Raw genomic sequence first — 57,671 nt, 5'->3', positions numbered from 1 at the left:
CAATGGGTTTGGAGATGTTCCAAGTGACATGATAACTGTATCAAGTTCTATCTCATACTCAGAACCTGGAATTTCTACTGGGCGTCTTCTTCCAGAAGCGTCTGGTTCGCCAAGTTCCATTTTGATTACTTTCATACCTCTTACCCATCCATTTTCATCAACAAGGATTTCCTTTGGATTGGTCAAAAGATCGAAGATGACTCCTTCTTCTTTTGCATGATGTACTTCTTCAACTCTGGCTGGAAGTTCTGCTTCACTACGACGGTATACGATATGAACTTCTGCTCCAAGACGGAGGGCTGTTCTTGCAGCATCCATTGCTACATTACCACCACCTACGACTGCAACTTTCTTTCCAGCTGCGATAGGTGTATCATAAGAATCATCAAATGCTTTCATCAGATTACTTCTTGTCAAATATTCATTCGCAGAGAATACGCCGTTAGCCGTCTCTCCCGGAATTCCCATGAACATTGGAAGACCAGCACCAGAACCAATAAATACTGCTTCAAAATCTTCTTCTTCCATCAACTGATCGATGGTTGTAGATTTACCGATTACGACATTTGTCTCAAATTTAACGCCTAATTCTTTAACTTTTTCAATTTCTTTCTTAACAACTTTCTGCTTTGGAAGACGAAATTCAGGAATACCATATACTAAAACACCACCAAGTTCATGCAGTGCCTCAAATACAGTTACTTCGTACCCCAATTTTGCAAGATCACCAGCACAGGTAAGTCCTGAAGGACCTGAACCAATGACAGCGACTTTATGTCCGTTCATTTTTTCCGCTTTTGCTGGTTTAATATCATTTTCCAATGCATAATCAGCGACAAATCTTTCCAATTTACCAATGGATACTGCATCACCTTTAATTCCACGGATACATTTGGATTCACACTGAGACTCTTGTGGACATACACGACCGCAAATAGCTGGAAGAGCTGAAGATTCACCGATTACTTTGTATGCCCCCTCAATATCTCCATCTTTTACTTTTGAAATAAAACCTGGGATATTGATGGACACTGGACATCCCTGAATACATTTGGCATTTTTACAGTTCAGGCAACGGCTTGCTTCTTCCATTGCCTCTTCCTTATTATATCCGTAACATACTTCTTCAAAATTAGTTGCTCTTACTTCTGGTTCCTGCTCTCTTACAGGCACTCTTTTTAATACATCTGCCATTACTCGTCACCTCCGCAATGACCACATCCACCGTGATGTGTGTCACCTTCCTGTAATTTCAGCATTGCACGTCCTTCCTGAGTTTTGTACATCTGCTGTCTCTTCATTGCCTCGTCAAAGTTCACAAGGTGTCCGTCAAATTCAGGTCCGTCTACACAGGCAAATTTAATCTCATCACCAACATGCAGACGACAGGCACCGCACATACCCGTTCCATCTACCATGATTGGATTCATGCTGACAATCGTTGGAATCTCAAGTTTCTTTGTCAACAGGCATACGAATTTCATCATGATCATTGGTCCGATTGCTACACAGACATCGTATTTATTTCCTTCTTCTACCAGTTTCTCGATTTTAGTAGTAACCATTCCAGCATGACCATATGTACCATCGTCTGTACATGGATAATAGTTACCCGCAACAGATTCCATTTCTGATTCTAGGATTAACATATCTTTTGTCTTAGAGCCCACGATAACATCAACATCAATACCATGTTCTTTCATCCATTTTACCTGCGGATAAACAGGAGCGGCTCCAACACCACCAGCCACAAATAAAATCTTTTTCTTCTTCAGACTTTCCAGATCTTCACTAATAAATTCAGATGGGCATCCTAATGGACCAGTAAAATCACGGAATGCATCCCCTGCTTTTAATTGGGACATCTTAATAGTAGATGCTCCAACTTCCTGGAACACAATCGTGATGGTTCCTGCTTCTCTATCGTAGTCACAAATTGTGAGTGGAATTCTCTCCCCTTTTTCGTTCATCTTAACGATAACGAATTGTCCAGGCTCACAATGTCTAGCTACACGCGGAGCTTCTACGTCCATAAGATAAATCTTATCAGCCAGTTTTTCGGCTTTTAATATCTTGTACATCTTGCTTCCTCCTAATATTTGATACTTCTTTCATAATAATGTATCCTAAGAAAAATATCAAGTTTTATGTTAAAATATTAACTGTTTTTGCACCAAAAAAGCAAACGCCACATGGCATCTGCTTTTCTGACTTTTTATCTAAAAATCAACTTCTGTTCCATAATATGTACATATAAACAATTTTTCCATTGTAGCAGGATCAATTGCTCTTGGATTGGAGCCTGTACAAGCATCACCAACAGCTAATTCTGCAATTTTGGCAACTTTTTCTTTAAACTCATCTTCATTGATACCAAAATCCTTTAAAGTCTTAGGAATATTTAATTTAACATTGAAATCATCAATTTTTTCACATAGACTGTTAATCAATGCTTTTTCAGAAGTTCCTGCAAGTCCCATTCTGCGCGCGATCTCAGCATAACGTTTTGCTGCAACTGGATCTTTAGCATTATATTTGATTACATACGGAAGATAAATTGCATTTGCACAACCGTGTGGAATATGGCCAGTTGAGAATGCTGCACCTGTCTTATGGGCCATTGAATGTACAATACCGAGTAATGCATTGGAGAATGCCATACCTGCTAAACACTGTGCATAATGCATCTGCTCTCTGGCAACCATATCGCAATTATATGAAGCAGGAAGATAATCTAATACCATCTCAATTGCCTGTAAAGCGAGTGGGTCCGTAAATGGACAATTCAATGTTGATACATAAGCCTCTATTGCATGTGTCAATGCATCCATGCCTGTATATGCAACCTGTTTTACAGGAAGTCCCATTACAAGATCTGGATCAACAATTGCAACGTCCGGTGTAATATTAAAGTCAGCAAGTGGATATTTTACACCTGTCTGATAATTTGTAATAACAGAAAAAGCTGTTACCTCAGTAGCTGTTCCAGATGTAGAAGGAATTGCAGCAAATTTTGCCTTCTGTCTTAATTCAGGGAAGTTGAAAGGAATACATAAATCTTCAAAAGTTGTCTCTGGATATTCATAAAATGCCCACATAGCCTTTGCAGCATCAATCGGTGATCCACCACCCATTGCAACGATCCAGTCTGGTTCGAACTTACGCATAGCTTCTGCGCCTTTCATAACCGTTTCAACAGACGGATCCGGTTCAACACCTTCAAACAATTCTACTTCCATGCCACCTTCTTTTAGGTAGTTCACAGCTTTGTCAAGAAATCCCTGACGTTTCATAGAACCACCACCGACTACAAGAATTGCTTTTTTACCTTTTAAATTCTTCAATTCCTCTAAACAACCTTTTCCATGGTACACGTCTCTTGGTAATGTAAATCTACTCATTTTGCGCATCTCCTTTTTACTATATTGTTAATTTATTGTCAATATTATATCTCTGTTAAATAATTAACGCAACAGGATTCACTAAACAAATTGTATTTATTTCAAAACAATAGGAATTTAGATGCGTTAGTTGGTGATTGGGTGTGTACGGCGAGAGGATGGATGGAATGGTTGCCATTACGGAGTCCTTCGCTAAGAATCCATAACAGGAAAAGAAGCAGATATTTTGTGACCAGGCTGATTCACCCCGAAATCTTGATGATTTCGAGGCTCAGCAGCCTTCTCAGATCTGGCTTGAAGCCAAATCTTCACACATAATATCTGCTTCTTTTCCTGTAACGGATTCTAGCGCTTGTCCAACGAACGGCAACCATTCCATCCGTCTTCTCGCCTGACATCCCCCAAGTCCGCAACTTCCTCATCTGGGAGAATTCCTGCGCGTCATGCAGAGGGAAAGATCATAGTAAAGATATTATCAAAAAACTGGCAGAATAACTAACTGATTCTTCCATTGAAATAATGATGAATAGTATAAAAACATCGCTCCCCATTGCGCTTCGCGCCAGGAATTACCCCAGATGAGTTCGTTCAGTAATTGGGAATGTCAGGCGCAAGGGAGTTGGATAGGCTGGTCTGTTTCCGTCCAGTCAAGCGATAGAATCCGTTACAGAAAAAAGAGTTGCAATTCCGTGTGAGAATTTGGCATCCGGTCACGAAATTGCAACTCTTTTTTATGTTATGGATTCTTGGCGAAGGATACCGGAAACAGACCAGCCTATCCAACTCCCTTGCGCCGTACACTTCCCAATTACCAACTAACTAATCTAAATTCCCATTTACTCAACTTCCAGTACATAGTTTCTCGTAGTAACGCCACTACTACGTCCTTTTCCGTTAACCAAAATCGCTTTAAATATCGTTTCACCTTCTGGCATATTTATTGGACCTGAGTATTTTTTAGACGCAGTTGTCGGATCCGTTCCGTCCATGGTGTAATATGCCTCATAACCATCTGGTACTTTTATTTCTATCTGATTCGCAGTCTCATATTGACCAGTGGATGGAGAAACTGCAGGGGCATCTTCTATAGGTAATTCTACTAAATAATTCTTTTTTACGGGAAGACTTGGAATCCCCTTTTCATTAACAGCAATTGCTGTAATTATAGTCTCGTCTTCTCCGATTTGGATCGGTTCTGAATACTTTATACTATTGACTGTCGGTTCTGAACCATCATCAGTATAATATATCGTACAACCCTTTTCTGTACTAAGAGATAATTCTTGTACATCATCAAAGGTTTCATCATCATCCAGACTAAACTCCGGTCCGACAACAATATAGCCAGCCAAGAGTTTTGTAACACTATCATCAGCATCTTCTAGAAGTAAAGGAATCTCTTCTTTCTGATCAGTATCCATATAAAAATTCACACATGCTTCATAGATATCTGCATTCTTGGGCTGTTGTTCTATTGCGTCCAAAAATACCTTTTCAGCTTTGTCTAATTGTTTCTGTTCAATATATACCTTGGATAATCCCGTATATGCCTCCGGTTTTTCCTTATTTTTATTAATGGCTTTCTGAAAATACCCAGCCGCAGCATCGAACTCTTTCGATTCTATTGATTTATATCCTTTTGTCACTATCCCTTTATAAGAAGTCTGATACACTACGATGCCGATTCCAATAAATGCAATAAGTAAAACCAAAAATATAAGCAATATCCGTTTTCTTTTTTTACGACGCATTGCTTTTTTGCGCTCCGCCTGACGACGGCGTCTTTCACGTTCTGACATATTTCTTGATGTATTATTACGCGATGTATTTCTTGATACATTCTGTGATGTATTTCGAGAAGTAACATTTCGACGTGAATTTCCATTCTGTCTTCCCGTATTTTTGCTTGCAGTATTACGTCTTTCTGTATTTTGACTGTTCATAGAATCATAATCTATATAATCATCATCCCCATTAATAGCCCCTCGGATCTGAGCAGTTAACATATCATCCAAAGGATTATAATCTGGGACAATGCGAACTTCCTTTCCACAGTTTTCACAATATAACATTCCTTCTGGTATTTTTTGTCCGCAATACCTACATTTCATCTTAAGCGAACCTCCTACTTACTAGCTGCTTTCACACAATTACACATTAGCATCGCAATTGTCATTGGTCCTACACCACCTGGCACAGGGGTTATAGCAGATACTTTGTCTTTAACATCTTCAAAATCAACATCTCCGCATAGCTTATTTTCAGAATTTCTATGCATACCTACATCTATCACTACAGCACCATCTTTTATATATTCAGACGTGATGTATTTTGGTTTTCCCATCGCTACAATCAAAATATCCGCTCTCTTTGTCACATCTTTTAAGTTCTTTGTCTTTGAATGCGCAATAGTTACTGTACCATTTTCTCGAAGCAAAAGCAAGCCCATTGGCTTTCCCACATTATTGCTTCTGCCAACAACTACACATTCTTTTCCTGTAATTTCAATACCAGAACGTTTTAACAGTTGAATTACACCGGCTGGAGTACATGATTCAAAGCCATCTTCCCCAATGACCATTTTCCCTACACTCTCTGGGTGAAAGCCATCCACATCTTTTTCTGGAATAATTGCTTTCACAATTGCATCCTCATCAATATGAGAAGGAAGTGGTAGCTGAACCAGAATACCATGTACATTTTCATCTTGATTCAATTTTTCAACCAACTCTAGTAATTCTTCTTGTGTGGTTGTTTCTTTTAACTCATAAGACAAGGATTGGATTCCGATATATGCACATGCTTTCTTTTTATTTCTTACATAGATGGAAGAGGCAGGATCATCACCTACTTGAATTACGGCAAGACAAACTGACTGTCCATCTGCTTTCATTGCTTCCACTTGCTCTTTCAATTCTTCTTTTATCTGTGCGGAAATAGCTTTTCCGTCAATCAATCTTGTCATATCTAAATATTCTCCTTAAACTAGTTAATCATATCATATTAACAACATTCATCTACATACTGTTCAAATTCTTCCGGAGACATTAACACCTTTCTTGGTTTTGTACCTTCTTCCGGTCCAACTACTCCAGCCTCAAAAAGTTGATCCATAATACGTGCTGCACGATTAAAGCCAATTTTAAAAGTACGCTGAAGCATTCCAATAGACGCTTTGTCTTTATCAATAATAAGACGTCCTGCATCCACAAAATACACATCACGATCCTCGCCATCTGCAGAACATGATGACATAGTACCTACTGAATTGGTGTTCACATGATTTACAATTTCTTCATCGTATGTAACATCACTGTTGTGATTTTTTAAATAATCAACAACATTCTGTACTTCTTTGTCAGTTACAAATGATCCTTGCACTCTTGCTGGTTTCTGATAACCAGAAGGGTAAAAAAGCATATCCCCTTTCCCTAACAGCTTTTCAGCCCCATTCATATCTATAATTGTTCTGGAATCTACACCTGAAGAAACTGAAAATGCAATTCTCGACGGCATATTTGCTTTGATCAAACCAGTAATGACATTAACTGATGGTCTCTGTGTCGCTAATACCAGATGAATTCCTGCTGCTCTGGCCAACTGTGCCAGACGGCAGATTGCTTCTTCTACTTCTCCTGGTGCGACCATCATCAAGTCCGCCAGCTCGTCTACGATAATGACAATCTGGGGCATAGGTTCTTTTGCTTCACCTTCCACCTGTGGCATAGATACAATCTTTTCATTGTATCCTTTCATATCCCGTACATGGTATTCTGCAAATGTCTGATAACGTCTTGTCATCTCTGCCACTGCCCAATTCAATGCACCGGCAGCTTTTTTGGGATCTGTAACAACTGGAATCATCAAGTGTGGGATTCCATTATAAACACTTAATTCAACAACCTTTGGATCAATCATAATTAACTTGACTTCGTCTGGTTTGGCTTTATATAAAATACTCATGATCAAAGTGTTGATACACACGGATTTACCCGAACCTGTTGCACCTGCAATCAGAAGGTGCGGCATTTTGGCTATATCTGTCACTACAACTTTTCCACCAATATCTTTTCCTACCGCAAAAGATATCTTTGAAGTACTGTTTTTGAATTCGGAAGCTTCAAGAAGATCTCTCAACATAACTGCGGAATTTTCTTTATTCGGAACTTCGATTCCAACCGCTGCTTTTCCTGGAATAGGGGCTTCTATACGAATATCTGCAGCAGCAAGATTTAACTTGATATCATCTGAGAGTCCAACAATTTTACTTACCTTTACCCCCATCTCTGGCTGAAGTTCATAACGAGTAACTGACGGCCCGCAACTTACATTCGTCACCGTTACATTGACACCAAAATTCTGTAAGATTTGCTGCAGTTTCATAGCAGTTTCTCGAAGACTGGCATCCGATTCACCAGCATGTTTCACACCTCTTTTTAATAGAGAAATAGGTGGAAATTGATAATCTTTTTTCGGTTTAACAGCATCTTCGGCTACTGCCGCGGCAACATCCGCCACTTCATTTGCAATGGCTGATGCGCCAATCTTACTGCTGCGCTTTTTATTTTTGGTATTCTCTGCTCCATCTCGCGGTATATCTTCCATCATAGGTTCTGTCTCTATATTATTATCGGAAACCGAAAGATCTTCTCCACGATTAATTACAAAATCCATCTTTTCAGGCGCTGATTCTTTCTTTTGAATCTTTTCACTTAACGGATCAATTGTCAGCTCTTTCACATCAGGCGACTTTTTTGCAATCGTAGTATCAAACGAAACCCCTTCCACATGTTTGTCTTTTCTTTTGTTTGACACTTTTTTGTCTGGCTTTGACTGTGTTTCTCGTGTTTTCTTTTTCTCTTCAGCATGTTCCTTTATACGCTGCGTATCTCTTTTGGCTTTATTGTAAGCTTTATCTCCCTGATTTTTTACGCTTTTTAAAGCTGATTTTCCAGTAATAATTACAAGGCAGATAATCATCAATATGATATCTACCACATATGTACCAACAACACCAATGGCGGGTACAAGAATATTTACAAGGATATCCCCCAGTTTCCCGCCTTTGTCATTGATCAATTGTAAAAAAGTGCACACCAGAACCATAAAAAAGAGACTGGTAAAAGTTTTCATATAAGCATTGAGATTCCCACGATTTGATATGAGAAACGTAACTGTTCCAAATAAAACGAATGGAATTATATATGCGACCCATCCGAAAATGCTTTCCAGAAAATCAGCAATTGCTTCTCCTACAAATCCCCCAATTCCAAAATTACTGAGTAATAGTAAGATGCTGACTGCAAGTGTCACCCAGATAATAATCTCGTCTCTGACAAAACTCTGTTCAGAATTCTTCTTATTTGTCTGTTTTTTACTCCCTCGTTTCTTAGATTTAGCAGCCATATTATATCCCCCTTATTCTGGCAATACTATTTATAGTATAGCATTTTTAAAAAGGGCTGTCATTACATATTTTCACACTTTTTCTGCCTCCATTGGTCTATCATTTCGTGCAATTTCCTCAATGCATCGCTCATACCACCTACTTCATCAATTAACCCTTCTCGTACTGCATCCTTTCCTTCTAGAAGAGTTCCTACGTCTTTGACCAACTCTGTAGGATTTAACATCAATTCTTCAATTCTTTTTTGAGAAATATTTGAATGTTCAGACAGAAATTTCGTAATTCTGTCTTGTGTTCGAATCATGTTCCGAAGACTTTGTGTTACTCCAATAAACATTCCATTCGAACGCACCGGATGAATGATCATAGTTCCACTCGGTACGATAAAAGAATACTTTGCAGATACTGCCAATGGGCCTCCGATAGAATGGCTTCCACCAAGCACAAGAGATACTGTCGGCTTACTGAGGGAAGCAATCATCTCGGCAATCGAAAGCCCGGCTTCGACATCTCCGCCTAACGTATTTAAAAGAATAAGCACGCCTTCAATCTCATCACTATCTTCGATTTCAGCTAAAAGAGGTAATATGTGCTCATATTTTGTCGCTTTGGCATTACTCGATACTGCTTCATGCCCCTCGATCTCACCAATGATAGTCAACAGTTTAATCTTATATTGATTGTGATTCTCGTTAAGATCTACACTTCCCCATTCTCTGATCTGTTCGTTCTTTTGTTCCTCACGTGTTGCATTTGCCATAAAAAACACCTCCATACATTTTCTATTAGTATGGAGGTGTTTGAATGATTTTATACCTGTTCTAACGCCTGAGAAAGATCAGCGATTATATCATCGATGTGTTCAATTCCTACACTAAATCGAATCAGATCTGGCTGTACTCCAGCTTCTATTAATTCCTGATCATTCATCTGACGATGTGTATGGCTGGCCGGATGAAGCACACAGCTTCTTGCATCTGCCACATGTGTAACGATTGCAATCATCTTTAGACTATCCATCATACGAACAGCTGCTTCTCTTCCACCTTTCAGCCCAAATGTAATAACGCCACAGGTTCCGTTTGGCATATATTTCTGTGCAAGGTCATAATACTTATCTCCTGGTAGAGACGGGCAATTTACCCACGCTACTTTCTCATGCCCCTGAAGATATTTTGCTGCCTTAAGTGCATTAGAACAATGTCTTTCCATACGAAGTGGCAAAGTCTCAAGGCCAAGATTCAGAAGAAATGCATTCTGAGGTGCCTGAATAGACCCCAGATCTCTCATCAGCTGAGAAGTTGCTTTTGTAATGTAAGCTAATTTTCCAAACTTCTGTGTATAGACAATTCCATGATAAGTCTCATCAGGAGTTGTAAGTCCCGGGAATTTATCTGCATATGCTTCCCAGTCAAAATTTCCGCTGTCCACAATCGCGCCCCCAACACAAGATGCATGTCCATCCATATATTTTGTCGTAGAATGGGTCACAATATCTGCACCCCACTCAAAAGGACGACAATTCACAGGTGTTGCAAAAGTATTATCAACAATAAACGGTACGCCATGTGCATGTGCTGCTTTTGCAAATTTTTCAAAATCCAATACTACTAAAGCCGGGTTGGCAATACTTTCTCCAAATACAGCCTTCGTATTTTCCTGAAATGCTGCATTCAGCTCTTCTTCAGAACAATCCGGATCAACGAATGTTGCATCCACACCCATCTTCTTAATAGTATGTGCATAAAGATTATATGTACCACCATATACCGCAGAAGCACATACGATATGATCACCAGCCTCCACAATATTCATAATTGCATAAAAGCTTGCAGCCTGACCGGAAGATGTCAGCATTGCTGCAACACCTCCTTCCAGATCACAGATCTTTGCGGCTACAGCATCGTTCGTAGGATTCTGAAGACGGGTATAAAAATATCCGGCTTCTTCCAGATCGAACAATCTTCCCATCTGCTCACTGGAATTGTATTTAAACGTTGTACTCTGATAAATTGGCAGGACTCTTGGCTCCCCATTGCCAGGCTGATAACCAGACTGTATACATTTTGTTTCCAACTTATAATCGCTCATATACTTCCTCCTATGACTCTAAATATTTTTCCTGTAAATGGTGTACCATATCCATATACAGTTTTTTACACTCTACATTTTTACCATTCTCTGCATATCGAATACAAGGAATCAAATATTCCTGATAAATCCCATCATAAATCTGGACGGAATCTTCTCTGCGATTTAATGCCATCACAATGGAAGGCGCAAGAGCATAATATTCTGCCACAAGCCTCTGCCCTTCCTCTGACATCATGAGATATTGATCCCTATATTCTCTCAAAACGGTTAATTCATGACAATTATCCGGTTTATTCTGACTCTCACAGACAGCTGTCGTAATATAACAAAATCCCTTTTTGAATCCACCTTCAATTCCTTCAAAAGTTTCTTTTTTTACTTCCATTCCAGTTACTTTCGTCTCGTTCCAGATGGAAACCAGCTGATCTGCGATTGCTTCATTCACAGGATGATGATCATATAAAAGCATAGGAATAATATAGACAACAATATTCATGTTATAATCAATCGCTGATATTTCTTTCTGACGCTTGGATAATGATGCAAGCTTTCCTCTGGCATAATCTGGAATTACAGTGGCCAATTCTTTTATTATTCTATCCTTTTTCGATTCTTCTGCTGCATCAACAAAAGACGATAATGACAAAAACAGTTCTCGATTTTCTTCATATTTTTCCTTAAATACGGAATGATAGCTTGTTTTCTTAAAAAACTGTATGTTTTTTATCATATCATCAAAAAGATCTTCCAGAGATTTTTTTATATCATTCATTAATTTTATTCCTCCGCATGTAAGATACCGGAATTATTCGTCCCAATTATGGTAGACGTCCTGAACATCATCATCATCGTCAAGCATATCCAGAGTCTTCGTAATGTTTTTAATATCCTCTTCAGATGTAAGCTCAACATATGTCTGAGGAATCATGGTCACATCTGCGACAGCCATTGGAATACCAGCTTCTTCAAGTGCCTGACGTACTGCACTGAAGTCCTCTGGGGCTGTCAAAATCTCAAAGCTGTCTTCTTCCTCAGAGAAATCCTCTGCCCCTGCATCCAATGCTGCCATCATCAGTTCGTCCGCATCTCCTTCATATTCTTCTTTTGCAACAACGATTTGCCCCTTTTTGTCAAACATAAAGGAAACACATCCCGGGGTACCTACATTCCCCTTTCCTTTTGTAAAAGCATTTTTTACATTGGTAGCAGTACGGTTTCTGTTATCAGTAAGCGCTTCTACGATAATTGCAGTACCGTTAGGGCCATATCCTTCATATGTAATATGCTCATAATTTGCAGCATTAGCATCACTATCTGCACGTTTAATATTTCTATCAATTGTATCATTAGGCATATTGTTAGCTTTTGCCTTAGCAATAACATCTCTCAGGCGGCTATTATTAGCCGGGTCTGCACTACCGCCTTCTTTCACTGCAACTGCAAGTTCTTTTCCTATCTTCGTAAATATCTTTCCTTTTGCTGCATCATTTTTTTCTTTCTTATGCTTAATATTGGCAAATTTTGAATGTCCTGACATTTCACATACCTCACTTTATATCTTATCATTATATTTTTACACACTTTATCTATTTTAGCACTTTTATGATAGTTTTTCAATCTTAACTCTTTGGATTGTATTATTATCTACGAGAAGAATTGTAAATCGATAACCTTCATAATCAATCACACATTGTTCGTCCTCTGCTGGAATTCTTTCAAGCTGATCGATCAGAAATCCGTTTAAGGTCTCATAATCTTCTTTTTCAAACACAATCGGGAGCATATCTTCCAGATCTTCTAACTCTGTCAAACCATTTGCCATATAACTTCCGTCTGACTGTTTTGTGATCATTTCTTCCTCTTCATCATGTTCATCCAGAATATTTCCCACAATTTCTTCAAGAATATCTTCCATGGTAACAAGTCCAGAGGTTTGTCCATACTCATCCAGAACAATAACTACGTGATTCTTTTCTGCCTGCATTTCCTTAAATAATGTGTCAATGCTTTTTGTCTCCGGAATAAATGTAACTGGTCTTATGTATTCTTTCAGCTCCTTTATAGGCGTCCCTCTCAATTCCTTTCTAAGATAACATGTCATTGCTTCTCTCAAATGAATGATTCCGATAATCTCATCAATGTCTTCCCGAAAAATTGGAAACCTAGAATAATTTTCATCCAGCATAAATTTCAGTGCCTCTTCTAAACATTCGTCGCCATCAATTGCAACAATATTTTTTCGATGGGTCATGATATCTTTTGCATCTTTATCCATATAGCGGAAAATATTACGAATCAGACCTGCGGCCTCACGCTGCATTCCTTCGTCCATTTCATCTTCCAACTGGAATATCTGTCTCATTCTTTGGAATAAACTACCTTGTTCCATATCTCTTTGTTTCATACTCCTTTGCTATGTATGAAGCTCAAAACTTACCTTTAAAGCCTCATCTACTTTGTTCATTATCTCTTTATCTAAATGGCATACCATATCCTTAAGGCGCTGCTTATCAATTGTTCTGATCTGTTCCAACAAAATGACAGAATTCTTTACAATTTGATATTTACTTGCATCAATCTCCACGTGGGTCGGTAATTTTGCCTTATTCATTCGTGAAGTTATGGCTACACAGATGACAGTCGGACTATGTCGGTTTCCTACATCATTCTGTATAATCAGAACTGGACGAATCCCTCCCTGCTCAGAACCTACGACCGGGCTTAAATCTGCATAAAATATATCTCCACGTCTTACCTGCACTCTATTCACACTCCGATTTTCTTAAGATAAAATTAGTATTTCCATCTTTTTCGGATGTATTCTATAGAGTTTAATTTCATTTATTCTGCAAAATAATCTACTTGTTCTACAACTTTACCATGACGAATGTATTCTCTTGGGATACGTTTGCCCAGATCACATACAAATTCATAGTTAAATCTGCCAGACAAGTCACTTAATACTTCTACCGGGAGTTTTTCTGATCCATCTTCACCGATCAGTGTTACCTTATCCCCGAATTGAACATTTGAAATCTCTGTCACATCAACCATAAACTGATCCATGCAGACACGCCCCAGAATTGGTGCTTTTTTCCCTTTGATGAGAACATACCCCTTGTTAGATAAGCTTCTGGGATATCCGTCCCCATATCCTACCGGGATAGTTGCAACTCTGGTACGCTTATCCGTAACAAAAGTTCCACCATAGCTGATTGGCGTCCCAGTCTTGACCCATTTGACATGTGCTACATGGCTGATCAATTTCATCGCAGGCTTCAATGGAACATTTCCTTTAACAACTTCTTCAGACGGATACATTCCATAAGTTGCGATTCCGGCTCTTACCAGATCCATGTTCGTTTCTTCCAGATCAATGATCCCCGCACTATTGGAACAATGATAATAAGTAAATGTAACTGCCTCTTTTGTCAGAGCATCCTTCATCCAACAATACTCTTTCATCTGTTTTCTGGTAAATGACTTATCCGTCTCATCTGCTTTTGCAAAATGTGTAAACATTCCTTCCATAACGAGATTCGGCATCCTGCTAATGTTCGTAATATGCTCTACACTTTCTTGACAGGTTGGAAAACCTAGCCGTGACATTCCTGTGTCCAACTTGATATGAATATAGGCATTCTTTCCCATGCTGACTGCGAGATCTGATACTTCTCTTGCCATCTCCTCTGTATACACAGTCATACGGATTTCATGCTCAATCATTGATCTCCTCTGATCCTGGAAGATACATCCCAGTACGAGAATGGGTTTTGTGATACCTCTGTGGCGAAGGATAACTGCTTCCTCAAGCGTTGCGACTGCATAACCCCAGATGTATTCTTTCGTACTAAGAAGCCTTGCTATCTGAACAGCTCCATGCCCATATCCATCCGTTTTAATAACTGCCAGCATCTTAACACCATCTTGTATATTTGCCTTCATCATCTCAATATTATATTCTATTGCATCAAGATCAATCCTTACACAGACTCTCGTATAATTCTTCACTTTTTACCTCCTCCTGCTCTTTAAATGCATTGGATAGATACTCCGTCAAATCTCTTGCCAAAACACTATAACTTCCTTTATCGATACGGGCATAATCACCTGCTCTTCCATGTAGGTATGCTCCCAAAACAGCGGCTTTCCTACAACTGAGTCCTTGCGCCAAAAGCGCAGCTATTATTCCCGCCAGTACATCTCCAGAACCAGCTTTTGCCATTGCCGAATTACCCGACATATTTACATAGTTTCCTTCAGAAACTGATGCAACAATAGTTCTGGCATCTTTCAGTACACAAGTCCATTGACTTTTTTGAACAAATGAATCCAGTATATCCATCCTATGTTGTTTTAATTCCTCTACACTTATATGTAACAGCCGTGACATCTCTTTCATATGTGGTGTTATCACAAAATCTGTATGATGAATCTTTTGAAGATAAGCGTTATGCTCCGCAATCAGGTTCAAACCATCTGCATCAATCAGACAAGGTACTTTCACATGCTCAAGAGTTGCCTTCAATATTCTCCTGGAACGCTCACTGATTCCTATTCCAGATCCAATACAAACTGCATCTGCCCATGTTAAAAGATTTAACAACTCAGTCTTATCAAAAATGTCATAAGTTGTAATAATTGCTTCCGGAAGGAGCTGCTGTAAAATAATCCTATTTTCTTCCGGTGTATAGATCTGTACCAGTCCTGCTCCAGACATATATGCCGCTTTTGCATTCAGATAAGCCGCTCCAGACATACCTTTACTTCCTGCAATTACAAGTAACTTCCCATATGTCCCTTTATTCGAATTTTCTTTTCTGGCTGGCAGAAATTTACAATATTCCTTCTTCTCATAAGTATATGCCGTTTTTTCGGTAGCAATTATTTTTTCCGTATGGATTCCGATATCAGCTACAATCACTTTACCAGAATATTCCTTTCCGGGATAGATTGCAAGTCCCAGCTTTTCCATTTGAAAAGTCACCGTAATATCTGCACGGAAAGCAATTCCAAGGACACTTCCATGATTCGCAGATATTCCAGATGGCATATCTACAGCAAATTTTACAGCCTTTGCTTCATTCATCTTCTGAATAATCTGAAAATATTTTCCTATAATCTCACGGCTAAGTCCAACACCGAACATCGCATCTATTATGATACTATATTCGTCTTCTTTGTACTCTTTGAATATCTCAACACCTGTTTCCCTTAATTTACTCATCTGCTGTTTTGTTTCATCCGTACGATGAGATTCATTTCCTACAAAACAAACTGTCACAGGATACCCTTTTTCCTTTAAAAGTCTCGCTATCGCAAATCCATCACCACCATTATTCCCTGAACCACATACGATACACGCTTTGGACAGATCAAGCTTTTCCGCCTCCATAGTCTCTACACATCTCTTTGCAGCACGCTCCATTAACTCCATAGACGAAATTCCCAGTTCCTGTATTGTATATTGATCCGCCTTTTTCATTTGATTTCCATTAAGCAGATATCGCATAATCTCACCTTCCAAGTTCATTTTACAATATAAAAGGACGTGTAAAAACCAGCCCGTCTGCGCATGCCAGTCATTACACGTCTTTGCTTTTTATTTCTTATGTTCTTCGTTATATCGGCTAATATTGTATGATAACTGCATTAAGCTTTCAGACAAGTGTACATTTTCAACAATTATATGATCCGGCAGATTCAAATCTGTATGGGCAAAATTCCAAATTGCACGAACACCATTGTCTACCAGCATATTAGCCACTTCAATTGCCTTGTCCTTTGGAATAGTTAAAACTGCAATCTCAACATCATTCTGTTGGACAAATGACTTTAACTCATCCATCATACGAATCGGCACGCCTCTGATTGAAACACCTACCAATCTTGGGTTGACATCAAAAATTCCTTTTAATACAAATCCTCTCTTCTCAAAAGCTGCATAATTAGCAAGAGCCTGCCCCAAATTACCAGCTCCTATAATAATCATATTATGAGCCTCTTCCAAGCCAAGAATCTTACCAATCTCTGTATACAAATATTTAACGTTATAACCATAACCCTGCTGACCGAACCCACCAAAATTGTTAAGATCCTGACGAATCTGAGATGCAGTCACTTTCATACGCTTACTCAAATCGTTAGACGAGATACGCTCCACTCCATTTTCAAGTAGCTCTCCTAAGTATCGATAGTATCGTGGCAATCTACGGATGACCGCCTGGGAAATCTCTCTCTCTTCCAATAGTCTCACCTTCCATTTCATTCTAAGAAATATTATATAGAATTGTGTGAACAAAGTCAAACTTTTAGTTGTATTTTGTCCTATTTTCGCTATAATGAAAACGAGTGAAAAAGGAGGATATGAAAATAATATGATATTAGCATGTCACGGAATCAGTAAATCTTTCGGCGAAAAAGTGATTATCGCTGACGGTTCTTTTCATATAGAAGATCACGAAAAAGCAGCTCTTGTTGGTCCCAATGGAGCGGGAAAATCAACGCTTTTTAAAATGATTGTAGGTGAGCTTCCTTCTGACCGCGGAGAAGTAATTTTAACCAAAGGCAAAACCTTGGGATATCTTGCACAGCATCAGGCTATGCAAAGTGGAAGCACTATCTATGAAGAAGTGAAACTTGCCAAATCTGATATCATCGAAATGGAAACACAGATCCGTTCCATCGAATTAGAATTAAAACATTTAGAAGGTGATGCATTGACATCACGCCTTGAAACATATAATCGTCTGACAGCTTCTTTTGAACGCCAGAATGGTTATGCATATGAAAGTGAGATTAACGGGGTATTAAAAGGTCTTGGTTTTACAGAAAATGATTTTTCTAAACCCGTAGATACCCTTTCTGGGGGTCAGAAAACCCGCGTCTCTCTTGGTAAATTATTGCTCACCAAGCCAGATATCTTGCTTTTGGACGAGCCTACTAACCACTTGGATCTAAACTCTATAGCTTGGTTAGAAACTTATCTTCTGAATTATCCAGGAGCCGTTCTGATCGTATCTCATGACCGTTACTTTTTGAACAAAGTAGTGACTAAGGTCTTAGAAATCGAATCTGGAAAATTGATGACCTATAATGGAAATTACAGTGATTATGCTGCCAAAAAGCAGCAGCTTCGTGATGCTCAGATAAAAGAATATTTAAATCAGCAGCAAGAAATAAAGCATCAGGAAGCCGTAATTGAAAAGCTTCGTTCTTTTAATCGTGAGAAATCTATTAAGCGTGCAGAAAGCCGTGAAAAGATGTTGGAAAAGATCCGTCCTGTAGAGAAACCCTTGGAAGCAAATAATGAGATTCACTTAACATTAGAGCCTTCTTGTGTCAGCGGTAACGATGTTCTGTCTGTTGAACATCTAAGTAAATCATTTCCAAATCAAGTTCTGTTTCAAGATATAAGTTTTGACATTAAACGCGGGGAACATGTTGCAATCATCGGTGACAATGGAACGGGGAAAACAACACTTTTAAAAATCTTAAATCAGGTAATATCAGCAGATTCCGGTACATTTACATTGGGAACTAATGTAGCGATCGGATACTATGATCAGGAACACCATGTACTACATATGGAAAAAACCATTTTTGACGAAATTTCAGATGATTACCCGGATTTGACTAACACGAAGATCAGAAATATGCTGGCCGCTTTTTTATTTACTGGGGATGATGTGTTTAAACGGATCGGTGACCTAAGCGGTGGAGAACGTGGCAGAGTATCTTTAGCGAAGCTGATGCTTTCGAAAGCTAATTTTCTGATTCTTGACGAACCAACAAACCACTTGGATATTCCATCAAAAGAAATTCTGGAAAAAGCATTGAACAACTATACCGGAACTATCTTATATGTTTCACACGATCGTTATTTTATCAATCAGACAGCAACAAGGATCCTTGATCTGGTGAATCAGACTTTTGTAAATTATATAGGGAATTATGACTATTATCTTGAAAAAAAAGACGAGCTAACAACCATTTATGCTGGTGCCCCGTCTTCTGTTTATATTCCAGGAACTGCAAATTCTGCTATATCTTCTGGCAAAGACTCTGTTGCAGCAAATGTGTCAGATTCTAAGCTCGACTGGAAGGAACAAAAAGAAGCACAGGCTCGCGAGCGAAAACGAAAAAACGAACTGAAGAAAACCGAAGAACGCATCACTACTCTTGAAGAGCGGGATGCTAAGATTGACGAAATGATGTTGCAGGAAGATATTTTTACAAGTTCCATTAAATGTCAGGAATTAGCCAATGAAAAGGCAGCTATTGCGGAAGAACTTGAAGAGCTGTATATAAAATGGGAAGAGCTGGCTGAATAGCTACAGCTCTTCCTTTTTCAGTAATTTCCATGGACGTTCTTTTCCAAGCCATCCCATTTCTTTCCAATAATTATCATCCACCGGACTCATTCCTTTTTTATGAAAGCTTCTCATAATATAGAACAGAGCACGAGTCTTGATTCCTGGATTCACTCCATCTGGATCTTTGGAAATCTTTAATACAAGCTTACTCAAATCTCTGTCAATCCGCTCTTTCTTATCTGCACTGACACCATCCCAACCAAGCGATGCCACCGACATTCCGTAGGTATACACTCTAGCGGCACCCCAGAACTGGAGACTAATCTTCATATCCTTAAGCGTAGATCTCACGCCGCCTCCCGCGGCAGTTGCAATACACACTGCCTGTTTTCGAAACATAGAAGCTCCCGGTCTGTGAACCATAAAACGATATCCATAATGATCCAACATAGATTTCATCGCTCCCGTTACATGCATGACATGAACCGGTGAAGTCAGAATCAACAGGTCAGCTTTATCAATCAAGCCAGTCAACCGCTTCATGTACATTAGATAATCAAAACATTTTGTCTCATCTTCCATAATACATCTTCCACAGCCTCTGCAAAACTCAGGCATATCCTTCGGTAGAAATAGTTCAATTACCTGATCCTCCTTTGTAGCAATCTTATCAATCAACATTTTTCCCACATGATAAGTAGAACCCTTTCGCATAGTTCCATTAATCATCAATATATTCATCTTCTATACTTCCCCCATTCATATAATCTACATCTGATGTCTAACAATCGTATATTCATCGCCATAACTATAATATGGGCAATCGTAATATGTATTGGTCACAAATCGATACAATTCATCCTCATCTAATGCCATCTGACAAGTGAAACATTCATAGTCCTCATCATATTCATAATGAGCACATGATTCACAATTACTCTTCACGATACACAACTCCTTCCTGGGAACAAGTATAACATATTTTTCATTTGGGTACACCCTAAATGTAAAAAGGGGACGTAGTAAAAGTTAATTTTACTACGTCCCCTTTTTACTATTAATTACTACAATTTCTCAGCAATTGCTTTTATAAACTCTTCACTATTCAACACAGTTGGATTCTCTAAAGTTGTAATTAAAGCAAGATCTTTGGTCATTTTTCCTTCTTCAATTGTGTCGATCGTTGCTTTTTCAAGCTTATCTGCAAAATCCATCAATTCCTGATTGCTGTCTAATTCACCACGTTTTCTCAACGCTCCGGTCCATGCAAATATAGTGGCAACTGAATTGGTTGATGTTTCTTCTCCTTTTAAGTGTTTATAATAATGACGCTGTACTGTTCCATGTGCAGCTTCATATTCATAATAACCTTCTGGAGATACCAGTACAGAGGTCATCATAGCCAATGAACCGAATGCGGAAGAAACCATATCACTCATTACATCTCCGTCATAGTTCTTACATGCCCAGATATATCCGCCTTCTGATTTCATAACGCGGGCAACTGCATCATCAATCAACGTATAGAAATATACGATACCAGCGTTTTCAAATTTTTCTGCATATTCTGCATCATAGATTTCCTGGAAAATATCTTTGAATGTATGATCATATTTTTTAGAAATCGTATCTTTCGTCGCAAACCACAGATCCTGCTTGGTATCCAAAGCATAATTGAAGCAGCTTCTTGCAAAACTTTCAATGGATCCGCACAGATTGTGCATTCCCTGTGCAACACCTGGTCCTGCATAATTATGTACCAGTTCTCTCGTTTCTGTTCCATCTTCGGCAGTATAAACCAGTTCTACTTTTCCAGGTCCCGGAATCTTCATCTCCGTATTCTTATAAACGTCACCATAAGCATGTCTCGCTATTGTAATTGGTTTCTTCCAATTCTTCACACAAGGTTCTATTCCCTTTACCACAATTGGAGCGCGAAATACTGTTCCGTCAAGAATAGCACGGATTGTTCCATTCGGACTCTTCCACATTTCTTTTAGATTATATTCTGTCATACGTGCGGCATTTGGTGTGATTGTTGCACATTTCACTGCTACTTTATATTTTTTAGTAGCATTTGCAGAATCGATGGTTACTTGGTCATTGGTCTCATTTCTGTGTTCCAGTCCAAGATCATAATACTCCGTGTTCAGTTCAATAAATGGTTCCAGAAGATTCTCTTTGATCATCTTCCACAAGATTCTTGTCATCTCATCTCCATCCATCTCTACAATTGGTGTTGTCATCTTAATCTTTGCCATCTTGCTTCTCTCCTTTTTGATTTACTTCTCCATATGGAGGTTCTCCATAACATTCATGATATGCTGATTCGCAAGCATTTCAGCCTGATCAGCGTCTTTATTCTTAATTGCCTCAAGAATACCTTTATGTTCCTCGATTGATTTCTGTGCTCTGTCCTTGGCACCTACCGACAAAGTACGTGCCATCTTCACATATTTGTGAAAATCAGATAATACATGTTCTAGTATACGACTGTTGGATGCCTCATACAAGACTTTATGAAATTTACCATCCAATTCAGATACCTGTGCCGCTTTTCCTTCACTCTTTTTTTGCAAATGAAACTCTGACAATAGAATAATCTCCTCTAATTCTTCTATCTGTTCATCGGAAATATTATCTGTCGCCCATCTTGCACATAAGCCTTCCAAAAGAGATCTTATTTTATAAATATCATGTACATCTTTTTGAGTAATACCTTTTACATAAGCTCCCTTATTAGGAATGATCGTCACCAGCCCCTCTAGCTCCAACTGTCTAAGCGCCTCCCTAACTGGCGTTCTGCTGACTCCCATTTCTTCTCCAATGGAAATCTCTCTTAATTCATCATCATCTTTATATACTCCAGAAAGAATATCTTCACGGAGTTTTTGAAATACCTTTCCTCTAAGAGAATGGTCTTGATATTCTTCCATGTTCTGCTCCTTCTTCGATTCTATTTCTCCTGGACAAGGCTGACTCCAAGCTGTTTACATGCATCATCAATAACAACAAGCAATTCATTATCTGTCAGTACCGTAACACGGCCTTCCTCATACTCTTTATCTACCCATGCCTTCACCATTATTACTAATTCTGAATTTTTATCTACTTGTTTTTCTTCAGGCAGATGAAAGTACGTATTGATCCAATGCGCAATCCCAGCAAGACCAGATGTATTGGATACTGCAACCAACGGTGGTCGTTTGAGGAATTTATCTGTATCAAATATATTATAAATCTCTTCATTTTTTAATAGTCCATCTGCATGAATACCCGCTCTGGTAACATTAAAATTCTTTCCTACAAATGGTGTCCTTGACGGAAGCTGATATCCTATCTCTTTCTCGTAATAGTCTGCAAGATCTGTAATTACCGTTGTATCCATACCATCCAATGTTCCTCTTAACTGTGCATATTCAAATACCATAGCTTCCAAAGGTGTATTGCCAGTACGTTCTCCAATGCCAAAAAGTGAACAGTTTACACCGCTTGCACCATATAACCATGCAGTTGTAGAGTTACTGACTGCTTTATAAAAATCATTGTGACCATGGAACTCAATTAATTCGCTTGGCACACCCGCATGAACACGAAGTCCATAGATAATTCCAGGAATAGATCTTGGAATCACAGCTCCTGGATAGTTTACTCCATATCCCATCGTATCACAGACACGAATCTTCACTGGAATCTTATATTCATCCATTAATTTCATAAGTTCCAGACAAAATGGAATAACGAAACCATAGATATCAGAACGCGTAATATCTTCCAGATGGCATCTCGGGCTCACTCCAGTTTCCAGACATTCACGGATCACTGATAAGTAATGATTCATACACTCTCTTCTTGTCATCTTTAATTTATAAAAGATATGATAATCAGAACAGCTTACTAGAATTCCAGTTTCTTTCATTCCAATCTCTTTTACCAGTTCAAAATCCTTTTTACTTGCGCGGATCCAACTAGTCACTTCCGGAAACTTATATCCTTTTTCCATACACCTATATACTGCATCCCGATCCTTCTTGCTATACAAAAAGAATTCACTCTGGCGAATCTTTCCCTTCGGTCCACCTAGTTTATGAAAATAGTCATAGAGTGTCACAATCTGTTCTGTGCTATATGGCGCGCGAGACTGCTGACCATCACGAAATGTAGTGTCTGTAATCCAGATTTCATCCGGCATACTATGGGGTACAATACGATCGTTAAATGCAATCTTCGGAATCTCATCATAATGAAATAGATTCCGGAATACATTCGGTGTATCAACATCGACCAGAGGATACATATGCTCCTCCAATTGAAGCAAATTCGAATGCTTGTCCAAATAAACTTTTCTATTTTCCATAATACACACTCCTTAAAATGACATTACCAAAACAAAACATTATTTTATATTTTAATGTGTATAATTGTATACAATTATACATTTTGTGTCAAGGGGAATTTTTCTCTCTTCATACAAAAAGAGACAGAAAATTCTAACAAATTTTCTGTCTCTTTAATGTTTTGAATTCTCATCTCATTTTAGTATAGCTTTGCTCCAATCTCTCTTGGACGGAATCCTTCATCTTCAAGTGCCATCAGTATATCATGTTTATGTTCTGTTCCGAACGCCTCCATAGTGATACGAAGTTCTACTGCCGCATTTCGGTTGGTACTTACAAACTGATTATGTTCCAACTTGATAACATTTCCCTGTGCATTGGCGATGGTTGCCGCAACTCGTACCAATTCACCTGGTTTATCCGGAAGAAGTACGGATACAGAGAAGATTCTGTCTCGTTGTATCAAACCATGCTGTACAATAGAAGACATGGTGATTACATCCATATTTCCACCACTTAAGATTGCAACTGCCTTTTTACCTTTCAAATCAAGCTGACGCAGAGCTGCAACTGTCAGCAGACCCGAATTCTCTACTATCATCTTATGGTTCTCTACCATATCCAAAAATACGGCAATCAATTCATCATCAGCAACCGTCAAGACACTGTCGATATTCTCTTTTGCATACGGAAAAATCTTTTCTCCAACACGCTTTACAGCGGTACCGTCTGCAATTGTATTAGCACTATCTAGGGTAACAGGCTCTCCTGCTTCCAGAGCCGCTGTCATGCTTGCTGCGGCAGCAGGTTCTACACCAATTACCTTAATCTTAGGATTCAGCATTTTCGCAAGCGTTGATACACCTGTCACCAGACCGCCGCCGCCAACCGGCACCAGAATATAATCAACTGTAGGTAATTCCTGAACAATCTCCATCGCAATCGTACCCTGACCTGTTGCGATTGCCAGATCGTCAAATGGATGTACAAACGTATAGCCATTTTCTTCTGCAAGTTTCAATGCATATTCGCAAGCATCATCATAGACATCCCCATGTAAGATCACTTCTGCTCCATAGCTTTTCGTTCGATTTACTTTGATAAGCGGAGTGACCGTTGGCATTACAATCGTTGCTTTGCAGCCAAACTTCTGAGCAGCGTACGCAACTCCCTGAGCATGATTTCCTGCAGACGCAGTAATCAATCCTTTTTCACGCGCTTCTTCTGTCATCGTGCTAATCTTATAATATGCCCCCCTTACTTTATATGCACCTGTATACTGCATATTTTCCGGTTTCAAATAAATCTTTCCGCCAGTCTGCTGACTAAGGTATTCACTATATACCAATTTTGTCGGATTTGTAACCTTTTTTACAAGTTCACTGGCTTCTTCAAATTTTTCTAATGTAAGCATTGAATATTTCTCCTCTCTTATTCTGCTGTAAATAAAGCGTTTACAAAAGTATCTGCGTCAAATTTCTGAAGATCATCTATAGTCTCCCCTACGCCAATATATTTGACTGGAATCCCAAGTTCAGCCTGTATTGCCACAGCAATCCCCCCTTTGGCAGTTCCGTCCATTTTTGTCAAAATGATTCCTGTGATGTCTGCTACTTCATTAAATTCTTTTGCCTGCTGCAATGCATTCTGACCTGTTGTAGCATCTAGAACGACCAATGTTTCCCGAAATGCTTCTGGATACTCACGATCAATAATTCGATTCATTTTCTTTAATTCTTCCATCAAGTTCTTCTTATTGTGGAGTCTTCCGGCAGTGTCACATAACAGCACATCCGCATGTCTGGCCTTAGCAGCCGCAACCGCATCATATACAACCGACGCAGGATCAGAACCTTCCTGTCCACCGATCAGATCTGCCTGTGCCCGGTTTGCCCATTCTTTTAACTGCTCCCCCGCTGCAGCTCGAAACGTATCCGCAGCAGCCAATATAACTTTCTTATTTTGTGCCCGGAGTTTACCGGCTAATTTTCCAATTGTTGTAGTCTTTCCGACACCATTGACTCCGATTACCATAACAACCGACGTCTTTTCCTCGAACTCATAAGCAGTTTCACCTACATCCATCTGTTCTTTGATACTGTCAATCAATATCTGTCTGCATTGTGAAGGTTCTTTGATATGCTGCTCTTTTACTTTGGTTTTCAAATCATCCAGAATATCATAAGTAGCCTGAACACCAAGATCTCCCATGATTAGAACTTCTTCCAGCTCTTCATAGAACTCATCATCTATATGAGAAAATCCATTAAAAATACTGTCCATCCCAGATACAATATTATCCCTCGTCTTACTGAGACCTGAGACCAGACGTTTAAAAAAACCTATATTTTCCTTATTCTCTTCTGTCATATCGTCCTCCTATTGCTCCAACTCATCTTCTAACAAACTTACAGATACAAGTGTAGATACACCTTTTTCCTGCATAGTAATACCATACAGTCTGTCGGCAGCAGTCATTGTTCCCCTTCGGTGTGTAATTACAATGAACTGTGTATGTTTCGTTAATTTATGCAAATATTGCGCAAACCTCACAACATTGTTATCATCCAATGCCGCCTCAATCTCATCCAGCAGACAGAACGGGGATGGTTTTAAATTTTGAATAGCAAATAATAGCGCAATAGCCGTCAAAGCTTTCTCGCCGCCGGATAATTGCATCATATTCTGCAATTTCTTTCCTGGCGGCTGAGCAATGATTCGAATACCCGCTTCCAGAATATCTTCATCTTCCATCAGCTCCAATGTACCTTTTCCACCGCCAAACAACTCTTTAAATACTGTATCAAATTCCTTGGCTATCAAGGCAAACTGCTCCTGAAACTGTTTACGCATCGCAGTATCAAGTTCTTCAATGATCTGTTCCAGCGTTGCTTCTGCCTCCACCAGATCATCATGCTGTCCTTTTAAGAATTCATATCGTTCGGATACACTTTTATATTCTTCTATCGCGTTAACATTCACATTTCCAAGTGCACGGATCTCACTTTTTAATTCCTGTATCCTCTTTTTCATCTTTGCAAGATCCGTCAGATTTTTGTCTCTTAACTCTCTTGCATGGTTAAACGTAATCTCATATTCTTCCCACATATAATTCATCTGTTTGTCAGAGGATGCCTCATAATTCTCTCTCTGACTCTCCAGACGGAATATTTCTTTATCAAGACTTGACATATGCTTGGACAGATCTTCACGTTTTTGCAGGAATACTTTGTGTTTTTGGTTTAATTCTTCACGTTCTTTTTTGAATTTTTCTATTTCATTCTGAATCTCTTTAAATAAATCTTTTGAATTCTCTATAGTCTGTCGCAGTTCTGTGATCTGCTCCTCTTTTTCTTCGATTTCCTTTGAAGTACCACCTTTACTCTTCTCCAATTCTTTTAATTCATTCTGAAATTTACCGATTTCTTCTTGAATACGATTTACATTCTCTATCACGAATGTAAATTTTTGTTCCAGACTGGCATATGCAAGATGTATCTCTTCTGTTCTTTTTAACTTCAAAGTCTCTTCTTCATGTTCTTTTTCAAGAACTTTCTGTTCTTTTTCAATTCGTTCTGTCAGATCCTTTTCAAGTGTTTCTGATGTATCTAACTCAACATTGATGGATTCCTGATTATCAATAATGTCTGTAATCTGTACATCCAGCCTTTCTGACTCTATTCTAGTCTGCTCAGAAATCTCATTTGCATTTTTCATTCTAGATGCTGCCTGATCGGCATTCATTTTTGCCGTGTTCTGAATGACGTATGCTTTCTGGAGTTTGTTACTGATCTCATCCAGTTTCTCATAATAACCGGCACGCTCTTTTCGCAAGGCTTCGGAAGACGCTTCCATCTCATCCATCTCTTGCTTCAGTTTTTTAACTGTTTTTTCAAACTCCTCTATTTCACGTCGTCTGCTTAACAGATTACTGGAATTTTTAAAAGCTCCACCAGTCATGGAACCTCCAGGATTAATCAATTCTCCCTCTAACGTTACAATGCGTATAGATTGTTTGTACTTTTTTGCAATTGCAATTCCATGATCAATATGGTCAACAACAAGCGTCCTTCCAAGCAAATAATCTGCTAATGATTTATACTGGCTTTCCACCTTTACAAGTGTATTCGCAGTACCTATAACGCCTTGTTCATGTAAGGCTTCTGGCTTCCCGATTCCTGAATAGGCATGGATTGTAGTCAACGGAAGAAATGTTGCACGTCCAAACTTGTTCTTTTTTAAGAACTGAATCATCCGTTTGGCTGTTTCTTCATCTGTAGTTACAATATTCTGAATATTCCCTCCAAGGGCTGTCTCAATGGCAATCTCATAATTTTTGTCCACTTTGATCAGATCAGCAACAACACCTAACAATCCTTTTTCTCTGTCCCTATTGTCCATTACTTTGCGAATACTATTGCCATACCCATCATAACGCTCAGTAATATTTTTTAAAGATTCCAATCTGGATTGCTCTCTGTGAAATGCTGTCTGTCCGATACGGAATTGCTCCGTCTGCTTTGCCAGTCGTTTCTGAAGTTCTTCAATTTTCGTCTCATACTGACTGCTTTCTTCAGACAGTTCAATAATCTTAGAAGATACTTCTTTTAATTCATTCTGATAGCCTTCTAGTTTTTTGCTCTGCTCCTGGATCTCCATTTCAGATTCCTGAATCTGGCGATCCATTCCAGCCTTTCTGACATGAATCTGCTCAAGCATGGTATCGTATTTTTGAATCTTTGCCTTAGTAGATGCCCTGCTATTCAACAATTCCATGATATCATTTTTATTTTTATCTACAGAAGCAGTGATTTCTGCAATCCTGGATTGAACATCAATCAGCTCTTTTTTGGCCTGTTCTTCAAGATTCATCTGTTCATCCATCTGTTTCTGGATTGCTTCCTGTTCTGACTTTAATTCTTGAAGTTGACCCTCACGGACATTTATTTCTGAATCGATAGTTCTTGCACGCTGATCGTAATGTGCATCATTCATATGCATACTTCGAATCTGCTCTTTGAGCAATTCTATCTGATTCTCAAGCTGCTGTTTCAACATAGTAGTCTCATTGAGCTGACTTTTCGCTTTTTCAATCGATGCATCAATGCCATCAACTTGTTCTTCCACAGATTCATATTCTGTTTTCATGGCATCATATTGACTGCTTGCTTCTCCAAGTTCTTCTCTGGTCACGTCAAGCTTTTCATCAATTCCCTGAATCTGTTCCTGTAGTCTCTCAGTCTCAAGTAAGAACATGTTAATATCATACGTTTTCAACTGTTCTTTCTTTTTTAAGTATTCTTTTGCCGTCTCTGCCTGTCTCTCCAGAGGTCCGACCTGCTTCTCAAGCTCTGCTAAAATATCATTTACCCGCAAAAGATTCTGCCGTTCTTCTTCCAACTTTTTGACGGACATGTTTTTTCGGCGTTTGAATTTTACAATTCCAGCTGCTTCATCGAATAATTCTCTTCGTTCCTCTGGCTTACCGCTTAGGATTTTGTCAATCTGTCCCTGACCAATAATAGAATAACCTTCTTTTCCAATTCCAGTATCATAGAATAACTCATTGACATCTTTTAGACGACAGGCGCTCCCATTGATTAAATATTCACTTTCTCCAGAACGATATAGTTTTCTGGCGACCGTTACTTCTTCATAATCAATCGGGAGCTGATGATCTGAATTATCCAGTGTAATTGCAACAGAAGCATAACTTAAAGGCTTCCGATTCTCCGTACCGGAGAAAATAACATCTTGCATACTTCCGCCGCGCAATTGTTTTACACGCTGTTCTCCAAGCACCCATCGCACGGCATCCGCAACATTACTCTTACCGCTTCCGTTCGGTCCTACAATGCCTGTAATCCCGTTATGGAAGTCAAATTTAATCTTGTGTGCAAATGATTTAAACCCTTGCACTTCTATGCTCTTTAAATACATGCTACACCTACTTTATATTCATCTTGTGCAACTTCAAAATACTCTGGTAAGCTGCGTCTTGCTCTGCCGCTTTTTTGGTACGGCCCGTACCAAGGCCATAGACCTTTTCTCCAATAGAGACGGCCACATGAAACGATTTATCGTGATCAGGACCTTCTTCTCCAATCAGTCTATAGGAAATGACCTCTTTAAAATTGGCCTGTACAATTTCCTGCAGGATAGTCTTGCTATCATAAAAGAGCTTTTTATTCTCAAGATCTTTCAAGATAAATCGCTGAATAAACTCTTTTGCATTAGCAAAACCACCATCAATATAGATTGCTCCAATCAGTGCTTCCATTGCATCTGAGGTGATAGATTCTCTTTTACGTCCCCCAGTAGCTTCCTCTCCTTTGCCAAGCAGAAGGTAATCACCTAGCTTCAAATCTCTGGCACAAAAAGCCAGAGCCGGCTCGCATACCATACTGGCTCTTGTCTTTGTAAGTTCACCTTCCGGCATCTTCCCATGTTCATAAAACAAAAATTCACTAGACACCAATTCCAATACAGCATCTCCTAAAAACTCCAGACGCTCATTACATTCATATTTTGGCAGATGCATTTCATTTGCATAAGAACTATGAATCATCGCTTTTTTTAATAAATGAAAATCTTTAAATTTATATCCGATTTTATTTTCTAATATTCTTAAATCCAGTCCCATAATATGCCTCACATAAGAAAAAGCCCTACTGGGCTTTTTCTTTTCTATATTCCCTAGTTATTTGTTGCATTTTTGATCTGTTCTACAGCATCTCCTACTGTAACGATCTTCTCAGCATCATCATTATCAATTTCAATATCAAATGTCTCTTCTATCCCCATAATAATCTGAAAAATATCAAGAGAATCTGCTCCCAAGTCATCTACAAATGTAGTATCCATCGTAATCTCGTCTGCATTAATATTCAATACATCAGCAATAATTTCCTTAATTTTTTCGAATTCCATTTTGTTTCTCCTTTTCTCCTACTTATTGTTCTCTCTATTCAGCGGATATCACATCCGTTTGAATACACTCTTTGATTTTTTCATTAATTTTCTGATTCTTAAAGGTTACACACTGAATCAATGTATTGCTCACTTCTTTTGCTTTTGCACTTCCGTGTGTTTTCACTACAAGACCATTCAATCCAAGAAGTGGCGCTCCACCGTACTCACTGGCATCAAATTCCTTCAACGTTGCTTTCAATGCCGGTTTTACAAGAAGTGCACCAATTTTACTGCGAAGGGTACTCATCATACCTTCCTTGATCTTTCCAACCAGTGTAGATGCAAGTCCTTCTGTCAATTTCAAAATTACATTCCCAGTAAATGCCTCACAGACAATCACATCTGCCTGTCCATGTGGAATTTCTCTGGCCTCAATGCTTCCTGTGAAATTGATTCCTTTTGTCTCTTTCAGCAATGGAAATGTCTCTTTTACCAATGCATTTCCCTTTTCTTCCTCTGCTCCAATATTTACAATCGCTACCTTAGGATTTTTTATTCCTACAATATGCTCCATATATATGGAACCCATCTTGGCAAACTGAACCAGATGCGATGGTCTGGCATCCACATTCGCTCCGCAGTCAATCAAAAGACTGACTCCCTTTTCTGTTGGAATTAATGGTGCAAGCGGTGGTCTCTCAACTCCTTTAAGCCTTCCTACAATCGTCTGACCGCCAACAAGAATGGCTCCAGAACTTCCTGCAGACACAAAAGCATCTGCCTCTCCTTTCTTCACCATCTTCATACCAACTACGATTGACGAATCCTTCTTCCGACGAATCGCATTGACAGGCGGTTCTGCGGTCTCAATCACTTCTGTGGCATTCACTACCTCTATCTGCTCTTTCTTATAATTGTAAGATGAAAGCTCTGAAGTAATCTCCTCTTCTCGACCAACCAGAATCACTTTCAGGCCAGCTTCTTTTGAGACAGCTTCAACAGCACCTTTAACCATCTCTTTTGGTGCATTGTCACCGCCCATGGCGTCCAATACTACTTTTGTAATTTCTGACATAATTTTTCCTCCTAGCCTACTAGATTTCATTCTACTAAACATTGTTATAAAAATCAATGATTTCTACATAAAAAATAAGACTTACCAACCACTAGTAAGTCTTACCTTTCAACATCATTCTAAATTAGTCCTGAGGAATAATTTCTTTTTTGTTGTATGAGCCACAAGCCTTGCACACTCTGTGAGGCATCATTAACTCGCCACACTTGCTGCATTTAACCAGGTTTGGAGCGCTCATTTTCCAATTAGCTCTTCTTTTATCTCTTCTTGCTTTAGAAGATTTGTTCTTTGGACAAATTGACATGGGTTACACCTCCTTAAAATTCTTAAACACATCGCGGATAACTGACATTCTAGGGTCAAGACTTGTATCTTCACAACTACAAGTTCCCTGATTCAGGTTTTGACCACATACGTTGCAAATTCCTTTACAGTCTTCGCTACACAGAATCTTCGTCGGCCACCCTATTAGTACCTCGTTGTAGATCAGTTTATCTACATCGAGAGCATATCCGTCAATATAATTTGATTCATCGAATTCATCTGAATCCATCTTCTCTTCTTCAGAAACTCCTGCTTCAACCTTTTTTGTAAAATCAAGATGAAATTCTGTCGGAACAGGCTCCAGGCAACGATCACAAGGTATCTCTATCACAAGTCCGCATGTCCCGTGAATCTCGATCTGTCTATCTTTTACATAATCAATCGTAATATAGACATCCTCTTTTGATAAAACCGGAAACGTACCGAGTTTTGATTGAAATACTTCTAATGTACATGGAACTGTTTCATCCAAGGATTTATGTGGTTCAGACAAAACATTGGATAGGTCAATTAACATATAGTCACCCCTATTCATACCTAGATTATTATATCACGTAAAAGGTTTTTGTCAACAAATATTTGTTGATTTTGCTTAAAACCTTTCAAATTTTTCGAACTGTTCCAGAAATTCGACGTTTTCTGATACATCAGTATGATGAAACCCTCCCACAAAACTGCAGGAGGGTATTCCTAAAACCATATCATATTCTTATATCTTGTTTATACTAATGCTACCGTCTCACGAGCAATCGCAAGCTCTTCATTGGTAGGAATTACAAGAACTTTTACCTTAGAATCTGGAGTTGAGATTGCAATCTCCTCACCACGTTTGCCATTCGCTTCTTCATCAAGTGTAATTCCAAGATATCCAAGATACTTGATAACATCTGCACGCATAGATCCAGAATTCTCTCCGATACCTGCAGTAAATGCAATGACATCTACCCCATTCATTGCTGCAACATAACTTCCAACATATTTTGCAACACGATATGCAAATACTTCTAATGCAATTTTAGCAGGTTTATTTCCTTCACTTGCAGCAGCGTCCAGATCACGGAAATCGCTGGAAAGATTATTGGAAAGACCATATACACCAGACTTCTTATTCAGCATTGTCATAAGACCAGCAATGTCAAGATCTTCCTTCTTAGCAATGAATTCAAGGATTGCCGGATCAATATCACCGGAACGTGTACCCATTACCAGACCTTCCAAAGGAGTAAGACCCATAGAAGTATCCACGGATTTTCCGTTTTCTACTGCACAGATGCTGGCTCCATTTCCAAGGTGACATACGATTGTCTTTACCTGATCATACGGTTTGCCAACTAATTCAGCAGCTCTCTTAGATACAAAACTGTGGCTTGTACCATGGAAACCATATCTTCTTACTTTGTATTTATCATAATATTCATACGGAAGTCCATACATGTATGCTTTCTCCGGCATTGTCTGATGGAATGCAGTATCAAATACAGCAACCATCGGAGTACCTGGCATTAATTCCTGACATGCATTGATTCCAATCAGGTTTGCCGGATTGTGAAGTGGTGCAAGGTCATTACACTCTTCAATTGCTTTTTTTACTTCATCTGTGATCACAACTGAACTTGCAAATTTTTCCCCACCATGTACCACACGATGTCCAACTGCACCAATCTCATCCAGGCTCTTAACAACTCCTGTCTCTGGATCTGTTAAAGCATCAATTACAAACTGAATTGCTTCTGTATGTGTTGGCATTGCTTTGTCGGATTTCACCTTTTCTCCGCCTGCCGGCTGATAAGTAAGGCTTCCGTCGATTCCGATTCTCTCGCAGAGTCCTTTTGCCAGAACTTCTTCAGATTCAGAATTGATTAATTGGAATTTTAAGGATGAACTACCACAGTTAATAACTAATACATTCATAAATATATACCTCTCTTTGATAATTTATAATATCTCATTAAATAATTAGTCTTCTGCCATACACTGTACAGCTGTGATTGCTACTACACCTTCGATATCTTTCGCACTGCATCCACGGGACAAGTCATTGACCGGTGCTGCAATACCTTGTGTAAGTGGTCCGTAAGCTTCTGCTTTTCCAAGTCTCTGTGCAAGCTTATATCCAATGTTACCAGCATCAAGATCTGGGAATACTAATACATTAGCCTTACCTGCCACCGGGCTACCTGGTGCTTTAGAAGCTCCTACTTCTGGTACAATAGCCGCATCCAGCTGGAATTCTCCATCAAGAAGCAGTCCTTCTGGAGCATTTTCCTTTGCAATACGTGTTGCTTCTACTACTTTATCAACGTCAGGATGTTTTGCACTTCCCTTTGTAGAGTGCGAAAGCATTGCAACGATTGGTTCTTTTCCAGTCAGAAGCTTGAATGAATCTGCAGAAGAAAGTGCGATTGCAGCAAGTTTCTCAGGATCTGGATTCTGCTCAAGTCCAGAATCTGCAAATACGAATGTTCCGTCAGCACCCATATCGCAATCCGGTACTACGATTACGAAGAAAGCAGAAACTAATTTTGTTCCTGGCTTTGTCTTCAGAATCTGCAGACATGGTCTTAATGTATCTGCTGTAGAATGGCATGCTCCAGATACCATACCGTCAGCATCTTTCATCTTGACCATCATAACACCATAATACAGATAATTTGTTAACAGAAGTTCTCTTGCCTGTTCTTCTGTCATACCTTTTTTCTGTCTTAACTCAACAAGCTTTGCAATGTATGCATCTGTCTTCTCATAGGTTGCAGGATCTACAATTGTAGCTCCGCTGATATCAAAAGAGCCCTTATTCTTTGCGATCTCTTCTTCGCTTCCGATTAAGATCAGATTAGCAGTTCCTTCTTTTAATACAGCTTCTGCTGCTTCATAAGTTCTGATGTCTTCTGTCTCAGGAAGTACAATTGTTTTTTTACATGTTTTTGCTTTTGCTTTAATTTCATCTATAAATCCCATGATTGATAGACTCCTTTCCATATATTCTCAGTATTTTTATTATAATACAAAGAGACCTCGTGGACAAGGTCTCTTCTTAGAATCTTATGTCTATTTTTATATACAATTGTCATAAAAATTAGATTATTATAGTGAATCATAGCTGAAATACATGGCTTACGATTGCAAAATATACACTAATAGTACTGATATCTACCAATGTGGAAATCAATGGTGTTGCCATGATTGCAGGATCTAACCCAATCTTTTTTGCAAGCAGAGGCAAGGTACATCCCACTACTTTTGCAATTACGACTGTACATGCCATTGTTAATCCAATCGTAAATGCCATCAACGCATCTCCCTGTCCCATCAGCATAATTCGAATTCCATTGACAACCGAAAGAATCAGACTAATACAGACAGCAACACGGACTTCCTTCCATACTACTTTGAACAGATCACTAAACTCTATCTCTCCCACCGACAATCCACGGATTATCAGCGTGGAACTCTGGGATCCGCAGTTTCCTCCGGTTCCGGTCAACATCGGTATAAATCCCGCAAGCTGTGGCATAACAGCAAGTGCCGCCTCATAACTATTCATGATCATCTGAGTAACTGTTGCAGAAAGCATCAAGAACAGAAGCCATGGGATACGACTCTTTACATGTTCAAACACAGTCGTTCCAAAATAGGATTCCTCACTCGGATTGACACCGGCCATGATACTGATATCTTCTGTGGTCTCTTCCTGTAATACCAACATAGCATCGTCAACAGTTACGATACCGACCATGCACATCTCATGGTCTACAATGGGCAATGCAATCAAACCATATTTTGTGATTGTCCTTGCCACATCTTCCTGGTCATCTGTAGTATGTGCATAAAGCATATTCGTATCCATGATCTCTTCGATAGTCTTGGATTCACTGGTTGTAAGAAGTTCTTTGACATCGACTTGACCGATTAATTTTCTCTTTTCGGTCACATAACAAGTATAGATTGTCTCACGATTCAGACCTACTTGTCTGATTTTTAATATGGATTCCGCCACCGTCATCTCACGCCGTAATGCAATGTAATCTACATTCATTACACTTCCGGCACTGTCTTCAGGATATTGCAGTAATTGATTGATCTGCGCTCTGGTCTCCTCATCTGTCACCATCAAAAGTCTGTCCACCACGTTGGCAGGCATTTCTTCCAGAACGTCAACCGTATCATCGAGGTACATTTCTTCCATGACTTCTTCCAGCTCGGAATCCGTCAGTGCATTGATCAAGACTTCACGCATATCACTGTTCATATACGTAAAAGTCTCTGCTGCTTCTTCTTTTGCCAACAATCGGAATACCATCACTAACTGTTTCTGGTCAAATTCTTCCAATATATCTGCAAGGTCGACAGGATACATATTATTTTCAAGTTCTTCTTTTAATTCTTTGAACTGACGGTTCTCTAACATGTCAAGAATACGTTCTTCAGTCAGTTCTTCACGTTCTTCCAGATAGTCAAACTCTTTTTCTTCCTGTTCTGTATCTTCTGGCTTAACGTTCATCTCTTCGCTTTCCATATATACCCTCCCTCCCAATATTTGCGAACTTAATCTTTCTATAGTATAATCAATTTCAAAAAGATATACAAGGAGATTATGATGAAAATCGTCGGATTAATTACGGAATACAACCCATTTCATAATGGACATTTATACCATATAGAGAAAGCCCGGGAACTTACTGATGCAGATGCTGTCATTGTTGTTATGAGCGGAAATTATGTTCAGCGCGGTGCTCCTGCTATTATGCCAAAGCATTTGCGGGCAGAAGTCGCCCTGGAAGCAGGTGTCGATCTCCTTATGGAGCTTCCCGTATGTTACGCAGTCGGAAGTGCTGAATATTTTGCAGCTGGTGCTATCTCTCTGTTTGAACAGTTGGGATGCGTCGATGCGATCTGTTTTGGAAGTGAATGTGGGGATTATAATGTCCTGGAAAACATTGCACATATCATTTCAGAGGAACCTGAAGAGTATAAGTTTTCTCTGCAGGAAGCATTACGGAAGGGCATGTCTTTTCCACGCGCAAGACAAATGGCTCTCGCCAATTATCTAAAAGATGATTCCATAGATATGATTTTAGAGCAGCCCAACAATATTCTTGGAATTGAATATATTAAAACCCTTCATAAAACCCACAGTAATATCAAGTCATATACTATCAAGCGAAAAGTATCTGGATATCACGATGAACATCTGACTGGGAACTATAGTTCAGCTTCTGCGATTCGCAAGCTTCTTGCATACGCAAGCAATTCCATTCATCTAGAAGGAGAAGGTATGTTTGATGAGCCTGTCATGTCTGAAGTATTGACTAGACTGGAGGATCAGGTACCACCTTCTTGTATACGTATGCTTGAAGAAATGCATCGTAATCGATATCCTATTTATGCCAACGATTTTTCTCTTATCTTAAAATACAAATTATTGTCAGAAACACGTGATACTTTAGTAAAATACAAAGATGTCACCGAAGATCTGGCAAATCGGATCATGAACCATGTCAATGACTTTATAACTTTTGAGCAATTTTGTGATTTGTTAAAAACAAAAGATATAACTTATACTAGAATCAGCAGAAGTTTATTTCATATCTTGCTGAATATAACGAACGAAGATATGCTGATCTACGAAAAAGAAGGCTTTTGCCAATATGCACACATTCTTGGTTTTCGCAAAGATGCCGGAAAACTTTTATCTCACCTGAAACAACATTCCAAAGTACCATTAATCACAAAACTTACGCAGACAAGTGAGCTAAACAATACTGGATTACAGATGTTAGAGCAGGACATCTTTGCTTCCAACCTATATGAAAGTGTTATCACCAACAAATTTAAAATGCCTTTTATCAATGAATATCAACATCAGATTATTAGAATTTGAGATTATAATTCTATCACTTTACTGCACGCAATCGCCATGGAGCCAGCCCCTATGTGGCATGTCACACTCAATGACAGGCGATCCATCACGATATCATAGTCTGGAAAGCGGTTCTGAATCTCCGCTTTCCACTGCATTGCTTCTTCATCAGAACAGGTATACGCAGCTTCCAAATGCACAGTTTGTCCAGCAAATCTTTCACTGATATCCTTTTCCATTGCATCTAACATAGTTTTTTTGGCAGATTTCCATCCACGTACTTTAGCAAATGAATCTAATTTTTCACCTTGAATCTGCAGGACTGGTTTCAGGTTCAGAACTGTTCCCAATGCAGCGGCTGCCGGAGTCACTCTTCCACCTTTTTTCAAATATTTTAACGTATCTACTGTAATATAAATACTGGCTTCTAATTTTTCCCGCATTAAAACATCTTTAATCTCAACTGCAGGCATTCCCTTTTTGGCCATCTCAATAGCATCTAATACAGACTGCCTTTGAGTTACAGAAATTCTCTGGTTATCGATTACATGTACTTTTCCATCAAAATCCTGTGCCAAAGCCATCGCAGTCTCACAAGAACTACTCAGACCGCTTGACATCGGAATATGTACAATTTCCTCATAGCTTTCCAACAGTTCTTCCCACAACTCCATTACATCTGCAGGAGACGGCTGTGAAGTAGAGATATCCGCATCATTTTCCAATCTTTTATAAAATTCATCCTGCGTCAATGTGATATCTTCATAATAAAGTTCTCCATCAATATAAAAAGGCATTGGGAGAACATGAATTCCCAATTGTTCTGCTTGTTTCTGTGTAATTCCGCTGTTGCTGTCTGTTACAATCGCCACTTTTCCCATTCTTCATTTTCCTCTCTAATTCTTAAAACTGTGAATCGGTGCGGGAATTCTTCCCTGTCTGTTCACAAATGCACTGCAATCATATTCATTCACCGGTATAATCGGTGCATAACCCAATAATCCACCAAACTCTGCCGTTTCCCCGACATCTTTTCCAATCACAGGAATCAACCGGACAGCCGTTGTCTTCTGATTGACCATGCCTATTGCCATCTCATCGGCAATAATTCCCGAGATTGTTGATGCTTTTGTCTTTCCGGGAATTGCAATCATATCCAGACCGACAGAGCAGACACAAGTCATTGCTTCTAATTTTTCTATCGTCAAAGCTCCAAGATTCACAGCATCGATCATCCCTTTGTCTTCACTGACCGGGATAAACGCACCGCTTAACCCTCCTACATAAGAAGAAGCCATGACGCCCCCTTTTTTCACCTGATCATTCAACATTGCGAGTGCTGCAGTCGTACCCGGAGCGCCAACTCTTTCCAGTCCAATTTCCTCCAGAATCTCCGCAACACTATCTCCTACAGCAGGAGTCGGTGCCAAAGAAAGATCAATAATTCCAAATGGAATTCCCATTCTTTTTGAAGCCTCTCCAGCAACCAGCTGTCCAACTCGAGTCACTTTAAATGCAGTTTTCTTAATTGTCTCACACAATTTTTCAAATCCCTGTCCGCGTACCTGTTCAATCGCATGCTTTACAACGCCAGGGCCACTAACTCCAACATTAATGACCGCATCCCCTTCAGTAACTCCCAAAAATGCACCCGCCATAAACGGATTATCATCAGGGGCATTACAAAATACCACTAATTTTGCACAGCCCAGAGAATCATTCTCCTTTGTGGCCTCGGCAGTTGCTTTTATTATCTCTCCGCTCAATCTGACTGCATCCATATTAATTCCTGTTCTGGTTGATCCAACATTAATAGAACTACAGACACGGTCAGTGCATGCCAAAGCCTCTGGAATAGATCGAATCAAGTTCTCATCACTCTTCGTCATGGACTTTGAAACCAAGGCAGAATATCCACCGATAAAATTCACACCAACTTCTTTTGCTGCTTTATCTAACGTCCTTGCAATTGTAACATAATCTTCAGACTTCTTACATGCCGAACCGCCGATCAACGCTATTGGAGTCACGGAAATTCTTTTATTTACAATAGGAATTCCAAATTCCCGTTCAATCTGTTCGCCAGTCGAAACCAGATCTTTTGCTGTTGCTGTTATCTTATGATATATATTATCATTTAACTTCTTCAGATCCGAATCAATGCAATCCAATAAACTGATTCCAAGAGTAATCGTCCTGACATCCAGGTTTTCCTCCTCGATCATCTGGTTTGTCTCGTACACTTCATATCTGTTAATCATATTCTAATACCTGGCCTTTCTGTCTTCCTCTATAGTCTGTGCATTTTTTCAAAGATTTCTTCTCTTTGGCAGTGAATCGTCACACCAATGGAAACCCCCAACTCCTCTAACTCTTTTGCCACGCATTGAATCTCTTTTGCAGAATTTGTGACATCAACGATTGCCATCATATTAAAATATCCATCGACAATCGTCTGTGAAATATCCAGAATGTTAATATTCGTCTCTGCCAAATACGTACAGACCTTTGCAATGATTCCAACGGTATCCTTTCCCACAACTGTAATTACACACTTTCTCATCTTAGTTCCTCCTGCTTCTCATGTTTGCCTATAGTGTTATAATATCTGATACAGTATCTCGTTTAGCCACCATGATTGGAATATCATCTCCCTTATATGGGTTGTTTCCATAGCTGACCTCCAGTTTTACTGTCTCATAAGCCAGTTCTTCATAATTGTTTTCCTTACTCAGATGACCAAGTATCACATACTGTAAATTGTCATGTAGTATATCACAAAGAAGCCGCCCTGACAATTCATTTGATAAATGTCCCTTATCACCCATCACTCTTTTCTTCAAAGGATATGGGTATGGACCGACTTCCAGCATATGAATATCATGATTTGCTTCCAGAACAATTCCATCCAGATTCTGTAAATGTTTCACAGTATAATCATCATATTTTCCAAGATCTGTCGCAACAGCAACAGCTTTTTTTTCATTTTCAATTCGATATCCTGATGGTTCTTTTGCATCATGCGATATAGAAAAAGGGCAGATATTCATATCTCCCACAGAAAACACTTCATCAACATTTACTTCGTGCAGTAATCCATCAGGCATCTTGCCCAGGCTACTGCAACCGCGTATTCCCGCTATTGTACCTTTTGTCGCATAGATTGGAATCTCATATTTTCTGCTGAACACACCAAGTCCCTGAATATGGTCAATGTGTTCATGAGTAATCAAAATTCCTTTCAGTTCTTCTCCTTTGACTCCCAGTATATGTAACCCTTCTTCAATCCTCTTCTTACTAATCCCTGTATCTACCAGAAGATGCGTATTATCATCTCCTACATAGATACAGTTACCGCTGCTTCCACTGGCAATGCTGCATAATCTCATACTGTATATTTTCTGCCTTTCTTATAAATCTGCCACAATTTTATCCAACTGTATCTTTGTCTCTTCAAAAGTATTGCTATTATCAATCACACGGTCACAGTGTTTCATAAACATACTCTTTGGAAGCTGTGCCGCAATAATATCATCTACTTTCTTTGAATCATATCCTCTTGCATAGATTAATCTTTTCTTACGAATAGAATCCTCCACATAGATATACCATAACTCATCACAGATTTCCTCGTAGTGATCTTCAATGAGAATCGCTGACTCCAGAATAAATAAATTCGTATTCTTACGTTCTTCTTTGGCAATCTTTTTATAAATCTCTTCTTTCACTGCCGGATGCACAATACTATTTAAAACAGATAATTCTACTTTGTCCGAAAAAACAATATCTGCCAGTTTTTCTCTATCCAACTCGCCTTTTGCATCTAAAATCTCTGTACCAAAATGTGCCACGATTGCATCAAAACACTCTGTACCTTTTTTCTGGAGTTTTTTTCCTACAGCATCAGCCTGACAGATGGTAGCACCATACTTATTATTCAAATATTCTAAGATCTGAGTCTTTCCCGCGCCAACTCCGCCTGTAATTCCAATAACCTTCATTCTCTTACACCTCTACTTTGCCTCGTACCAGTTTTCTCCTGTGTGCATATCAACTTCCAATGGTACATCCAAGGAAGCTGCCTGTTCCATCTCTTCCTGAAGAATTGCCTTCACTTCCTCTAATTCCGGTTGAAAAGCCTCAATCAATAATTCATCATGAACCTGAAGAACCAGTTTTGATTTCATATGCTTTTCCTTCAGCCTTCGGCTGACCCCTATCATGGCAATCTTCATTATATCCGCTGCAGTTCCCTGAATCGGCGAATTCATCGCCACTCTTTCTCCAAAGGAACGTTGCATAAAATTACTGGACGCCAACTCTGGAACCGGACGACGTCTGCCAAATAACGTAACAACATAACCCATATCTTTTGCATGTTTTACCGTGTCATCCAAAAATGTCTTGATTCCCGGATATGTCTTAAAATAATCATCTATATACTTTGCTGCTTCTTTTCGACTGATACTCAGATCCTGACTCAATCCAAAAGAACTGATTCCATACACAATTCCGAAATTAACTGCTTTCGCATTCCGCCGCTGTTGGTCAGTGACTTCATCAAATGGAACATGAAAGACTTGTGAGGCAGTGATTCTGTGAATATCTCTGGCTTCTTTATATGCCTCAATCAAATGACTATCTCCTGAACAGTGGGCCAGTACCCGCAGTTCGATCTGTGAATAATCGGCATCTACAAATATATATCCTTCTTCCGGAACGAAAACCTTACGAATTAATCGTCCCAACTCCATTCGAATCGGAATATTCTGAAGATTAGGTTCTGTACTGCTGATTCTTCCTGTAGCCGTTATCGTCTGATTGAATTTTCCATGAATTCTTCCATCATCACAGATGTAATTTGCCAACCCATCTGCATAGGTAGATTTTAATTTGGAATACTGCCTGTATTCCAAAATTTTCGCAATAATTGGATAATCAGGTGCCAACTTTTCCAACACATCCGCAGCCGTAGAATATCCGGTTTTTGTCTTCTTTCCACCAGGAATCTTCATATTTTCAAACAGCACAACGCCCAGCTGCTTTGGTGAATTGATATTGAATGTCTCATTGGCTTCTTCATAGATCTCTTTCTCAAGTTCTACAATCTTGGCACCCAACTGATCACCATAGAATTTCAGAGCCTCTGCCTCCACTTTTACACCATTTGCTTCCATCTCATACAAAGTAAATAACAATGGCATCTCTATCTCTGTAAAAAGCTTGTCCATATGACATTCCTTAAGTTTTTCCCATAAACGTTCAGATGCTGTATATGCTGTATATGCTTCATAGCATATCTTAACATACAATTCCGCTTTTTCTTCTATTACAATATCCAATTGTTCTCTTGCAACGTCCTCATAAGTGTAATTGCTCTTTAACGGATTCAACAAATACGCTGCGATTGTCGCATCGAAACAGTTTGAAGTATTACTGATCTTTAAATACTTCATCGCTGATTTCAAATCAAACATAACATATCGTTCTGTTTCTTCGGCTATCACCTCCAGCTGATTCAACAGCCACGAAGTATCTATACCATGCCCAGTTCGAATACAATAAACATTCTGTTCAGAGAAACACAACCCTATTCCCCCGACACCTGCCTGATTGGCAAAAAGTGGTAATACATTTTCCGTATCCTGGAAAACACACGCACCTACACATTTTGCAGCCCTGGCTTTCGTCATAATCTCTTCTGCCATCTGAATATCTGTAACTTCTCGAAACACAGACTCAATCTGATTGGAAGGAGCTGTTACATCAAACTTAGAAAGAAGATTCTTGAACTGAAGCTTCTGAAAATATGCATAAGCCTCTTCAGTATAGATATTTCCAAGCTTTGCGTCCTCCAATTTATAAGGAAAATCAGCATCCACATTAATCGTGGCAAGTTTCTTACTCATCACCGCCATATCCCAATGTTCTTTCAATGCTTTGGAGGCTCTAGGCGGCTTTAATTCATCAACATGGTCATAAGCATTCTCAATCGTATGATATTCTGCTATAATCTTCGTAGCAGTCTTTTCTCCAATACTTGGGACTCCAGGAATATTATCCGAGGTATCGCCCATCAAAGCTTTCAGATCAATAAATTCCAAAGGCGTCACTTGATAACGTTCCTTTACATCCTGCGCGAAATAATCTTCAACTTCTGTTCTGCCTTGCTTGGTCTTTGGAATACGTATCTTCACATGCCCTGTTGCAAGCTGAAGTAAATCTCTGTCTCCAGAAATAATCGCCACTTCCATTCCTTGCTTCTCACAACGTTTAGACAAAGTTCCCAGAAGATCATCTGCTTCCAGGCCGGCTGATTCAATCGTCTTGATTCCCATTGCATGTAAAACATCTTTGATGACCGGGACCTGTTGACGCAATTCATCTGCCATAGGCTTTCTCGTACCTTTATACTCCGCATACATCTCATGACGAAATGTCGGAGCATGAACATCAAAAGCAACTGTCAGATATTCTGGTTTTTCTTCTTCTAAGATTTTGAACATAATTGTTAAAAATCCGTAGATTGCATTCGTGTGAAGCCCATCTGCATTCGTCAGATCCGGCAGGCCATAAAACGCACGATTTAAAATACTATGTCCATCTATCAATACAATCTTTTCATTCATATAGAATTCTCCATTAAAAACAAAACTACCCTATTACTATACACCAAAACATTGGTTTTTAAAAGGAAATTATTCACCAAATCAATTTTACCCTGTTTTTTTTGCAAAATTTCTTTATAAAACCATTGACATTCTCAAATTAAAAGGTTATAATTTATCATGTTGTTGCGAAAAGCAAAAGAACATGCGGATGTGGCGGAATGGCAGACGCACAAGACTCAAAATCTTGCGAGGGCGACTTCGTGTGGGTTCAAGTCCCACCATCCGCATTAAAAACCAGGTCAAGTACGGATCTGGTTTTTATTTTTTAAGAAAAAAGATGCGTTATATCATTTATTAATCTGATATATAACGCATCTTTTTTCTTAAATATATTAGAAACTATCTGTCGGAAACATTGCATCATCAAGTGCTGTCATATCTTCCTGAGAAATATAATATACACCATCAGCATCTGGCTGTACGGTAATTGTAACGATTGCAGGATCACCATATGCAGGATCTTCCATTCTTGCAGCCATAAGATCATACATTCTCTGGAATACCATCTGATTCAATTCCTCATCACTCGGAATCTCTGTCATATTACTTATTTCTTCTGTAAGAGAAGCCGTCACCTCTTCCTGAATTCCTTCAAAGGCTATAAACGGTTCTACTGTAATGTCAATCGTATATGCATCGTTATCCGATTCTTTTGCCTCTCCTACTTCGTATTTTGCATGCTTGACCATATCCAGGAACAATTCTCTGTAACTTGCCATCAGTTCTTCTGATATTCCAAGGTCAGAAAAACCAGCTTCTTCCATTGTTGTGTCAATATTGCCCTCATACAACTCATTTGCCTCATCTTCTGTGGATTTCGTCCATTCGATATAGTCATCAAATTCTCCTTTATAGCTGGCATCCAAAACAGACTTTGCATAAGAACTTGCATCTTCCGCACTCATTCCCCCGCAACCACTCAAAAGAGACATTGCCATAACAAGCAAAACAGCCAAAAGCCCTTTTTTTCTCATTCCTATTCCTCCTACTCCTGTATAAGATATGAGTATACCATACACTTTATTTTTCATAAATTCAACTCTTGACAGGGGACCTTGTTGTTAATTTTCAGTTAATTTTCTGCCAATTTCAAAGCAATCAAATGTTGCAAAATAATCTGCCGGAGTTTCAGCCCTTCGAATTAACTGAGTCGTTCCGTCTTCTTTCAAAAGAACTTCCGCTGATTTTAACTTTCCATTGTAGTTATATCCCATGGAAAATCCGTGAGCACCTGTATCGTGAATCACTAGTAAATCGCCAATATCAATCTTTGGCAACATACGGTCAATGGCAAATTTATCATTATTTTCACACAAAGAACCTGTAACATCGTATTTGTGATCGCATGGATGATTTTCTTTTCCCATAACAGTAATATGATGATAAGCACCATACATTGCAGGACGCATCAAATTTACTGCACATGCATCAACGCCAATATATTCTTTGTGTGTATGTTTTTGATGAATCGCTGTAGTTACCAGGCAACCATATGGTCCCATCATAAAACGTCCTAATTCTGTATAAATTGACACATCACCCATTCCGGCCGGAACCAGAACCTCTTCATATACTCTGCGGACACCGTCCCCTATTATCCGAATATCATTTGGCTCTTGATCAGGTGTATACGGAATTCCAATTCCCCCAGACAGATTGATAAACTTGATATGCACACCTGTTTCCTTCTGAAGTTTTACTGCCACTTCAAATAATACCTTTGCAAGCATAGGATAATATTCATTCGTCACAGTATTACTTGCAAGAAATGCGTGAATTCCAAATTCTTTTGCTCCTTTTTCTTTCAATATTTTAAATGCATCAAATAATTGTTCCGTTGTCATACCATATTTGGCATCTCCTGGATTGTCCATAATATCATTACTGATTTTAAACAATCCACCCGGATTGTAGCGACAACTAATGATCTCCGGAATATGTCCAATTGTTTTCTCCAAAAAATCAATATGTGTAATATCATCCAGATTAATGATAGCTCCTAATTTTTCAGCAAGCACGAATTCCTCTGCAGGCGTATCGTTAGATGAAAACATAATATCTTCTCCAGATGCACCTATTGCATCAGAAAGCATTAATTCTGTATATGACGAGCAATCACAGCCACAGCCATATTCTCGCAAAATATTAATCAAGAATGGATTAGGTGTCGCTTTTACTGCGAAATATTCTTTATAGCCTTTATTCCATGAAAATGCTTCTTTTAATGCTTTCATATTTTTACGAATACCTTTTTCATCATACAAATGAAAAGGTGTTGGATACTCTTTTACAATCTCATCTAACTGTTCTTTCGTTACAAATGGTTCTTTTTTCATTGTTGGTTTTCCTCCCGCATCGATAGTAGTTTTATTTCATTCGAAAGTGCAGTTTTGTATAACTCCACAAAATTTTTCTGTCCAGAATACAAACAAGTATTCAAGCTTCCTTCTCCATATTCTCCAGTAAGAACATATCTAGAATCTGCAATCAGGCCAATCTGCATACCTCTGTTTTCACCAACATATACCTTAGCATTATCAAAGGATGCTGGCTGATCTGTAATAATCACAACCTTCTTTTTGTCGCGAATTAAGTCTTCTAATTCTCTGACTAAAAGAAGCAGATAATTCCTTGTGCAGCTGATATATACTCTTTTTTCCACCTGAGACAAGAGATTTCTCATCTTGTCCAGGATATGATCAGCACCTTCAATTGTAATATATCCTTCCACATATGTCTTTTCAGATGGTACATGTGCGATCAGCCATTTCTTTGATTCTTCCAGCTTACGGATACGATTCTTGCAGAATTCATCCAGTGGAACCGGAACATATTTTCGCGTATTTCCTTCTTCTACCAGATATGCAATACCCTTCTCCGTCATATTTGCAAGAGAATTATACGCATTCGATCTAGAAATTCCCGTCTGCTTAGCCACCTCATATCCTGTCACTTTTCCTTCAGTTATCATACATTGATAAATATTTGCTTCCTGCCGCGTAAGGCCAAATTCCATCAGACGTTCCACAAATGACAGCTGTTCCAATTAATCACCCCATTTCTTTTAGTAGTTCTCGATAGGAACACTATAAAGGATGTTAGATAATATGTCAATACATTCACAAGGTTTTTTTAATTTCATTAAGGGTCTAATAGCTAACAAAGGTCAAGAAAAAAGAGGCAGAAACATTCCGCCTCTATTACTACAACGATTTCTTAATCTACAACCGCAATCCTCATCATATTGCTGACTCCAGTCTTCACTCCAGCCACATTGGTAGATGGAATTCCAGCTGTCAGGATCACAACATCTCCTGTCTCTGCCATCTGTTTTGCACAGATCAGATCAATTGCACTATTACAGATATCTTCCGTCGTATGAACTTCAATAGATTTTAATGGTCTTACGCCCCAGTAAATCTGCATTCTTCTCAAAGTTGTTTCATTCGGACTAACGCCAATGATGTCCATCTGCGGTTTGAACTTAGATACAACTCTTGCCGTTGCTCCTGACACTGTAGGAGTAATGATACATTTTGCTCTTAGGTTATTTGCAGTTGTTACAGTCGCATGGCCCAGGGCACTGGACGCACTCTTCATCCTATGCTCACCGGCTTTCTTAAGAATCAGATCATAATCCAGATGTTCTTCTGTACTTTCTACAATATGAACCATCATCTGAAGAGCTTCAACTGGATATTTACCCTGCGCAGTCTCACCAGAAAGCATGACCGCATCCGTTCCGTCATATACGGCATTAGCTACGTCTGTTACTTCTGCTCTTGTCGGGCGAGGATTGCGGATCATAGAATCTAACATCTGTGTTGCAGTAATAACCGGTTTATAATTATCATTACATTTCTGAATGATCATCTTCTGAAGATATGGAACCTCTTCTGCAGGAATCTCAACACCAAGGTCTCCACGAGCCACCATGATTCCATCAGCGCATCGAATGATCTCATCAATATTCTTGATTCCCTCTGCATTTTCAATCTTGGCAATAACCGGAATATATGGGGCACCGCATTCTTTCAAAAATGCTTTGATTTCAAGAATACACTCTGCATTTCTCACAAATGATGCTGCAATAAAATCAACCTTCTGCTCTACACCAAATCGAAGATCGTCTCTGTCCTTATCAGTAATTGCAGGAAGTCTGACTGGAACATTCGGTACATTCACACCTTTACGCTCTCCCAATTCACCACCGTTCACTATCTTACACACAATCTCAGTGTCTCTTTTTTCTTTTACTTTCAACTCAATAAGTCCATCATCAATCAAAATCGTACTTCCAACCTGAACATCTGCGACCAGACCTGGATATGTGATAGATGTCTTCGTCTCATCTCCGACAATATCCTCTGTGCTTAAAGTAAATACATTACCAGCCTGAAGCATTACTTTCTTGCCATCTTTCAAGATTCCCGTACGTATCTCTGGTCCTTTTGTATCTAAAAGAATCGCAATTGGCTTTCCTTCCTCATCACGAATCTTTTTCAGCACATCCATTCTCATCTTCTGTTCTTCATGATCACCGTGAGAAAAATTAAATCTGGCAATATCCATACCACTCTGGACTAATTTTCTCATAAGGCTTTCATCATTCGTGTTTGGTCCCATTGTACAAATAATTTTTGTTTTTTTCATATTCCCTTAATTCCTCTCTTATAACTATTATTGGTAAAATCATTTTACATGTGTATGTGTAAACAAATGATCCTGACAATATTCATAATTACCATTACATTTAGAACAATACCTGAATTCCAGCTTTGGATCATCCAACTCCGTTCTGCCACAGACTGCACATCTGTGTTTTGCACCGTTTGCATAGGTATTAACAGGACGCTGTGCATGCCTTACTTTGCGTTGAAATTCCTTTTTTCGCTTCATCTGTCGCGGAGAATACGCCCTTGCATTTCTTGAATTCAAGAAAAAGATCAGAAAGTTCAGTATGGAAACCACTGCTGCAAGAGCGTTAGCCTTGTAATAAATACCATAGACACTTCCGCCATAAGCCGGCAAAAATGCCTGAACAATCGCATAGACAAAATATAATCCATCAATCAATGCCAGATATTTTGCTTTGATCGGTATCACAAAAAACAGCAAAAACTGTAGATCAGGATATAAAGCAGCAAAAGCAAAAAACAGAGACATATTCAGATACCAGGTATCCATCTGAAAAGAGATTCCTGTCAAGAGATAAGCAATAATTGCTGCAATCACATGGAAAATCATTCCGGAAAAGAAGTAAAGATTAAACCGAAATGCTCCCCAGGCTCTCTCTAACTGCTGTCCAATCATAAAATATAAATATAACGCAAATATAATAAAAATCAGGCTGGTAGACGGTGGTTGAATTATGAATGTCACAATCCTCCATATCTGACCATGCAAGATTGCCGAAGCGTTCAGGCTCAGATATTGGTAATAGAATGATGGATTCACCAGATTTAAGACAAATCCAGCAGCATACAAAATAATAATATAATACATCAGATTCGGAATCGCATATCTTCCGAACTTTCTCTCCAGTTTATCTAACCAATTGTTCATAGAATAATCCCTGTCTTTCATATGTTTTACACTGTAGTCATTCTAACTTTTCATAGAATATTTGTCAATTCTGCTATACAAGTTTAAATAATTTTAACATTTATTTTATGCTAAAATAATCAATTGCGAATTGTCTTTTCGAATAATTTGTCGTATAATCCCATCTTTGACACTTAAAAGAAGAATAAACAGCCATAATACCTGTAATTACGGGCACTGTGGCTGTTTGTTCGTTTGCATCGATATGTACTATATTTTTGATTTTGTGCTATTTATCTTTTTTGTCTTTGAAATAATCCCTCGCATGGAGGCTTTTGATATAAATTCGAGGTCTGTTCTTAATCCAAATGAACTGTGAAGTTCATCTGTTAGTTTTGTTCGTTTGTAAGATGGAATGTAACCACTGTCTTTGCTTAATAGCGTCATATTCATACCACGCAGTGTTTCCAAAATCTGAGAACATGTAAACTCTTCTCCTAGTTTCTTTTCTAATAGTCTATATACTAAGAGACTGATATAACACGTAAGAAAATGTGCTTTGATACGATCGTCTCTCTGCACATAAACCGGTCTGGCTTCGAAATCGGATTTCATGATTCGGAAGTTCTCCTCGATTTCCCAGCGTCGCTTGTTAATCTTTATGATTTCAGCCGGGTTATCTTCAAGGTTTGTTACAACAGCATAAAAACCATCATACATGGATTCTTCATTTATGCGTTCTTCATCCAATTCATAAACATACTTATCTGCGATTTCGCCATCTGATGTAATGGAGGTTTTTTGAATAAAACGTGCAGGGTCGTTTTGATTCTTTCCTCGTCTGCATTTTCCGGGAGACTGTATCATTTTCAGCGCACGGTCAATCTGACGACTACGAATTTTTTGTTGATAAGCTTTATATTTAGGTGAGTACGTAACAATAATTGTTTCATCCATATCTCCGGTCACAAGAGGTACTTCTTTGTAATAAACCGTATGAAATACATCAGGATCCGTTTCATCAAGGGTTCTTAGATCAATCATTTTATTCGAGCCAGGAACTTTAAACTGAGTTGGATTCAAGGCTATTTCACGATCTTCCTGTTTCATTTTTTTCAATGAGTAAGTAATTACATAAGAACGATTCCCAAAGCTATTTAAAAATCTGTTTTTTACGCTTCCTAATCCAGCGTCCGAACAAAAGATAAATTCGCTGCAATCAAAATCTTTAATTACTTTTGTCTCTAATGGTTTTAGTGTAAGCTGTTCGTTTTGATTTCCGGGGAAAATATCGAAAGCAAGAGGGATGCCATCAGCATCCATAAAAAGTCCCATAGTAACGATTGGATTCGGCCTATGTTCTTTATTTTTGCCGTATTTCTTGTCGCCACTTTCTTCTTCGATTTCGAAATAGTAATTCGTGCAATCGTAATACAAGATTTTTGAATTGCGATGATGCACAAAGTTTGAATTTCGATAAAGTTCTTCTTGGATGTAATCCGATTCCTCTGTCATAACAGAGAGAGCACGATAAACATTCTGCAAAGAATATTTAGGAGGTTCCAAAAGAGAATGACAGAAAGAATAGCTGCTCATCTTACTGGAAGGTGAAAGGATTCTTGCATAAATCAAATCTGTGAGAATGGCATGAAAATCGTAAGTAAATTTATGACGGTTACGAATGTTCCTGCAAATGTTATCCAGTCTTAATTCAGAACATAATTGCTGCAAAAAAAGATAACCTACATTGAAAAAACGTTCCTCTTCCAATGGAATGCGAGCTGTTTGAGAGAAAGTGACAGAAACCTGTTTTTTTTGCTGATTATAAAGAGCGGTTTCTTTAGCAGCTTCTGCTTTGGCCCAAGCCATCATTTTTCCTTCGTCGCCTGAAAACTGTTCTAATAAATCATTTAGTTTGCCGAGTTTTCGATAAATCCGTGAAGATGTTTTACCATCTGATTTTCTATAAGATTGTGTTATATATACATCTTTATTGTTTTTGCTACCCGTGATATTAACATACATGATAAATGCTTCCTTTCTACAGAACAAAATGATTTGAAAACAAAACTAACCATTAATCCTATTATAACATAAATGGCACAAAATAGCACTAATATAAACATATAAATTGACAAAAAAATAAGCCGAAAACGGCTTAAATAAAAGATTCTTTATAATATTTTTAAAAATAAGGTGTCAAAGACCCGGCATATCTTCCGAACTTTCTCTCCAGTTTATCTAACCAATTGTTCATAGAATAATCCCTGTCTTTCATATGTTTTACACTGTAGTCATTCTAACTTTTCATAGAATATTTGTCAATTCTGCTATACAAGTTTAAATAATTTTAACATTTATTTTATGCTAAAATAATCAATTGCGAATTGTCTTTTCGAATAATTTGTCGTATAATGTTACAGTCTGTAAAACAAAAACACATTTAATAAGAAGAAAGTCATAGATGAAAATGTAATAAGGAGTACATATTATGAGTCAAAAAGATATTTATACCCTTGGAATTGATATTGGTTCCACGACGGTAAAAATTGCCATTCTGGATGAGAATAATGATGTTGCCTTTTCTGATTATGAAAGACATTACGCGAATATCCAGGAGACATTATCTGATCTGCTTGGAAGAGCAATTTATAAATTAGGTCCTATTCATGCTTCTCCGGTCATCACAGGTTCCGGCGGACTAACCCTTGCCAAGCATCTTGGTGTTCCATTTGTGCAGGAGGTAATCGCCGTTTCCACCGCATTACAGGATTATGCTCCTCAGACAGATGTTGCCATTGAATTAGGCGGGGAAGACGCTAAGATCATTTATTTTGAAGGCGGTAATGTAGAGCAGCGTATGAACGGCGTATGCGCCGGCGGTACCGGATCCTTTATTGACCAGATGGCTTCTCTGCTCCAGACAGATGCATCTGGGTTAAATGAATATGCCAAAAATTATAAATCTTTATATTCTATTGCTGCACGATGCGGAGTATTTGCTAAATCCGACATCCAACCGCTGATCAATGACGGTGCTTCTAAAGAAGACCTGGCAGCTTCTATTTTTCAGGCTGTTGTGAATCAAACAATCAGTGGATTAGCCTGTGGAAAACCGATTCGAGGACATGTTGCATTTTTGGGCGGACCGCTTCATTTCTTATCTGAATTAAAAGAAGCTTTCGTCCGTACATTAAAGCTAGATAATGAACATACGATTGCCCCTGGGCATTCTCACTTATTCGCCGCCATCGGATCTGCACTGAATTCTAAGAAAGATCTGGATGTATCTTTACAGCAGATGCAGCAGCGCCTGGAAGGTAAAATCAAGATGGATTTCGAAGTAGAACGTATGGAGCCGCTTTTTACCAGCGAAGCAGACTATCATGCTTTTGAAGAAAGACACGCAAAACATCAGGTTCCTGTGAAAGACCTGGAATCTTACCGCGGCAAAGCCTTTCTGGGAATCGATGCCGGTTCCACTACTACCAAAGCAGCGCTGGTCGGTGAGGATGGCACATTATTATACTCTTTCTATCATAACAACGAAGGAGATCCTCTTGGTACCACCATAACTGCAATTAAGGATATCTACAGTAAGCTTCCGGAAGGTGTGGAGATTGTCCACTCCTGCTCAACCGGATATGGAGAAGCCCTGATTAAATCTGCGCTTTTGTTGGATGAGGGCGAAGTAGAGACAGTCTCTCATTACTATGCTGCATCTTTCTTTGAGCCGGATGTAGACTGTATCCTGGATATTGGCGGACAGGATATGAAGTGTATCAAGATCAAGAATCAGACCGTCGACAGCGTTCAGTTAAATGAAGCCTGCTCTTCTGGCTGCGGTTCTTTTATAGAGACCTTTGCAAAATCTCTGAACTATTCTGTCGAAGATTTTGCTCATGAAGCATTATTTGCCCGTAATCCGATCGACCTTGGTACACGCTGTACTGTATTCATGAATTCCAAGGTAAAACAGGCCCAAAAAGAAGGGGCTGAAGTTGCTGACATCTCTGCCGGACTTGCATATTCCGTTATTAAGAACGCTTTGTTTAAAGTAATCAAAGTGTCCGATGCTTCCGAACTTGGCAATCATATCGTCGTACAGGGCGGAACTTTCTATAATAACGCAGTACTTAGAAGTTTTGAAAAAATCGCCAACTGCGAAGCAATCCGACCGGATATTGCCGGAATCATGGGTGCTTTCGGTGCAGCTTTAATCGCACGGGAAAGATATGTAGACTGCGAGGGCACAACTATGCTGCCTATCGAAGAGATCGAATCTCTGGAATATTCTACAACTATGGCCAAATGTAAAGGATGTACCAACAACTGCCGCCTGACCATCAACCACTTCAGCGGCGGTCGTAAATTCATTACAGGTAACCGCTGTGAGCGCGGTCTTGGTAAAGAAAAGTCCGCCAATAAACTGCCTAATCTGTTTGAATATAAGTTAAAACGTTATTTTGATTACACTCCGTTAACAGAGGAAGAGGCAAAACGAGGAACCATCGGTATTCCACGTGTCCTGAACATGTATGAGAATTATCCATTCTGGTTTACCTTCTTCCATACTCTTGGATTCCGTGTTGTATTATCGCCGGTTTCCACCAGAAAGGTATATGAACTTGGTATCGAATCTATTCCAAGTGAATCAGAATGTTACCCTGCAAAACTTGCCCACGGACATGTACAATGGCTAATTAATGAAGGAATTAAATACATATTTTACCCAAGTATTCCTTATGAACGTAATGAATTTGCAGAAGCAAACAATCACTACAATTGCCCAATTGTAACTTCTTATCCTGAAAACATCAAAAATAATATTGATGCTATCGTAAATGGGGATGTTGATTTTATCCATCCATTCCTTTCATTTGCAAATGAAGAGACAATTGCCTATCGAATGGTAGAGGTATTCTCTGATAAGTTCTCCATTCCTGCTGCTGAAATCAAATCAGCTGTACATGCAGCCTGGGACGAACTCGATTCCTGTAGGAAAGATATGCAGAAAAAGGGAGAAGAGACCATCAAGTTCCTGGAAGAGACCGGTAATCGTGGAATCGTTCTTGCCGGAAGACCTTACCATATTGACCCGGAAGTAAACCACGGAATTCCGGAATTGATCAACTCTTATAATATTGCTGTATTGACAGAGGATTCCGTTTCTCACCTGCATCCGGCAGAACACCCGTTGAACGTTATGGATCAGTGGATGTACCATTCTCGTCTGTATGCGGCGGCAAATTATGTGAAAACAACAGAAAATCTGGATTTGATCCAGCTAAATTCTTTTGGTTGTGGTCTAGATGCTGTTACAACAGATCAGGTAGCATCTATTTTGAATGATTCTGACAAGATTTATACATCTTTGAAGATTGATGAAGTCAACAACTTAGGTGCTGCGAGAATCCGTGTCAGATCTCTGCTTGCTGCCATCCGTGTCAGAGAAAAACGCCACGAAGAAAGAGAGATTCATTCTTCTGCTATAACAAAAGTGCCTTTCACGAAAGAAATGCGTAAGGACTATACGATTCTCTGCCCACAGATGTCACCGATTCACTTTGAATTACTGGAACCTGCATTCAGAGCTTCCGGTTACAACATTGAAGTCTTGCCAAATGATAATAAACAGGCAGTAGATGTAGGATTAAAATATGTTAATAACGATGCCTGCTATCCATCTCTTATGGTAGTCGGACAGATCATGGAAGCTATCCTTTCTGGTAAATATGATACCGATAGGATTGCCGTCATCATCAGCCAGACCGGTGGTGGATGCCGTGCATCTAACTATATCGGTTTTATACGACGTGCATTAAAGAAAGCCGGCTATGGACACATTCCAGTCATCTCTATTAATTTAAGCGGGCTGGAAAGTAACCCTGGATTCAAGATTACACTTCCACTGGTACTCCGCGGCGTATATGCAGTCGTATTTGGAGATATTTTCATGAAATGCGTATATCGCCTTCGTCCATATGAAGCTGTACCAGGATCTGTAAACGCCATGCATGAAAAATGGAAAAAGGTCTGCCAGGAGTTCGTATCCCAGGGTTATCCTTCCAGACACCGCTTCAGCCAGCTTTGCCACGATATCATAAACGACTTCGATCAGAATATTGAACTTCTGGATATCAAAAAGCCACGCGTCGGCGTTGTCGGAGAGATTCTGGTAAAATTCCTCCCGGCTGCCAATAACTATCTGGTAGAACTATTGGAAAATGAAGGAGCGGAAGCAGTCGTACCAGATCTGCTGGATTTCCTTCAGTACTGCTTCTACAATCAGAATTTCAAAGTATCTCACCTTGGTATGAAGAAATCCAAGGCAACAATCGGTAATCTTGGAATTGCAGCAATTGAGTGGTTCCGCGCACCTGCTACCAAAGCATTTGAAAAGAGCAAACATTTTGCTCCACCTGCTGACATCCGCAATCTTGGCAAGATGGCTTCTGAAATCGTATCTCTTGGAAACCAGACAGGTGAAGGCTGGTTCCTTACTGGCGAGATGCTGGAGCTGATTCACAGTGGTGCGCCGAACATTGTATGTACTCAGCCATTCGCCTGCCTTCCAAACCATGTAGTAGGAAAAGGCGTTATCAAAGAATTAAGAAGACGCTATCCTGAGTCCAATATAGTAGCAATTGATTTTGATCCAGGAGCAAGTGAAGTAAATCAATTAAACCGAATCAAATTAATGCTGTCTACAGCAAATAAAAATTTAGGGAATTAGGCGCTTGCCTAATTCCCTTTTACCCAATTGATGTTTTCTCCATCACTGATTGCAATAATCGTCCCCATCTGATCTGTCCGGTATATCTGTACATCATCATTTTCCAGTTTTTCTATAGTCTCCCAATGTGGATGCCCATATTGATTATCCACGCCACAACTAATGACAGCCCAGGTAGGATCTGTTGCTTTCAGAAACTCATCACTTGTAGCGGTACTGCTTCCATGATGACCACATTTTAACACATCACATTCTAGTTCACTGCCAAAATGCTTTGCCATAGTTTCTTCGGACTTTTCTTCTGCATCTCCGCACATTACAAAGGAGTTGATTCCATGATTTAACTTGATTCCTACAGAAGAACTATTCAGATCGCTCTGATCCACTAATTCTTCGTCTGGACAAAGAACAGTAAATTCAGCATCTCCCAAAGTAAAAATCTCTCCTACTCTCGGATAAACAATCTGAATATTAAATTCTTTGATATCATCTATCACTTCCAGATAAGTTATGGTATCATTGGCAACATCTGGCATAAGCACCATCTGAACATCTATATTTTCCAATACATCATCTGCTCCTCCAATATGATCCGCATCGGGATGTGTAAGGATCAGATAATCCAGTGTATCAATCCCATTTTTCAGTAAATAAGCCACTACAGATTCTCCCTGGTCATTATTGCCTGCATCTATGAGCATATTATGTCCTTCAGTCTGAACAATCGTACAATCTCCCTGACCAACATCCAGAAAAGTCACTTTCATCTCTCGCGTTGCAACCGTATCAGCTATACTTCTGTCGCTTTTTCCTGACACAGTAGTAATATCATCCAGATTAGCATAACCTGCCACTGCCAACGTCAGCGCAGCTATAAATGCTGCTATTTTCTTTACATTCTTCATATTCGTATACTCCCCTTAATACATTTCCATCTATTATAAAATTCTCGTTCTGGAAAATCAACCTTTTCTTGTCATCTATGACACAGTGTG

At 39.1% G+C, this 57,671-nt stretch carries 47 protein-coding genes and 1 tRNA gene (1 of these 48 running past the window's edge); 4 read left to right on the top strand and 44 right to left on the bottom strand.

What is annotated here, in order from left to right:
• From gltA to ACQRD1_RS11415, 15 genes are all read right to left on the bottom strand, one after another.
• Positions 1-1,194, bottom strand: partial view of an NADPH-dependent glutamate synthase gene (gene gltA / locus ACQRD1_RS11485; RefSeq protein WP_235234072.1) — the 5' portion only. Its footprint begins 195 nt before the window's first position; 1,194 of the gene's 1,389 nt are visible here — the first part of the coding sequence; it begins with the start codon at positions 1,192-1,194; its stop codon lies off the left edge, out of view.
• Positions 1,194-2,081, bottom strand: coding sequence for a sulfide/dihydroorotate dehydrogenase-like FAD/NAD-binding protein (locus ACQRD1_RS11480; protein ID WP_427787593.1), 888 nt, complete (start codon positions 2,079-2,081; stop codon positions 1,194-1,196). The genes gltA and ACQRD1_RS11480 overlap by 1 nt, the downstream gene beginning before the upstream one ends.
• A 138-nt stretch (positions 2,082-2,219) precedes the next feature.
• Positions 2,220-3,401 (bottom strand): iron-containing alcohol dehydrogenase, encoded by a 1,182-nt coding sequence (locus ACQRD1_RS11475; protein ID WP_235234070.1) that lies wholly within the window; start codon positions 3,399-3,401, stop codon positions 2,220-2,222.
• A gap of 836 nt (positions 3,402-4,237) precedes the next feature.
• A complete protein-coding gene (locus tag ACQRD1_RS11470) occupies positions 4,238-5,512 on the bottom strand; it encodes a chitobiase/beta-hexosaminidase C-terminal domain-containing protein (RefSeq protein ID WP_235233398.1) in 1,275 nt (424 codons plus the stop codon).
• Between the two features lie 14 nt (positions 5,513-5,526).
• The gene (gene folD, locus ACQRD1_RS11465) at positions 5,527-6,366 is read right to left on the bottom strand and encodes a bifunctional methylenetetrahydrofolate dehydrogenase/methenyltetrahydrofolate cyclohydrolase FolD (protein ID WP_235233400.1); all 840 of its coding nucleotides are present in this window, start codon (positions 6,364-6,366) and stop codon (positions 5,527-5,529) included.
• A 38-nt stretch (positions 6,367-6,404) separates the two neighbouring features.
• Positions 6,405-8,807 (bottom strand): FtsK/SpoIIIE family DNA translocase, encoded by a 2,403-nt coding sequence (locus tag ACQRD1_RS11460; protein ID WP_235233401.1) that lies wholly within the window; start codon positions 8,805-8,807, stop codon positions 6,405-6,407.
• Positions 8,808-8,869: 62 nt separating this feature from the next.
• A complete protein-coding gene (locus ACQRD1_RS11455) occupies positions 8,870-9,568 on the bottom strand; it encodes a ClpP family protease (RefSeq protein WP_235233403.1) in 699 nt (232 codons plus the stop codon).
• Positions 9,569-9,618: 50 nt separating this feature from the next.
• Positions 9,619-10,899: an O-acetylhomoserine aminocarboxypropyltransferase/cysteine synthase family protein gene (locus ACQRD1_RS11450; protein ID WP_235233404.1), complete on the bottom strand. Its 1,281-nt coding sequence runs from the start codon at positions 10,897-10,899 to the stop codon at positions 9,619-9,621.
• Between the two features lie 10 nt (positions 10,900-10,909).
• The gene (locus ACQRD1_RS11445; protein WP_235233405.1) at positions 10,910-11,674 is read right to left on the bottom strand and encodes a CFI-box-CTERM domain-containing protein; all 765 of its coding nucleotides are present in this window, start codon (positions 11,672-11,674) and stop codon (positions 10,910-10,912) included.
• Between the two features lie 33 nt (positions 11,675-11,707).
• The gene (locus ACQRD1_RS11440; protein WP_427787590.1) at positions 11,708-12,439 is read right to left on the bottom strand and encodes a YebC/PmpR family DNA-binding transcriptional regulator; all 732 of its coding nucleotides are present in this window, start codon (positions 12,437-12,439) and stop codon (positions 11,708-11,710) included.
• 63 nt (positions 12,440-12,502) lie between these two features.
• Entirely contained in the window at positions 12,503-13,291 is a 789-nt protein-coding gene (locus ACQRD1_RS11435) for a hemolysin family protein (protein WP_235233449.1), read from the bottom strand.
• Positions 13,292-13,315: 24 nt separating this feature from the next.
• On the bottom strand, positions 13,316-13,663 hold the full coding sequence (locus ACQRD1_RS11430) for a type II toxin-antitoxin system PemK/MazF family toxin (RefSeq protein WP_427787599.1): 348 nt from the start codon (positions 13,661-13,663) through the stop codon (positions 13,316-13,318).
• Positions 13,664-13,743: 80 nt separating this feature from the next.
• A complete protein-coding gene (alr, locus tag ACQRD1_RS11425) occupies positions 13,744-14,913 on the bottom strand; it encodes an alanine racemase (RefSeq protein WP_427787588.1) in 1,170 nt (389 codons plus the stop codon).
• Positions 14,879-16,414 carry an NAD(P)H-hydrate dehydratase gene (locus ACQRD1_RS11420; protein WP_427787586.1) on the bottom strand — a complete coding sequence of 512 codons (1,536 nt, stop codon included), beginning with the start codon at positions 16,412-16,414 and terminating at the stop codon, positions 14,879-14,881. Before ACQRD1_RS11420 ends, alr begins: the two co-directional genes overlap by 35 nt.
• 90 nt (positions 16,415-16,504) lie before the next feature.
• On the bottom strand, positions 16,505-17,149 hold the full coding sequence (locus ACQRD1_RS11415) for a redox-sensing transcriptional repressor Rex (RefSeq protein ID WP_235233409.1): 645 nt from the start codon (positions 17,147-17,149) through the stop codon (positions 16,505-16,507).
• Positions 17,150-17,279: 130 nt separating this feature from the next.
• On the opposite strand from ACQRD1_RS11415, the gene ACQRD1_RS11410 reads away from it, so the two are divergent.
• The gene (locus tag ACQRD1_RS11410) at positions 17,280-19,235 is read left to right on the top strand and encodes an ABC-F family ATP-binding cassette domain-containing protein (protein WP_235233452.1); all 1,956 of its coding nucleotides are present in this window, start codon (positions 17,280-17,282) and stop codon (positions 19,233-19,235) included.
• Here ACQRD1_RS11410 and ACQRD1_RS11405 read toward each other — a convergent pair whose 3' ends face one another.
• The 16 genes from ACQRD1_RS11405 to mgtE all read right to left on the bottom strand — a co-directional run bounded on the left by ACQRD1_RS11405 (position 19,236) and on the right by mgtE (position 36,297).
• Positions 19,236-19,958: a flavodoxin family protein gene (locus ACQRD1_RS11405; protein ID WP_235233411.1), complete on the bottom strand. Its 723-nt coding sequence runs from the start codon at positions 19,956-19,958 to the stop codon at positions 19,236-19,238.
• A gap of 27 nt (positions 19,959-19,985) precedes the next feature.
• Positions 19,986-20,162 (bottom strand): DUF6472 family protein, encoded by a 177-nt coding sequence (locus ACQRD1_RS11400; RefSeq protein ID WP_235233412.1) that lies wholly within the window; start codon positions 20,160-20,162, stop codon positions 19,986-19,988.
• Between the two features lie 119 nt (positions 20,163-20,281).
• Positions 20,282-21,478: an NADP-dependent isocitrate dehydrogenase gene (locus ACQRD1_RS11395; protein ID WP_235233413.1), complete on the bottom strand. Its 1,197-nt coding sequence runs from the start codon at positions 21,476-21,478 to the stop codon at positions 20,282-20,284.
• A 21-nt stretch (positions 21,479-21,499) separates the two neighbouring features.
• Positions 21,500-22,153, bottom strand: coding sequence for a GntR family transcriptional regulator (locus tag ACQRD1_RS11390; protein ID WP_235233416.1), 654 nt, complete (start codon positions 22,151-22,153; stop codon positions 21,500-21,502).
• 20 nt (positions 22,154-22,173) lie between these two features.
• Entirely contained in the window at positions 22,174-23,574 is a 1,401-nt protein-coding gene (locus ACQRD1_RS11385) for a 2-isopropylmalate synthase (RefSeq protein WP_235233418.1), read from the bottom strand.
• Positions 23,575-23,753: 179 nt separating this feature from the next.
• On the bottom strand, positions 23,754-24,968 hold the full coding sequence (gene ilvA, locus ACQRD1_RS11380) for a threonine ammonia-lyase (RefSeq protein ID WP_235233419.1): 1,215 nt from the start codon (positions 24,966-24,968) through the stop codon (positions 23,754-23,756).
• A 17-nt stretch (positions 24,969-24,985) separates the two neighbouring features.
• Positions 24,986-25,924: a signal recognition particle-docking protein FtsY gene (ftsY, locus tag ACQRD1_RS11375; RefSeq protein ID WP_235233420.1), complete on the bottom strand. Its 939-nt coding sequence runs from the start codon at positions 25,922-25,924 to the stop codon at positions 24,986-24,988.
• 9 nt (positions 25,925-25,933) lie between these two features.
• On the bottom strand, positions 25,934-29,494 hold the full coding sequence (gene smc, locus ACQRD1_RS11370; RefSeq protein WP_235233421.1) for a chromosome segregation protein SMC: 3,561 nt from the start codon (positions 29,492-29,494) through the stop codon (positions 25,934-25,936).
• A 7-nt stretch (positions 29,495-29,501) separates the two neighbouring features.
• A complete protein-coding gene (rnc, locus tag ACQRD1_RS11365) occupies positions 29,502-30,197 on the bottom strand; it encodes a ribonuclease III (RefSeq protein WP_235233422.1) in 696 nt (231 codons plus the stop codon).
• A gap of 53 nt (positions 30,198-30,250) precedes the next feature.
• Positions 30,251-30,484 carry an acyl carrier protein gene (acpP, locus tag ACQRD1_RS11360; protein WP_235233423.1) on the bottom strand — a complete coding sequence of 78 codons (234 nt, stop codon included), beginning with the start codon at positions 30,482-30,484 and terminating at the stop codon, positions 30,251-30,253.
• Positions 30,485-30,518: 34 nt separating this feature from the next.
• Positions 30,519-31,541: a phosphate acyltransferase PlsX gene (plsX, locus tag ACQRD1_RS11355; protein WP_235233424.1), complete on the bottom strand. Its 1,023-nt coding sequence runs from the start codon at positions 31,539-31,541 to the stop codon at positions 30,519-30,521.
• Positions 31,542-31,665: 124 nt separating this feature from the next.
• Entirely contained in the window at positions 31,666-31,845 is a 180-nt protein-coding gene (gene rpmF, locus ACQRD1_RS11350; RefSeq protein WP_004606185.1) for a 50S ribosomal protein L32, read from the bottom strand.
• A 3-nt stretch (positions 31,846-31,848) separates the two neighbouring features.
• Positions 31,849-32,382 carry a YceD family protein gene (locus ACQRD1_RS11345; RefSeq protein ID WP_235233425.1) on the bottom strand — a complete coding sequence of 178 codons (534 nt, stop codon included), beginning with the start codon at positions 32,380-32,382 and terminating at the stop codon, positions 31,849-31,851.
• Between the two features lie 203 nt (positions 32,383-32,585).
• Entirely contained in the window at positions 32,586-33,776 is a 1,191-nt protein-coding gene (locus tag ACQRD1_RS11340) for an acetate kinase (protein WP_235233427.1), read from the bottom strand.
• A gap of 45 nt (positions 33,777-33,821) precedes the next feature.
• A complete protein-coding gene (gene pta, locus ACQRD1_RS11335) occupies positions 33,822-34,823 on the bottom strand; it encodes a phosphate acetyltransferase (protein WP_235233429.1) in 1,002 nt (333 codons plus the stop codon).
• A gap of 136 nt (positions 34,824-34,959) precedes the next feature.
• On the bottom strand, positions 34,960-36,297 hold the full coding sequence (gene mgtE, locus ACQRD1_RS11330; protein ID WP_235233453.1) for a magnesium transporter: 1,338 nt from the start codon (positions 36,295-36,297) through the stop codon (positions 34,960-34,962).
• A gap of 165 nt (positions 36,298-36,462) precedes the next feature.
• Between mgtE and ACQRD1_RS11325 the strand changes: the two genes are divergently transcribed.
• Complete coding sequence (locus ACQRD1_RS11325) at positions 36,463-37,746, top strand: nucleotidyltransferase (protein WP_235233454.1); 1,284 nt, start codon at positions 36,463-36,465, stop codon at positions 37,744-37,746.
• A gap of 2 nt (positions 37,747-37,748) precedes the next feature.
• Here the strand turns inward: ACQRD1_RS11325 and ACQRD1_RS11320 are convergent, their stop codons facing one another.
• Genes ACQRD1_RS11320 through polA form a run of 6 tightly spaced genes read right to left on the bottom strand, consistent with a single transcriptional unit; the run spans position 37,749 to position 44,354 of the window.
• Positions 37,749-38,606, bottom strand: coding sequence for a DegV family protein (locus ACQRD1_RS11320; protein ID WP_235233430.1), 858 nt, complete (start codon positions 38,604-38,606; stop codon positions 37,749-37,751).
• Positions 38,607-38,621: 15 nt separating this feature from the next.
• Positions 38,622-39,986 carry a PFL family protein gene (locus ACQRD1_RS11315; protein ID WP_235233431.1) on the bottom strand — a complete coding sequence of 455 codons (1,365 nt, stop codon included), beginning with the start codon at positions 39,984-39,986 and terminating at the stop codon, positions 38,622-38,624.
• Positions 39,987-40,015: 29 nt separating this feature from the next.
• Positions 40,016-40,288, bottom strand: a complete 273-nt coding sequence (locus ACQRD1_RS11310; RefSeq protein WP_235233432.1) for an ACT domain-containing protein — start codon at positions 40,286-40,288, stop codon at positions 40,016-40,018.
• Positions 40,289-40,316: 28 nt separating this feature from the next.
• Positions 40,317-41,114, bottom strand: a complete 798-nt coding sequence (locus ACQRD1_RS11305) for an MBL fold metallo-hydrolase (RefSeq protein ID WP_235233433.1) — start codon at positions 41,112-41,114, stop codon at positions 40,317-40,319.
• Between the two features lie 21 nt (positions 41,115-41,135).
• Positions 41,136-41,726: a dephospho-CoA kinase gene (gene coaE, locus ACQRD1_RS11300; RefSeq protein WP_235233434.1), complete on the bottom strand. Its 591-nt coding sequence runs from the start codon at positions 41,724-41,726 to the stop codon at positions 41,136-41,138.
• Between the two features lie 12 nt (positions 41,727-41,738).
• Positions 41,739-44,354 carry a DNA polymerase I gene (gene polA / locus ACQRD1_RS11295; protein WP_235233435.1) on the bottom strand — a complete coding sequence of 872 codons (2,616 nt, stop codon included), beginning with the start codon at positions 44,352-44,354 and terminating at the stop codon, positions 41,739-41,741.
• Positions 44,355-44,540: 186 nt separating this feature from the next.
• Here polA and ACQRD1_RS11290 point away from each other — a divergent pair.
• Positions 44,541-44,623, top strand: a tRNA-Leu gene (locus ACQRD1_RS11290).
• Between the two features lie 105 nt (positions 44,624-44,728).
• Here ACQRD1_RS11290 and ACQRD1_RS11285 read toward each other — a convergent pair.
• The 6 genes from ACQRD1_RS11285 to ACQRD1_RS11260 all read right to left on the bottom strand — a co-directional run bounded on the left by ACQRD1_RS11285 (position 44,729) and on the right by ACQRD1_RS11260 (position 51,965).
• A complete protein-coding gene (locus ACQRD1_RS11285; RefSeq protein ID WP_235233437.1) occupies positions 44,729-45,370 on the bottom strand; it encodes a hypothetical protein in 642 nt (213 codons plus the stop codon).
• Between the two features lie 87 nt (positions 45,371-45,457).
• Positions 45,458-46,732 (bottom strand): diaminopimelate decarboxylase, encoded by a 1,275-nt coding sequence (locus tag ACQRD1_RS11280; RefSeq protein WP_235233440.1) that lies wholly within the window; start codon positions 46,730-46,732, stop codon positions 45,458-45,460.
• On the bottom strand, positions 46,729-47,412 hold the full coding sequence (locus tag ACQRD1_RS11275) for a TrmB family transcriptional regulator (protein ID WP_334302619.1): 684 nt from the start codon (positions 47,410-47,412) through the stop codon (positions 46,729-46,731). The genes ACQRD1_RS11280 and ACQRD1_RS11275 overlap by 4 nt, the downstream gene beginning before the upstream one ends.
• 200 nt (positions 47,413-47,612) lie before the next feature.
• Positions 47,613-49,049 carry a pyruvate kinase gene (gene pyk, locus ACQRD1_RS11270; protein WP_235233442.1) on the bottom strand — a complete coding sequence of 479 codons (1,437 nt, stop codon included), beginning with the start codon at positions 49,047-49,049 and terminating at the stop codon, positions 47,613-47,615.
• 39 nt (positions 49,050-49,088) lie between these two features.
• On the bottom strand, positions 49,089-49,961 hold the full coding sequence (locus ACQRD1_RS11265; protein ID WP_235233444.1) for a rhomboid family intramembrane serine protease: 873 nt from the start codon (positions 49,959-49,961) through the stop codon (positions 49,089-49,091).
• Between the two features lie 249 nt (positions 49,962-50,210).
• Positions 50,211-51,965, bottom strand: coding sequence for an IS1634 family transposase (locus tag ACQRD1_RS11260; protein ID WP_235233246.1), 1,755 nt, complete (start codon positions 51,963-51,965; stop codon positions 50,211-50,213).
• Between the two features lie 466 nt (positions 51,966-52,431).
• Between ACQRD1_RS11260 and ACQRD1_RS11255 the strand changes: the two genes are divergently transcribed.
• Positions 52,432-56,676, top strand: coding sequence for a 2-hydroxyacyl-CoA dehydratase (locus ACQRD1_RS11255; protein ID WP_235233446.1), 4,245 nt, complete (start codon positions 52,432-52,434; stop codon positions 56,674-56,676).
• An 8-nt stretch (positions 56,677-56,684) separates the two neighbouring features.
• On the opposite strand, the gene ACQRD1_RS11250 is transcribed toward ACQRD1_RS11255, so the two are convergent.
• Positions 56,685-57,581, bottom strand: coding sequence for a ComEC/Rec2 family competence protein (locus tag ACQRD1_RS11250; RefSeq protein ID WP_235233447.1), 897 nt, complete (start codon positions 57,579-57,581; stop codon positions 56,685-56,687).
• Positions 57,582-57,671 lie beyond the last annotated feature (90 nt).

The sequence above is a fragment of the Bariatricus sp. SGI.019 genome, from assembly GCF_050315235.1.
GTDB lineage: Bacteria > Bacillota > Clostridia > Lachnospirales > Lachnospiraceae > JAFBIX01.
Note: the sequence above shows the minus strand (reverse complement) of the source record. Positions and strands in the feature narration are given on the sequence as shown.

Coding starts and splice junctions, on each gene's coding strand:
- ACQRD1_RS11390 (WP_235233416.1), bottom strand. CDS start 22,153: ATGGAAGAATATCAAGACCATTCTCTTAGAGGAAAGGTATTTCAAAAA.
- ACQRD1_RS11280 (WP_235233440.1), bottom strand. CDS start 46,732: ATGAAAAAAGAACCATTTGTAACGAAAGAACAGTTAGATGAGATTGTA.
- ACQRD1_RS11325 (WP_235233454.1), top strand. CDS start 36,463: ATGAAAATCGTCGGATTAATTACGGAATACAACCCATTTCATAATGGA.
- ACQRD1_RS11440 (WP_427787590.1), bottom strand. CDS start 12,439: ATGTCAGGACATTCAAAATTTGCCAATATTAAGCATAAGAAAGAAAAA.
- ACQRD1_RS11265 (WP_235233444.1), bottom strand. CDS start 49,961: ATGAACAATTGGTTAGATAAACTGGAGAGAAAGTTCGGAAGATATGCG.
- smc (WP_235233421.1), bottom strand. CDS start 29,494: ATGTATTTAAAGAGCATAGAAGTGCAAGGGTTTAAATCATTTGCACAC.
- pyk (WP_235233442.1), bottom strand. CDS start 49,049: ATGAAAAAAACAAAAATTATTTGTACAATGGGACCAAACACGAATGAT.
- ACQRD1_RS11345 (WP_235233425.1), bottom strand. CDS start 32,382: ATGTTAATTGACCTATCCAATGTTTTGTCTGAACCACATAAATCCTTG.
- coaE (WP_235233434.1), bottom strand. CDS start 41,726: ATGAAGGTTATTGGAATTACAGGCGGAGTTGGCGCGGGAAAGACTCAG.
- ACQRD1_RS11320 (WP_235233430.1), bottom strand. CDS start 38,606: ATGGGAAAAGTGGCGATTGTAACAGACAGCAACAGCGGAATTACACAG.
- ACQRD1_RS11315 (WP_235233431.1), bottom strand. CDS start 39,986: ATGATTAACAGATATGAAGTGTACGAGACAAACCAGATGATCGAGGAG.
- ACQRD1_RS11450 (WP_235233404.1), bottom strand. CDS start 10,899: ATGAGCGATTATAAGTTGGAAACAAAATGTATACAGTCTGGTTATCAG.
- polA (WP_235233435.1), bottom strand. CDS start 44,354: ATGAATGAAAAGATTGTATTGATAGATGGACATAGTATTTTAAATCGT.
- ACQRD1_RS11470 (WP_235233398.1), bottom strand. CDS start 5,512: ATGAAATGTAGGTATTGCGGACAAAAAATACCAGAAGGAATGTTATAT.
- folD (WP_235233400.1), bottom strand. CDS start 6,366: ATGACAAGATTGATTGACGGAAAAGCTATTTCCGCACAGATAAAAGAA.
- ACQRD1_RS11395 (WP_235233413.1), bottom strand. CDS start 21,478: ATGGCAAAGATTAAGATGACAACACCAATTGTAGAGATGGATGGAGAT.
- rpmF (WP_004606185.1), bottom strand. CDS start 31,845: ATGTCAATTTGTCCAAAGAACAAATCTTCTAAAGCAAGAAGAGATAAA.
- ACQRD1_RS11305 (WP_235233433.1), bottom strand. CDS start 41,114: ATGAGATTATGCAGCATTGCCAGTGGAAGCAGCGGTAACTGTATCTAT.
- ACQRD1_RS11405 (WP_235233411.1), bottom strand. CDS start 19,958: ATGAATATATTGATGATTAATGGAACTATGCGAAAGGGTTCTACTTAT.
- ACQRD1_RS11275 (WP_334302619.1), bottom strand. CDS start 47,412: ATGGAATTTGGCCTTACGCGGCAGGAAGCAAATATTTATCAATGTATG.
- ACQRD1_RS11310 (WP_235233432.1), bottom strand. CDS start 40,288: ATGAGAAAGTGTGTAATTACAGTTGTGGGAAAGGATACCGTTGGAATC.
- plsX (WP_235233424.1), bottom strand. CDS start 31,541: ATGTCAGAAATTACAAAAGTAGTATTGGACGCCATGGGCGGTGACAAT.
- ACQRD1_RS11480 (WP_427787593.1), bottom strand. CDS start 2,081: ATGTACAAGATATTAAAAGCCGAAAAACTGGCTGATAAGATTTATCTT.
- ACQRD1_RS11445 (WP_235233405.1), bottom strand. CDS start 11,674: ATGAATGATATAAAAAAATCTCTGGAAGATCTTTTTGATGATATGATA.
- ACQRD1_RS11435 (WP_235233449.1), bottom strand. CDS start 13,291: ATGGAACAAGGTAGTTTATTCCAAAGAATGAGACAGATATTCCAGTTG.
- acpP (WP_235233423.1), bottom strand. CDS start 30,484: ATGGAATTCGAAAAAATTAAGGAAATTATTGCTGATGTATTGAATATT.
- ACQRD1_RS11460 (WP_235233401.1), bottom strand. CDS start 8,807: ATGGCTGCTAAATCTAAGAAACGAGGGAGTAAAAAACAGACAAATAAG.
- ACQRD1_RS11285 (WP_235233437.1), bottom strand. CDS start 45,370: ATGAGAAAAAAAGGGCTTTTGGCTGTTTTGCTTGTTATGGCAATGTCT.
- ACQRD1_RS11250 (WP_235233447.1), bottom strand. CDS start 57,581: ATGAAGAATGTAAAGAAAATAGCAGCATTTATAGCTGCGCTGACGTTG.
- ilvA (WP_235233419.1), bottom strand. CDS start 24,968: ATGCTTACATTAGAAAAATTTGAAGAAGCCAGTGAACTTGTAAAAAAG.
- ACQRD1_RS11410 (WP_235233452.1), top strand. CDS start 17,280: ATGATATTAGCATGTCACGGAATCAGTAAATCTTTCGGCGAAAAAGTG.
- ACQRD1_RS11340 (WP_235233427.1), bottom strand. CDS start 33,776: ATGAATGTATTAGTTATTAACTGTGGTAGTTCATCCTTAAAATTCCAA.
- rnc (WP_235233422.1), bottom strand. CDS start 30,197: ATGGGACTGGATTTAAGAATATTAGAAAATAAAATCGGATATAAATTT.
- ACQRD1_RS11455 (WP_235233403.1), bottom strand. CDS start 9,568: ATGGCAAATGCAACACGTGAGGAACAAAAGAACGAACAGATCAGAGAA.
- ACQRD1_RS11260 (WP_235233246.1), bottom strand. CDS start 51,965: ATGTATGTTAATATCACGGGTAGCAAAAACAATAAAGATGTATATATA.
- ACQRD1_RS11420 (WP_427787586.1), bottom strand. CDS start 16,414: ATGCGATATCTGCTTAATGGAAATCAAATGAAAAAGGCGGATCAATAT.
- ACQRD1_RS11475 (WP_235234070.1), bottom strand. CDS start 3,401: ATGAGTAGATTTACATTACCAAGAGACGTGTACCATGGAAAAGGTTGT.
- ACQRD1_RS11385 (WP_235233418.1), bottom strand. CDS start 23,574: ATGGAAAATAGAAAAGTTTATTTGGACAAGCATTCGAATTTGCTTCAA.
- ftsY (WP_235233420.1), bottom strand. CDS start 25,924: ATGACAGAAGAGAATAAGGAAAATATAGGTTTTTTTAAACGTCTGGTC.
- pta (WP_235233429.1), bottom strand. CDS start 34,823: ATGGGATTTATAGATGAAATTAAAGCAAAAGCAAAAACATGTAAAAAA.
- ACQRD1_RS11255 (WP_235233446.1), top strand. CDS start 52,432: ATGAGTCAAAAAGATATTTATACCCTTGGAATTGATATTGGTTCCACG.